At 62.4% G+C, this 57083-nt stretch carries 54 protein-coding genes, 1 tRNA gene and 1 other annotated feature (2 of these 56 cut by a window edge); of the genes, 26 read left to right on the top strand and 29 right to left on the bottom strand.

What is annotated here, in order from left to right:
* Together cysN and cysD are read right to left on the bottom strand one after the other, a co-directional pair.
* A protein-coding gene (cysN, locus tag BUA69_RS03830) for a sulfate adenylyltransferase subunit CysN (protein WP_046136691.1) crosses the window boundary here: on the bottom strand, positions 1 to 1868 show its 5' portion. The gene continues 22 nt to the left of window position 1, outside the view; only the first 1868 of its 1890 coding nucleotides appear in the window; its start codon is at positions 1866 to 1868; its stop codon lies beyond the left edge, outside the window.
* 1 nt (position 1869) lies between these two features.
* Positions 1870 to 2778, bottom strand: a complete 909-nt coding sequence (gene cysD, locus BUA69_RS03825) for a sulfate adenylyltransferase subunit CysD (protein WP_046136690.1) — start codon at positions 2776 to 2778, stop codon at positions 1870 to 1872.
* Between the two features lie 313 nt (positions 2779 to 3091).
* On the opposite strand from cysD, the gene BUA69_RS03820 reads away from it, so the two are divergent.
* The 4 genes from BUA69_RS03820 to BUA69_RS21470 all read left to right on the top strand — a co-directional run bounded on the left by BUA69_RS03820 (position 3092) and on the right by BUA69_RS21470 (position 7591).
* Positions 3092 to 3167, top strand: a tRNA-Thr gene (locus tag BUA69_RS03820).
* Positions 3168 to 3417: 250 nt separating this feature from the next.
* Positions 3418 to 4329 carry a helix-turn-helix transcriptional regulator gene (locus BUA69_RS03815; RefSeq protein ID WP_052950728.1) on the top strand — a complete coding sequence of 304 codons (912 nt, stop codon included), beginning with the start codon at positions 3418 to 3420 and terminating at the stop codon, positions 4327 to 4329.
* Positions 4330 to 4493: 164 nt separating this feature from the next.
* Positions 4494 to 5453, top strand: a complete 960-nt coding sequence (locus BUA69_RS03810; RefSeq protein WP_342079312.1) for a hypothetical protein — start codon at positions 4494 to 4496, stop codon at positions 5451 to 5453.
* Positions 5450 to 7591: a VWA domain-containing protein gene (locus BUA69_RS21470; RefSeq protein ID WP_052950727.1), complete on the top strand. Its 2142-nt coding sequence runs from the start codon at positions 5450 to 5452 to the stop codon at positions 7589 to 7591. Before BUA69_RS03810 ends, BUA69_RS21470 begins: the two co-directional genes overlap by 4 nt.
* A gap of 58 nt (positions 7592 to 7649) precedes the next feature.
* Here the strand turns inward: BUA69_RS21470 and BUA69_RS03800 are convergent, their stop codons facing one another.
* The 3 genes from BUA69_RS03800 to BUA69_RS03790 all read right to left on the bottom strand — a co-directional run bounded on the left by BUA69_RS03800 (position 7650) and on the right by BUA69_RS03790 (position 13724).
* Positions 7650 to 8915, bottom strand: a complete 1266-nt coding sequence (locus BUA69_RS03800; RefSeq protein WP_052950726.1) for an MFS transporter — start codon at positions 8913 to 8915, stop codon at positions 7650 to 7652.
* A gap of 246 nt (positions 8916 to 9161) precedes the next feature.
* Positions 9162 to 10646: a SulP family inorganic anion transporter gene (locus BUA69_RS03795; protein WP_046136688.1), complete on the bottom strand. Its 1485-nt coding sequence runs from the start codon at positions 10644 to 10646 to the stop codon at positions 9162 to 9164.
* A 67-nt stretch (positions 10647 to 10713) separates the two neighbouring features.
* Positions 10714 to 10769, bottom strand: a sequence feature (sul1 is cis-regulatory element that is thought to sense ions involved in sulfur or methionine metabolism; They are found in Alphaproteobacteria).
* A gap of 132 nt (positions 10770 to 10901) precedes the next feature.
* Positions 10902 to 13724 carry a GMC oxidoreductase gene (locus tag BUA69_RS03790; RefSeq protein ID WP_052950725.1) on the bottom strand — a complete coding sequence of 941 codons (2823 nt, stop codon included), beginning with the start codon at positions 13722 to 13724 and terminating at the stop codon, positions 10902 to 10904.
* Here BUA69_RS03790 and BUA69_RS20550 point away from each other — a divergent pair.
* Positions 13717 to 14436, top strand: coding sequence for an SH3 domain-containing protein (locus tag BUA69_RS20550; RefSeq protein WP_082093957.1), 720 nt, complete (start codon positions 13717 to 13719; stop codon positions 14434 to 14436). The two genes, BUA69_RS03790 and BUA69_RS20550, sit on opposite strands and share 8 nt — an antisense overlap.
* Positions 14437 to 14501: 65 nt before the next feature.
* Here the strand turns inward: BUA69_RS20550 and BUA69_RS03780 are convergent, their stop codons facing one another.
* Both BUA69_RS03780 and BUA69_RS03775 read right to left on the bottom strand, forming a co-directional pair.
* Positions 14502 to 15401 carry a hypothetical protein gene (locus tag BUA69_RS03780; protein WP_046136686.1) on the bottom strand — a complete coding sequence of 300 codons (900 nt, stop codon included), beginning with the start codon at positions 15399 to 15401 and terminating at the stop codon, positions 14502 to 14504.
* 67 nt (positions 15402 to 15468) lie between these two features.
* Complete coding sequence (locus tag BUA69_RS03775; RefSeq protein ID WP_046136685.1) at positions 15469 to 16017, bottom strand: M35 family metalloendopeptidase; 549 nt, start codon at positions 16015 to 16017, stop codon at positions 15469 to 15471.
* Between the two features lie 223 nt (positions 16018 to 16240).
* Here BUA69_RS03775 and BUA69_RS03770 point away from each other — a divergent pair, with 223 nt between their 5' ends.
* The 8 genes from BUA69_RS03770 to BUA69_RS03735 all read left to right on the top strand — a co-directional run bounded on the left by BUA69_RS03770 (position 16241) and on the right by BUA69_RS03735 (position 24564).
* The gene (locus BUA69_RS03770) at positions 16241 to 16969 is read left to right on the top strand and encodes a metallophosphoesterase family protein (protein ID WP_143154409.1); all 729 of its coding nucleotides are present in this window, start codon (positions 16241 to 16243) and stop codon (positions 16967 to 16969) included.
* 77 nt (positions 16970 to 17046) lie between these two features.
* Entirely contained in the window at positions 17047 to 18870 is a 1824-nt protein-coding gene (locus BUA69_RS03765; RefSeq protein ID WP_046136683.1) for a Wzz/FepE/Etk N-terminal domain-containing protein, read from the top strand.
* A 68-nt stretch (positions 18871 to 18938) separates the two neighbouring features.
* Positions 18939 to 19202, top strand: a complete 264-nt coding sequence (locus BUA69_RS03760) for a spike base protein, RCAP_Rcc01079 family (protein ID WP_046136682.1) — start codon at positions 18939 to 18941, stop codon at positions 19200 to 19202.
* Positions 19202 to 20173, top strand: a complete 972-nt coding sequence (locus tag BUA69_RS03755; RefSeq protein WP_046136681.1) for a phage head spike fiber domain-containing protein — start codon at positions 19202 to 19204, stop codon at positions 20171 to 20173. Before BUA69_RS03760 ends, BUA69_RS03755 begins: the two co-directional genes overlap by 1 nt.
* Before the next feature lie 132 nt (positions 20174 to 20305).
* Positions 20306 to 21451 carry a DUF1972 domain-containing protein gene (locus tag BUA69_RS03750; RefSeq protein ID WP_046136680.1) on the top strand — a complete coding sequence of 382 codons (1146 nt, stop codon included), beginning with the start codon at positions 20306 to 20308 and terminating at the stop codon, positions 21449 to 21451.
* Between the two features lie 102 nt (positions 21452 to 21553).
* The gene (gene rfbD, locus BUA69_RS03745) at positions 21554 to 22444 is read left to right on the top strand and encodes a dTDP-4-dehydrorhamnose reductase (RefSeq protein WP_072866477.1); all 891 of its coding nucleotides are present in this window, start codon (positions 21554 to 21556) and stop codon (positions 22442 to 22444) included.
* Positions 22445 to 22448: 4 nt separating this feature from the next.
* Positions 22449 to 23684, top strand: coding sequence for a glycosyltransferase (locus tag BUA69_RS03740; RefSeq protein WP_046136332.1), 1236 nt, complete (start codon positions 22449 to 22451; stop codon positions 23682 to 23684).
* Positions 23659 to 24564 (top strand): NAD-dependent epimerase/dehydratase family protein, encoded by a 906-nt coding sequence (locus tag BUA69_RS03735; RefSeq protein ID WP_046136331.1) that lies wholly within the window; start codon positions 23659 to 23661, stop codon positions 24562 to 24564. Before BUA69_RS03740 ends, BUA69_RS03735 begins: the two co-directional genes overlap by 26 nt.
* 66 nt (positions 24565 to 24630) lie before the next feature.
* On the opposite strand, the gene BUA69_RS03730 is transcribed toward BUA69_RS03735, so the two are convergent.
* The 5 genes from BUA69_RS03730 to BUA69_RS03710 form a co-directional block, all read right to left on the bottom strand.
* Positions 24631 to 25587, bottom strand: a complete 957-nt coding sequence (locus tag BUA69_RS03730) for a glycosyltransferase family 2 protein (RefSeq protein WP_082093920.1) — start codon at positions 25585 to 25587, stop codon at positions 24631 to 24633.
* The gene (locus tag BUA69_RS03725) at positions 25584 to 26969 is read right to left on the bottom strand and encodes a glycosyltransferase (RefSeq protein WP_052950689.1); all 1386 of its coding nucleotides are present in this window, start codon (positions 26967 to 26969) and stop codon (positions 25584 to 25586) included. Before BUA69_RS03725 ends, BUA69_RS03730 begins: the two co-directional genes overlap by 4 nt.
* A gap of 421 nt (positions 26970 to 27390) precedes the next feature.
* Entirely contained in the window at positions 27391 to 28173 is a 783-nt protein-coding gene (locus tag BUA69_RS03720; RefSeq protein WP_046136335.1) for a polysaccharide pyruvyl transferase family protein, read from the bottom strand.
* A 151-nt stretch (positions 28174 to 28324) separates the two neighbouring features.
* Complete coding sequence (locus BUA69_RS03715; RefSeq protein WP_046136330.1) at positions 28325 to 29791, bottom strand: oligosaccharide flippase family protein; 1467 nt, start codon at positions 29789 to 29791, stop codon at positions 28325 to 28327.
* Entirely contained in the window at positions 29788 to 31110 is a 1323-nt protein-coding gene (locus BUA69_RS03710; RefSeq protein WP_046136329.1) for a hypothetical protein, read from the bottom strand. The genes BUA69_RS03715 and BUA69_RS03710 overlap by 4 nt, the downstream gene beginning before the upstream one ends.
* A 361-nt stretch (positions 31111 to 31471) precedes the next feature.
* On the opposite strand from BUA69_RS03710, the gene BUA69_RS03705 reads away from it, so the two are divergent.
* A complete protein-coding gene (locus BUA69_RS03705; protein WP_046136328.1) occupies positions 31472 to 32248 on the top strand; it encodes an NAD kinase in 777 nt (258 codons plus the stop codon).
* Here BUA69_RS03705 and BUA69_RS03700 read toward each other — a convergent pair.
* The 4 genes from BUA69_RS03700 to BUA69_RS03685 all read right to left on the bottom strand — a co-directional run bounded on the left by BUA69_RS03700 (position 32245) and on the right by BUA69_RS03685 (position 35894).
* Positions 32245 to 33447, bottom strand: coding sequence for a DUF2336 domain-containing protein (locus BUA69_RS03700; RefSeq protein ID WP_046136327.1), 1203 nt, complete (start codon positions 33445 to 33447; stop codon positions 32245 to 32247). The two genes, BUA69_RS03705 and BUA69_RS03700, sit on opposite strands and share 4 nt — an antisense overlap.
* A 676-nt stretch (positions 33448 to 34123) precedes the next feature.
* Positions 34124 to 34942 carry a transglycosylase SLT domain-containing protein gene (locus BUA69_RS03695; protein WP_052950687.1) on the bottom strand — a complete coding sequence of 273 codons (819 nt, stop codon included), beginning with the start codon at positions 34940 to 34942 and terminating at the stop codon, positions 34124 to 34126.
* Positions 34943 to 35015: 73 nt separating this feature from the next.
* Positions 35016 to 35261 (bottom strand): hypothetical protein, encoded by a 246-nt coding sequence (locus BUA69_RS03690; protein ID WP_046136326.1) that lies wholly within the window; start codon positions 35259 to 35261, stop codon positions 35016 to 35018.
* A 51-nt stretch (positions 35262 to 35312) separates the two neighbouring features.
* On the bottom strand, positions 35313 to 35894 hold the full coding sequence (locus BUA69_RS03685; protein WP_046136333.1) for a nitroreductase family protein: 582 nt from the start codon (positions 35892 to 35894) through the stop codon (positions 35313 to 35315).
* A 210-nt stretch (positions 35895 to 36104) separates the two neighbouring features.
* Between BUA69_RS03685 and BUA69_RS03680 the strand changes: the two genes are divergently transcribed.
* Positions 36105 to 37094, top strand: coding sequence for a hypothetical protein (locus BUA69_RS03680; RefSeq protein ID WP_072866460.1), 990 nt, complete (start codon positions 36105 to 36107; stop codon positions 37092 to 37094).
* A 146-nt stretch (positions 37095 to 37240) separates the two neighbouring features.
* Positions 37241 to 39040, top strand: coding sequence for a hypothetical protein (locus BUA69_RS03675; protein ID WP_046135590.1), 1800 nt, complete (start codon positions 37241 to 37243; stop codon positions 39038 to 39040).
* Between the two features lie 36 nt (positions 39041 to 39076).
* On the opposite strand, the gene BUA69_RS03670 is transcribed toward BUA69_RS03675, so the two are convergent.
* The 8 genes from BUA69_RS03670 to BUA69_RS03635 form a co-directional block, all read right to left on the bottom strand.
* Complete coding sequence (locus BUA69_RS03670) at positions 39077 to 40495, bottom strand: phosphohexomutase domain-containing protein (protein WP_046135589.1); 1419 nt, start codon at positions 40493 to 40495, stop codon at positions 39077 to 39079.
* Positions 40492 to 41499: an NAD-dependent epimerase/dehydratase family protein gene (locus tag BUA69_RS03665; protein ID WP_046135588.1), complete on the bottom strand. Its 1008-nt coding sequence runs from the start codon at positions 41497 to 41499 to the stop codon at positions 40492 to 40494. Before BUA69_RS03665 ends, BUA69_RS03670 begins: the two co-directional genes overlap by 4 nt.
* Positions 41496 to 42821 carry a UDP-glucose dehydrogenase family protein gene (locus BUA69_RS03660; protein WP_046135587.1) on the bottom strand — a complete coding sequence of 442 codons (1326 nt, stop codon included), beginning with the start codon at positions 42819 to 42821 and terminating at the stop codon, positions 41496 to 41498. Before BUA69_RS03660 ends, BUA69_RS03665 begins: the two co-directional genes overlap by 4 nt.
* A gap of 90 nt (positions 42822 to 42911) precedes the next feature.
* Positions 42912 to 43343: an alternative ribosome rescue aminoacyl-tRNA hydrolase ArfB gene (gene arfB, locus BUA69_RS03655; protein ID WP_178371388.1), complete on the bottom strand. Its 432-nt coding sequence runs from the start codon at positions 43341 to 43343 to the stop codon at positions 42912 to 42914.
* Positions 43344 to 43473: 130 nt separating this feature from the next.
* On the bottom strand, positions 43474 to 43704 hold the full coding sequence (locus BUA69_RS03650; protein WP_046135586.1) for a hypothetical protein: 231 nt from the start codon (positions 43702 to 43704) through the stop codon (positions 43474 to 43476).
* A 3-nt stretch (positions 43705 to 43707) separates the two neighbouring features.
* The gene (gene thrS / locus BUA69_RS03645) at positions 43708 to 45687 is read right to left on the bottom strand and encodes a threonine--tRNA ligase (RefSeq protein WP_046135585.1); all 1980 of its coding nucleotides are present in this window, start codon (positions 45685 to 45687) and stop codon (positions 43708 to 43710) included.
* A gap of 261 nt (positions 45688 to 45948) precedes the next feature.
* A complete protein-coding gene (gene yidD, locus BUA69_RS03640; protein WP_046135584.1) occupies positions 45949 to 46260 on the bottom strand; it encodes a membrane protein insertion efficiency factor YidD in 312 nt (103 codons plus the stop codon).
* Positions 46260 to 46712: an iron-sulfur cluster assembly scaffold protein gene (locus BUA69_RS03635; protein WP_046135583.1), complete on the bottom strand. Its 453-nt coding sequence runs from the start codon at positions 46710 to 46712 to the stop codon at positions 46260 to 46262. The genes yidD and BUA69_RS03635 overlap by 1 nt, the downstream gene beginning before the upstream one ends.
* 151 nt (positions 46713 to 46863) lie before the next feature.
* Between BUA69_RS03635 and folE the strand changes: the two genes are divergently transcribed.
* A complete protein-coding gene (gene folE, locus BUA69_RS03630; RefSeq protein WP_046135582.1) occupies positions 46864 to 47487 on the top strand; it encodes a GTP cyclohydrolase I FolE in 624 nt (207 codons plus the stop codon).
* Positions 47488 to 47575: 88 nt separating this feature from the next.
* Entirely contained in the window at positions 47576 to 48025 is a 450-nt protein-coding gene (gene hisI / locus BUA69_RS03625) for a phosphoribosyl-AMP cyclohydrolase (RefSeq protein ID WP_046135581.1), read from the top strand.
* On the opposite strand, the gene BUA69_RS03620 is transcribed toward hisI, so the two are convergent.
* Positions 48022 to 48750 carry a rhomboid family intramembrane serine protease gene (locus tag BUA69_RS03620; RefSeq protein ID WP_082093854.1) on the bottom strand — a complete coding sequence of 243 codons (729 nt, stop codon included), beginning with the start codon at positions 48748 to 48750 and terminating at the stop codon, positions 48022 to 48024. The two genes, hisI and BUA69_RS03620, sit on opposite strands and share 4 nt — an antisense overlap.
* 181 nt (positions 48751 to 48931) lie before the next feature.
* Between BUA69_RS03620 and BUA69_RS03615 the strand changes: the two genes are divergently transcribed.
* The 4 genes from BUA69_RS03615 (at position 48932) to BUA69_RS03600 (ending at position 51686) form a co-directional block, all read left to right on the top strand.
* Positions 48932 to 49588 carry a PAS domain-containing protein gene (locus tag BUA69_RS03615; protein ID WP_052950585.1) on the top strand — a complete coding sequence of 219 codons (657 nt, stop codon included), beginning with the start codon at positions 48932 to 48934 and terminating at the stop codon, positions 49586 to 49588.
* A 126-nt stretch (positions 49589 to 49714) separates the two neighbouring features.
* Positions 49715 to 50347 (top strand): PilZ domain-containing protein, encoded by a 633-nt coding sequence (locus tag BUA69_RS03610; protein ID WP_046135579.1) that lies wholly within the window; start codon positions 49715 to 49717, stop codon positions 50345 to 50347.
* Positions 50348 to 50402: 55 nt separating this feature from the next.
* Positions 50403 to 50921, top strand: coding sequence for a hypothetical protein (locus BUA69_RS03605; protein WP_052950584.1), 519 nt, complete (start codon positions 50403 to 50405; stop codon positions 50919 to 50921).
* A 141-nt stretch (positions 50922 to 51062) separates the two neighbouring features.
* Positions 51063 to 51686: a transglutaminase-like cysteine peptidase gene (locus BUA69_RS03600; RefSeq protein ID WP_046135578.1), complete on the top strand. Its 624-nt coding sequence runs from the start codon at positions 51063 to 51065 to the stop codon at positions 51684 to 51686.
* Between the two features lie 131 nt (positions 51687 to 51817).
* Here BUA69_RS03600 and BUA69_RS03595 read toward each other — a convergent pair whose 3' ends face one another.
* On the bottom strand, positions 51818 to 52135 hold the full coding sequence (locus BUA69_RS03595) for a DUF6949 family protein (RefSeq protein WP_143154407.1): 318 nt from the start codon (positions 52133 to 52135) through the stop codon (positions 51818 to 51820).
* A gap of 117 nt (positions 52136 to 52252) precedes the next feature.
* Here BUA69_RS03595 and BUA69_RS03590 point away from each other — a divergent pair, with 117 nt between their 5' ends.
* Complete coding sequence (locus BUA69_RS03590) at positions 52253 to 52927, top strand: hypothetical protein (protein WP_143154406.1); 675 nt, start codon at positions 52253 to 52255, stop codon at positions 52925 to 52927.
* Between the two features lie 124 nt (positions 52928 to 53051).
* Here the strand turns inward: BUA69_RS03590 and BUA69_RS03585 are convergent, their stop codons facing one another.
* The 3 genes from BUA69_RS03585 to BUA69_RS03575 all read right to left on the bottom strand — a co-directional run bounded on the left by BUA69_RS03585 (position 53052) and on the right by BUA69_RS03575 (position 55087).
* Positions 53052 to 53270 (bottom strand): DUF3126 family protein, encoded by a 219-nt coding sequence (locus tag BUA69_RS03585; RefSeq protein WP_046135575.1) that lies wholly within the window; start codon positions 53268 to 53270, stop codon positions 53052 to 53054.
* Positions 53271 to 53403: 133 nt separating this feature from the next.
* On the bottom strand, positions 53404 to 54237 hold the full coding sequence (gene cysE / locus BUA69_RS03580; RefSeq protein ID WP_046135574.1) for a serine O-acetyltransferase: 834 nt from the start codon (positions 54235 to 54237) through the stop codon (positions 53404 to 53406).
* Between the two features lie 79 nt (positions 54238 to 54316).
* Complete coding sequence (locus tag BUA69_RS03575) at positions 54317 to 55087, bottom strand: alpha/beta fold hydrolase (protein ID WP_244468767.1); 771 nt, start codon at positions 55085 to 55087, stop codon at positions 54317 to 54319.
* 204 nt (positions 55088 to 55291) lie between these two features.
* Here BUA69_RS03575 and BUA69_RS03570 point away from each other — a divergent pair, with 204 nt between their 5' ends.
* The 3 genes from BUA69_RS03570 to BUA69_RS03560 all read left to right on the top strand — a co-directional run.
* The gene (locus BUA69_RS03570; protein ID WP_046135573.1) at positions 55292 to 55537 is read left to right on the top strand and encodes a zinc-finger domain-containing protein; all 246 of its coding nucleotides are present in this window, start codon (positions 55292 to 55294) and stop codon (positions 55535 to 55537) included.
* Between the two features lie 12 nt (positions 55538 to 55549).
* Complete coding sequence (locus BUA69_RS03565; RefSeq protein ID WP_046135572.1) at positions 55550 to 56746, top strand: FAD-dependent monooxygenase; 1197 nt, start codon at positions 55550 to 55552, stop codon at positions 56744 to 56746.
* A gap of 263 nt (positions 56747 to 57009) precedes the next feature.
* Positions 57010 to 57083, top strand: the 5' portion of a protein-coding gene (locus BUA69_RS03560) for a TCR/Tet family MFS transporter (RefSeq protein WP_072866459.1). It continues 1273 nt past the right edge of the window; the window shows 74 of its 1347 coding nt (coding positions 1-74); its start codon is at positions 57010 to 57012; the stop codon falls past the right edge of the window.

The following is a 57083-nucleotide window of genomic DNA, read 5'->3' as shown; positions in this document are numbered from 1 at the left end:
AGTTCATCCGCCAGCACAGCCGGCTCATGTCCCGCCCCATGCAGCACCAGTTCTGGATGCTCCGGCGCCTCGAACGGGCTATCGATCCCGGTAAAATTCTTGATCTCGCCCGCCCGCGCCCGCGCATATAACCCCTTCGGGTCGCGCGCTTCGCAGACTTCGATCGGCGTATCGACATAGACCTCGACAAAACGGATATCGCCGGCGATTTCGCGGGCCAGGCGACGTTCGTTGACGAAGGGCGAGATGAACGAGACGAGGACGATCAGGCCCGCATCGGCCATCAGCTTGGCGACTTCGGCGACGCGGCGGATATTCTCGACGCGGGCCGCTTCGGTGAAGCCAAGATCCTTGTTGAGGCCGTGGCGGACATTGTCGCCATCAAGGATGTAGGCATGCCGCCCCTCGGCGGTCAGGCGCTTCTCCAGGAGATTGGCGACACTCGACTTGCCCGAGCCGGACAACCCGGTGAACCAGATGATCTGCGGCGCCTGCCCCTTCATGGCCGAGCGCACGTCGCGGTTCACGTCGAAGGCCTGATAGGTCAGGTTCTGCGCCCGGCGCAGGCCGAATTCGATGGTGCCGGCGCCCAGCGTCGCATTGGAGATACGGTCGATCAGGATGAACCCGCCGGTCAGCGCATTGCTGGCATAGGGATCAAACGCAATCGGCTTGTCGGTGGCGATGGTGACCGTGGCCACCTCGTTGAGATCGACCTTGGTCGCGGCCGTATGTTCCAGCGTGTTCACATTGGTGCGGAACTTGAGATCGGTAATCGTCGCCGGGACGATCTGCGAGCCCAGCTTGAGCAGATAGGAGCGGCCCGGAAACGCCGATTCCTCACTCATCCAGACGATGCGGGCCTGGAACTGATTGGAAAACTCCGGCGTCTTGCCCGAATGCGCTAGCACATCGCCGCGCGACACATCCACTTCACGATCCAGCACCAGCGTCACCGCTTGCCCGGCAACGGCCCGGTCGAGGTCGCCATCCATGGTAACGATACGGCTGACCACTGCCGGCTTGCGCGAGGCTGAAATCAACACTTCATCGCCCAGGGCGACCTGCCCCGAGGCCACGGTACCCGAAAAGCCGCGGAAATCGAGGTTGGGCCGGTTCACCCATTGCACCGGAAACCGCATCGGCTGGGCCGAACGGTCCTCGGCAGTGTCGATGCCTTCGAGATAAGGCACCAAGGCCGCGCCCTGATACCAGGGTGTATGCGGGCTCTGGGCCAGCATGTTGTCGCCGCGCAACGCCGAAACCGGCACCGTCGCTAGTGTCTTGAACCCCAATGGCTCGGCAAAAGCCCGATAGTCGGCAACGATGCGGTCGTAGACCGCCTGATCGTAATCGACCAGATCGATCTTGTTGATCACCGCCACCACATGCTTCACCCCGATCAGCGACAGGATGAAACTGTGCCGCCGCGTCTGGGTTAGCACGCCCTTGCGGGCATCGATCAGCACCAGCGCCAGATCGGCATTGGAGGCGCCGGTCGCCATGTTGCGGGTATATTGCTCGTGGCCGGGCGTATCGGCGACGATGAACTTGCGCTTGTCGGTGGAGAAAAAGCGATAGGCAACGTCGATGGTAATGCCCTGCTCCCGCTCAGCGGCCAGTCCATCCACCAGCAGCGAGAAATCAATGCCTTCGTCACCCGTGGTGCGGTTGCGGCTTTCCTTCTTGAGGCTGGCCAGCTGGTCATCAAGAATGAGCTGGCTGTCATAGAGCAGCCGGCCGATCAGGGTGGATTTGCCATCATCGACGCTGCCGCAGGTCAGGAAGCGCAGCAGCGACTTATCGGTCTGCTGAGCCAGCCAAAGGTCGAGATCGGTGTCAGCGGTAAGGGCATTGGCCAGGCTCATCTCAGAAATACCCTTCCTGCTTCTTCTTTTCCATCGAGCCGACCTGATCGCTGTCGATCAGCCTGCCCTCGCGCTCCGAGGTGCGGCTTGCCTGCATTTCCATGATGATTTCAGGCAGGCTGGCGGCGCTCGAGCGCATGGCGCCGGTCAGCGGATAGCAGCCCAGGGTGCGGAAGCGGACCAGTTCGTCATGCGGCGTCTCGCCGGTCAGCAGCGGCATCCGGTCATCATCGACCATGATCAGCGTGCCCAGCCGCTCCACCACCGGGCGGCGCGCGGCGAAATAGAGCGGCACGATCGGGATGCCCTCGGAATAGATGTAGGTCCAGATATCCAGCTCCGTCCAATTGGACAGCGGAAACACCCGCATGCTCTCACCCGGATTGAGCCGCGTATTGAACACCCGCCACAGCTCCGGGCGCTGGTTCTTGGGGTCCCAGGCATGCTGGGCATTGCGGTGGGAAAAGATGCGCTCCTTGGCCCGCGACTTTTCCTCATCGCGCCGCGCTCCGCCGATAGCCGCATCATATTGGCCGGCATTGAGTGCCTGCCGCAGCGCGGCGGTTTTCATGATGTCGGTATAGCGCGACGAGCCATGATCGAAGGGATTGATATTGTCGCGGACCCCGTCGGCATTGGTGTGGGTGATCAGGTCAAACCCATATTCCTCCGCCATCCGGTCACGAAAGGCGATCATCTCGCGGAACTTCCAGGTGGTGTTCACATGCAGCAGCGGGAAGGGAATTTTCGACGGATAGAACGCCTTGCGCGCCAGATGCAGCAGCACGCTCGAATCCTTGCCGATCGAATACATCATCACCGGCCGCTCGAAACTTGCGGCAACCTCGCGCAGAATTTCGATGCTCTCGGCTTCCAGCGTACGCAGATGGGTCAGGTGATCTTGGGTCAATAGAGCCAGGCCTCCGTTCTTGCACGGGGTCCGCACAAGTCCATTTTCTACGCTGTTGGATAGGCCTGCTGGCGGCTCTCATCAACCGTGAAAGTGCCAGAAATACTGGGGTTTCAGGGCCTTGGAGCAAAATCGTCTGCGCTCTGGCAAGCCCCCAAAATAGCACTCTGCCAACACCGCTGATCGGCGGCTGAATGTGCGCGACGGAGCAAAGCGGCAGAAAAATAGTTTCCGCGGGAATCTGCTGGGATAATGTCCCTGCGGCCAAACACCCCTTGAATTCACCGCTCCCCAGTGTTAGCCAGCGCATCAGGCCGGTATAGCTCAGTTGGTAGAGCACCTGATTTGTAATCAGGGGGTCGCGGGTTCGACCCCTGCTGCCGGCACCATTTATTCCAAGGGCTTAGCGGATATTCCTGCTTGGCCCTTTCTTTTTTCGGTGCATGTCGCTGCCACATCTGCCCAGGCATCCGGGAGAAAGCGACGCCTTGGCGTCGGCGCGGGTCATCAACACGACGCAACGCTAGACTTGCCAAAACGACAATACCGCGCAACGTTCGCCCCTCAGCGTCTTGCTCATGCGGGGATCGTGTGCCGCTCTTTTCATTGTCAGCGTCAGACTTTGAGCCGGGGCATCGTGTGCCCGCGTTTCAGGATGCGGCAGCGTCCATCTGCCGGCTACAGATCATTCCAAGCGATCCAGACAGCTTCACATCGCGCACCGCGATCGCCGTGCTACCGGATGCCATCATTGCCTCCACGGTTCATGCGCAGTGCACGACTGAACGCACCACGGTTCTGGCCGCCGAGGAGGCCGACAACATTCTGATCCACGCACCGATGTCGGCAGGTTTCGATATCAGCCAGCGCGGTGGCGCCGCCACGGAATGCGGCTTTGGATCCGTCTATATCGACCCCAATGAAGTACCCGGCATCGCCAGTTTCACTGCGCCGAGCACACATGTCTTTTACGTGTCGATACCGCGCCGCGCCTTGACCGGCATTGGCGCCAAGATGGACGGCGCGCTGCGGACCAGCCGGAAAATGTCGCCCTATTGGCAATTGTTCCTGGGCTACGCCAAGACGCTGCATGAATGCCAGGCAGGACTGGGCGCGGAAGCCGCACGCGCCAGCACCAGCCATTTGCATGACCTGGCGCGCATGGCACTCGCGGATGGACAACTCGTCGAGGAAACAGGAGAAGGCCGCGGCGTGCGGGCTGCATGGCTGCATCGGCTAAAAGCCGATATCGAGACGCAAGTGACCTCACCGAACCTGTCGCTGGAATACATCGCGAAACGCCATGGCATCAGCGCCCGCTATGCGAGGGCCCTGTTTGCGAGCGAGCACACGACATTCCGCGACTATGTAAGACAGCGCCGCCTGGACCTCGCGCATCGGATGCTGATCAGTCCGCAGACCAGCCATCGCTCGATCAGTGATCTAGCCATGACATGCGGCTTTGGCGACCTATCCTGGTTCAACGCCTGCTACCGCCACCAGTATGGCGTTACCCCCTCGGCGACGCGGGCCGGCGTCCTTCAACCTTAGGATAGTGTGCCGCACAGCCCTGAAAGCTGTGCCGTCCAGCCCAAGAACTGATCCCCGAACAACAATAGCTTGTTGGCCGCGCGCCGACCTTGGGTACGGCATGCCTAAGCTTTCGGGGGATTGATCGTATGTGGGACTTTAGCGTAGCGCGCGGCTTGGACTTGATGTTCAAGACCGCGCCATTCGTGCTTTTTCGAGCCGCAGTCTATTTCGCCGTCGCTGCGGCCTATGTCATCGTCACCGCTGCGGGGGCTGGAGTTGGCTACGGCATTGGAGCCTTTGGCGACGCCGATTTTCAGGCAAGCTCGGCAATATGGGGCGGCGGCCTCGGCTTTGCGCTGACTGCCGGTGTCCTGTACTTCCTGCGCGAATACATCCTCTACGTCGTCAAGGCCGGGCACATCGCCGTGATGGTCGAACTCCTCGACGGGCGCCCGTTGCCCGAAGGCATGGGGCAGATTGGTTATGCCAAATCCGTTGTTGCCCAGCGCTTTGGCCAAACTTCGGTGCTGTTCGGTATCGACCAATTGGTCAAAGGTGTGGTCAATGCGGTGACCGGACTGCTCCAGGGGCTGGCCACGCTCCTGCCCATTCCCGGCGTCGATCAACTCATGGCCGCCCTGCGCGCTTACCTCAAGCTCGCCGCCGGCCTGATTGACGAGGTCATCCTCGCCCATGCGATCCGCACCCGCTCGGACAATCCCTATGCCAGCGCCCAGGAGGCGCTTGTTCTCTATGGGCAGAATGCCAAGCCCATGCTGATCAATGCAGCCTGGCTCACCCTTTTCGTCTATGGCCTGTCGCTGCTGGTCTTCCTGCTCATGCTCGCCCCGGCTGCCGCCCTGGTTTACCTCCTGCCGGGGGCGTGGTCTGCGGGCGGCCTGGTGTTTGCCCTGTTGTTTGCCTGGGCCATCAAGGCCGCGCTGATCGAACCCTTTGCAATTGCCTGCCTGCTGCAGGCGTTTTTCAAAATCACCGAAGGTCAGCAGCCGGACCCCGAATGGGAGCAACGCATCAGCGGCGCTTCTAACCGGTTCCAGGAACTGGGCCAGCGCGCCGCGAACTGGGCCGGGATCAAGACCCCACCCACTGCAACAACCGGCAAGGTGGGAGCTCAGGCATGAAACGTCTTCTTGGAACTCTTATCTTTGCTGCGTTCACTCTGGCGGGCCTGGCAGGCGGCGCCCTGTCGCAGGAGCGCATGATTATCGTCATGGACGGTTCGGGCTCCATGTGGGGCCAGATCGAGGGGCGCGCCAAGCTTGAGATCGCGCGCGACACGGTGGCCGAGGTGCTGCGGGGACTGCCCGATGAACGTGAACTCGGACTGATCGCCTATGGCCACCGCCAGAAAGGTGATTGCAGCGATATCGAGCTTGTCGTTCCTGCCTCGAGCAATTCGGCCGGGGCCATCCTTGATGCTGTCAACTCGATGCGGTTTCTGGGCAAGACTCCATTGACCCAGGCCGTCCGGGAGGCCGCCGAGGCGCTGCACTATACCGAGGATCAGGCGACCGTGGTGCTGGTCACCGATGGGCTGGAGACCTGCGAAGCCGATCCCTGTGCGCTGGGCAAGGAACTGGCGGAACTTGGCCTGAACTTTACGGCACATGTAGTCGGTTTCGGTCTCAGCAGGGAGGAAGGCACTGCCGTCTCCTGCCTCGCGGAGAATACCGGGGGGCGCTATATCCAGGCATCCAATGCCCGCGATCTCGCCGCCGCTCTCAACGCGACCGTCTATGGCCGAACCCAACCCGTGCCGGAACCCACCAGTGCGCCGATTGCGGGGCTTACCGCACCTGACGAAGCGCCAATCGGCAGCGAAATCGAAGTGCATTGGTCCGTTACCGACATGGTCGCGCTCGACACGATTGAAATCGGAGCCATCGGCGGCGAAGACCACTTCGCCTATGTTTATGCCAGCGTCGGCAATCCAGTCTCCATCCAGGCACCCGGCGAGCCCGGCGCTTATGAGCTTCGCTATGTCAGCGCGGACCAACATGTCGTCGCCCGCCGTCCCATAACGGTGACAGAGGCGCCGGTCTCGCTCAGCGCACCCGATCAGGCCATAGCCGGACAAATCGTGCCAGTGCATTGGGTAGGGCCCGATGCTGCATACGACAATATCCGTGTGCGGCTGCCCGGCGACGACAGCTATCTCGCCTATGCATACGTCTCGGACAACAATCCAGTCATCCTCTCGATGCCCGAAAAACCGGGCACCTACGAACTGACTTACGTCCTCAACGATACTGACACGATAGCGATCAGGCCCATTGTTGTTGTCCCAGCGGGCACCAGCATTCCTGCGCTACCGGCAAGTCTGTCGGCCCCGTTGGAGACCGAGGCCGACAGCGATGTCCAGGTCGGTTGGTCTGGTCCAGGCGCGGCCGACGACTACATCATGCTGCGCCTGCCCGGCTCGGACAGCTACGTCAGCTATGGCTATGTGCGCGGCAACAACCCCGTTACGCTGGCAACGCCGTCCGAACCTGGCGACTATGAACTGGTCTATCGGTTCGCCGACGGACGCGAACTGGCACAGCGCTCGATTGGCATTGTCACCGCGATATCCGCCAGCCAGGCAGATCCTGTCATGGATGTTACGTTCGCCACACCGGCAGCTTACGCCGATCTGCCAGTTCAATGGTCAGCAGTGCCCCTGCCCGGCCAAAGCCTTGCCCCCGAAGCCTGGGCGATGAATGATCATACGATCGGCCCGGTTACGGGTAGCTTCGAGCCCGGCGTCTACGATGTCCGCGGCGAGGGCAGCGGGATGACATTCACCGCTCGGGTGACAGTGCGCTCGGGCGCGGAAAACCACTTTGTCATCGCACCGGCAACGGCTGCCCCGCCATCTGCAGGAAAGCTCAAACTTGAGGTTGCACCTCCTGAAAGGGAGGGGATGGGGGAAGATACGGGCTATGTCTGCGAACTGGCAGTGCCCTGCCCTCAAAACGATCCGCGCAGCGGACTGTCCTTCCTGCTGCCGGCGGGCTGGCGCACCGACATCCCGATTTTCTATGAAACGGCGGCGGGCGTTGGCGCGGATGTACCGTCGATGACGATCTTCGGTCCGCCCCAGGGCGCAGAGATCGCCGAGATCGTACTGAACCCGCGCCAGTGGCTGGCGATGAACGGCCCTTGTGTCGAGGTGGCTATGGGGTTGCTGTGCCGGTTCGATACGGATGAACCGGCTAATCTGGCCGCATTTGAGATCCTCAAGACGTCGTTGCGCTTTTCCCAATCTCGGCGGAGCTGAAGGAATTCCGTTCGCAATCCCGGCATCCGCCGCTGGTATAAGCCCTCATCCGCGCTGCTCAGGTCGGCTCCTGAACGACAAGATCGCTGAGTTGGACCGCGCCCTCGTCGCCAACAACCGAGACGGCGGCACTGGTGCCAAGATCGAAGTTTTGCTTCTCGTCGACAGGCAGGCCTTCGCGCTGGCTCAACCGGAATCCGACGAAGCCGATCAGGGCAATCTGGATGGCGGCATTTGCGACAAAGAAACCCTGCTGCCCCCAGATCTCGATACTGACCGACGACAGCATGGGGCCGATCGTTGATCCCATGCCATTGAGCAGCAACAGGCCCGCCGAAATCTCCACATAGTCCGAGCGATCAGCAAAATCGAAGACGTGGGCGGCAGCGATGGCGTAACTGGGCAAAAGTCCGGCCCCAAAGGCCGCACCGAGACCCAGCCAGTAATAGGGCGTCCCGGACGTAAGCGCGAGCGCAACGCCGACAACGGCGCATCCTGCAGCAAGAGCAATCAACACCTTTCGCCGGTCGACGCGGTCGGAAATCTTGCCCGCCGGCAATTGTGCGAACGCTCCGCCCAGCACTGCGGCGCTCATGAACAAGGCCGCGTCGCCGACGCTGCCACTGACGGTGCTGGCATAGGATGGCGCCAGCGACCAGAACGAGCCAGTCGCCAGTCCGATCAGGAAGATCGAAACCGTTCCAGTTGGGGACAGCCGGAACATGCGCATCGGTCGGAAGCGAACAACGGTGATGGGCGGTGGCTGGCTCGACCGCGTCATCACGATCGGCACGGCAGCCAGCGAAACCAGCACTGACGCGATGGAAAACAACACGAAGGATGTCGGCTGGAACAGCGTGACCATCATCTGACCCAGGGTGATGACAGTGAAGTTCACGGTCACATAGGTCGAAATCAGCAGCCCGCGGGTTTCGTTGGTCGCCTGATCGTTCAACCAGCTTTCGACCACCAGGTAGAGCCCGGCGAGGCAAAAGCCGGTGATCATGCGCAATACGATCCATATGATCGCGTCAAGAGCCATGGGGTATCCCAGGGCCGCCGCCGAGGCGATCGCGACCAGAGCGGCGAAGGTGCGGATGTGCCCCACCCCCATGATCATGCGGGGCGTGAAGGCGCAACCGAGCACAAAACCGAAGAAATAGCCCGACCCCAGCAGGCCGATCTGAAAGGAACTGAATCCTTCGATGCCGCCGCGAATGGGCAGCAGCATGAGCTGCAATCCATTTCCCATGATGAGGAAGGCAACACTCAACAGAATGGAGAGCGCCGCCAGGATTGGCGCTGGCCTGGCAATCGTCTGCACGGCGTCTCTCCCCATTCGCTCGGCTGATGCTCTCGCCAGAGCAACCTATCGAGGCGCGGCTAGAAGTCCCTTAACCAAAGCGACGCACCCGACTGAAGGACGATCACAAATGAGACAACCATTGTCGCCTCCTCGGCGCAATGCTCCGCCGCCCTTCGCCGACGGCATCACCGGCGAACAGCAGCGGAGCGGGGCCTGCCAGCTTGATAGACTGCCCCGCCCCCACACCTTCCAGGGATGGCGCGCTCAGTGTCCAAGCACCTTTTGCATTGCATCGGGTTCATCATGCACCGACAGATCGTCCATAATTGTGACACTGGCGCTATTCATGCCGACGAGTTCAACTGCTGCTCCCTGACGACGGAACTTGAGCACGGCGGTGTCCACCGCGTTCACCCCCGTCAGGTCCCAGATATGAGCCTTGCTTACGTCGATCCGGACACGTTCCAAGCGCTCCTGGAAATCGATGGCTTCGAGAAAGTCGCCCGCCGAGGCGAAAAACAACTGCCCCTCGACCAGGTAATCGCGCTCCCGTCCATCTTCGCTGAGCACCGAGGTAACTCGGAAGATCTGCGACACCTTCCAGGCGAAGAAGATGCCAGACAACAGCACCCCTGCGCCCACGCCGAGTGCCAGGTTATGCGTGCCGACCACGGTGACCACGGTAACCAGCATCACCAGGCTCGACCGGCGCGGGTGCCGGCGCAGGTCCTTGAAGGATGACCAGCTGAAGGTCCCGACCGAAACCATGATCATGATCGCGACCAGCGCGGGCATGGGAATCAGCCCGACAATGTCGCCGAGCATCAGCAGCAGGAACAGCAGGAAGGCCCCGGCAAAGAACGTCGACAGCCTGGTCCGGCCGCCCGATTTCACGTTGATGACGGACTGACCGATCATGGCACATCCAGCCATGCCGCCGAAAAAGCCACTGGCGATATTTGCAATCCCCTGGCCGACGGATTCACGGTTCTTGTCAGACTTCGTATCGGTCATCTGATCAACGATAGACGCCGTCAGCAGGCTCTCCAACAAGCCGACCGCAGCCACGGCAACCGAATAGGGCAGAATGATCCACAGCGTCTCCAGTGTCAGCGGCACATCGGGCAGAAGCAGCGTCGGCAATGTGGACGGCAGTTCACCCAGGTCACTGACAGTTCTCACGTCAACATCGATCAGCAGCGAGATCGTCGTCAGAACCAGGATGCAGACCAGCGGCGATGGAACCAGTTTGGTGATCGTGGGAAAAAGATAGATGATGCCGAGCCCCCCGGCGATCATCAGATAGGTCTGCCAGGAAACCCCCACGAGTTCGGGAAGCTGCGCCAGGAAGATCAGGATGGCCAGCGCGTTGACAAATCCGGTCAGCACCGACCGGGACACGAATTTCATGATGTAGCCGACGCGCGCATAGCCGGCAGCGATCTGGATCACCCCCGCCAGGACTGTCGCGGCCAGCAGATATTGCAGGCCATGGTCGCGCACCAGCGTCCCCATCAGCACGGCCGTGGCGGCGGTCGCCGCCGATATCATTGCCGGTCTGCCGCCAGCCACGGCGATAACCATGGCAATGACAACCGATGCATAGAGCCCCACCTTGGGGTCTACACCCGCGATAATCGAAAACCCGATGGCCTCGGGAATGAGCGCGAGCGCAACGACAATGCCGGCAAGCACGTCACCGCGGATATTGGACAGCCAGTTGCGACGAAAGGTTTCAAAAAAGGTCATAAAGGGTCCAGACGGCAAGACGCGGCAGCTCGCTATGAGACGAACAATTGGCGTTGCAGTTTTGCTGGAGTGTCCGGCGGGTTGGCGGCCGGAAGAGCCACCCGGATTTGCACCGGGTCCGATCGAGTTCCGGCCTTATGCCCGCCCCGCGCCAATAAATCAATTCGCAATATCTGCCCAACGCTCCAGGCTGAACGCGCCAGCCAGTGGCCGCTTCGCCACCCTGGCCGGAAATCGGTCTTGTGAGCGGACGCGTCACCTCGCCAGTCGAGCCCGGAGTCTCTCGATAGCCTCGTAGGTCGCGCTCATCGGAGTGGCTATGGGGGCGCCGTTTCGTCGAGCGGAGGAACGCATCGCCGCGAGCAGTTCCATGTCATCGAAACTGTCCTGGGCGGAGTAACTTGGAGCTCCACCAAAATGCACTGCGACCGCCATCTTCCTGAGGATCGTTGCGACGGCAATCTGTTCGTCGTTCAGATCAAAATCGCAAAACGGATTGCTCCAGACGATTTCGCCAATCGGTGTGTCGATGGTCAATGTCTGCAGACGTCCCGCCGCTTCGTTGCGACGAATGCCGGCCTGGAACACCTGGCCGGACGGGGCTTTGAACAGCATGTCCTCGCCGACAATCGAGCCGCTGGTGCCATAGGTTCTGAAGCATTTTGGGGTCCGGAAGGCGCTATCGTGATAGCTGTCGCTATAGCTATGCATGAGCAGGCCCCCGCTCTTGAACCGGGCGGATCCGACTATCCAGTTTTCGATCTGGCCCTGCGGGTGCGACAGCGCGCCACCAGACTGGGTTATCGCGCTGATCGTTCCGCTTCTCGGCAGGCCCGTGAGCAGTTGTTTGGCGGCCGCGATCCCATGGTAGTCATACGAGGCGAAATCGTTGTGGGAGACAAAGACCCGGCCGATCAGCCCCAAATCGATAACCTGCCGTTTCAGCGCTTCAACGGGAAGTTCAGGAGTTTGCTCGGCCACGCCGACGAGCACCCCATGCTTTCGCATCAGGGAGAGTGCATGCCGGCCTTTTCGCAAGCTCCAGCAAATCGGCGTTTCGATGAGCAGTGGCACGCCAAGGCCGATCAAGCCAGGCAGAGCATCGTCAATCGCTCCAATGGCAACAACCAGCAGATCCGGTTTTGCCTCATGCAACAGCGCCTCCGGCGTCTGAAAGCTTTGGGTCCCGAGCAGGCGGGACACATCGCCGGCACTAGCCGCGGTTCTTGAGGTGACGCCCACCACCTCAAATTCATCCGCAAGCGTCTCAAGGATCGGCAGATAGATTTCCCGCATTCGATTGCCGGCCCCGATCAACCCCACACGCGTGCGCCGAGGTCGCGGGGCCAGCCGATGGGAAGCGACGGCCGCTGGAGCACGATTGTCTATCGCTGTGGATTTTAGATGATCGGCCAGGCGAAGGCTCAATGCGACAATCATCAGGGTAGGATTCATATACCCGGAGGTACTGAAGACCGAGGCGCCTGCAACATACAGGTTGTCCACTTCGTGGACCTTGCAGTTTGCATCGACCACCCCTTTTGCCGGATCGTCCGACATCCGCGTCGTGGACATCGGATGGGCCATGTCGTGGATATGCGCGCGGAAGGCGCCGGAGGGGTCATCCAGCCAGGATGCAAATTCCGGCTGCTGGAAGCCCTGGCGCTCGAATTCCTCGGCCGTCAGTTCAGCGAGACGTTTTGCATTGGCAAATTCACGGTCGGAAACGCGCCAGTCGATGCGCGCCCGTCTCATCCCGAAGGCATCGACTTGGTCTGACAGCGTTACACGGCTCTCGGGATCGGGAACCTGCTCGACAACGGCACCGAATGCGACGCTGGTTGGATTCGACAGCGCCGGTTCTTTCCTGACGTAACGGGAGTAGATCCCCGAGATCAGCTGCATTGGCCGGGTCAGCGCGCTTGCAAGCGCCCGCCATGTGTCCTCGCCGAACTGGCGCCGCTTGAGCAGTCGCAGCGCACTTCCAAGCTGAGATATGGCCGGCGGCTCATGTCCGAACTCGACGATGTGCAGCGCGCTGTTGAGCAGTTCCTCATCTCTTTGACGCTCTGGGCTAACGCGCAAGCCGAGTGTGTATACGTGCTTGTTGCCAGCACGGTTCAGCCAGCGGGCACCCAGCATTCGCCGGACGACATCACTTCCGGCACCATCATATTTCGCAATTGGCCAAAATGGATGGTCGCTCAGGAAGCGCCCGACATTTCCGTGGCTGTTTCCAAGTCCATCTTCACTGGCGGTGCGCGACGAAAGCATCAATCGCGCATTGTCTATGGCCCCGCATGCCAAAACGAACGTCTTGGCGGTAACAGTCCCGGTAATTCCCGAAATTGAGGCTATCTTCACCTGGTTTACGTGCGAGCCGGTGCTGTTTGGCAGCAAATCGACGGCAGTCGCGTTCATGATCACGGTAATATTGCCACTTGCCTCCAGCGCCCCTCTGGCCGCCTCTCCGAGATTGAGCGGTCGCGGTGCCCCGGAATGCTGCAACATGCCCAGGTTCTGCGCCCCTTCCACGCCATCTTTGGCATAGTGATTGAGCACCGCACCCGTGGTCTCGTGCTGGCTGAACTGCCATACAACCGGCCGAAAGTTCAGGCTGTCCCATTGATGCTGCGCGCTGTCCTCCGGAAGCAGGCGCTCCTGTTCCTCCCGATAGAGCGCAGGCCCGAGGCCCAGTATTTGGCCTGCCCGATCAAGATAAGGATCAAGGTCCCTGGCCGCGATGGGCCAGCCGCTATGGGGAACCCAGGGACGATGCTGGAAATCCATGGCATCAAATACGCCGCACCGCCCTGACCACAAGGCTGACGTGCCACCGAGCCCCCGCCAGCGGGTTACGTTCTGAGGGGCACGCGGCATGCCCACGCTCTCGATTTCACTGAGCTTATCGGTTTCGGCATCGCTCGAGTGCCCTCCGCTCTCCAGTACAATAATTCGAAGCGGGGTATCGGCGAACTGAAGAGCAAGTGTCAGTCCGGCTGGGCCCGACCCAATAATGCAGATGTCTGCATCGAATTCAGAGGCCGGCGCGCAGGTCTGAAAATCTATAATGCTCATGACGCGTCCCTCTCGCAGCCAACATGATCATGAAGAATGCGACGCCACCGAGACACTGTCTTTTCGCTCATTTCACCCCAGCCAATCATTGCTGCTGCCAGCATTATCCACGCGCGAACGATACATTTTCTGCAATGTTGACCCTAGTCAATCCGCGTTGCGATCAGATCCCAGCGCGTTGCAGAGCAAAAGAGACCTGCGCGCGCCGACTGCTGCGGGAGCCCCGCTTTTGCATCCATTCAGACAGGCCTTTGAAAATCGTCCAGCCATGCTAAAGCCGAGCAGGTTCAACATTGCCTTGCCTGAGGTCGAAGTGCTTTATTTTTTCCCGCCAGACACCTTTGTATTGGCTGCCTGCGATTATGATCGTCCCTATGACGAACCCATCAGCGTGTCCAAAGGGGCCCTTGTTAGGCCGGTCACCGATGGCTCAATGGACACCGATTTCATGGGATGGACATGGTGTGTCGGCGTCGATGGCCGTGCGGGTTGGACCCCGAACAGCTGGTGCGAGCCGTCCGAGGGCGGCTGGCGATTGCAGCGCGATTTTTCGGCGCTGGAACTGTCGGTGAAAAAGGGGGACCGCCTTCGCGTGATCTACAGTGAAAGCGGGTTCCTCTTCTGTGAAACAGCGTCTGGTGATCGCGCTTGGCTGCCCGACGCCGTTACGGCCCTGGAAGTCCTGGCGGACACCAGGGCGCCGGCAGCTTGAAACCGAGCCGAAAGGCTGAAATTTGAGTCAGATGGCCCGCAGCATATTCCATTCCCCCAGACCTGCTACTGGGGCGCGATGCCCGATCCGGGATAGTTCGTGACGACGCGCCAGACGAGATCCTGCATCCAGGCGGCGGTGGCCGGCTCGGGTGGCGTCTGTTGACCGATAGAAGCGGGCAGACCACGCGGATCCCGGCCATAGATGACGGCATAGTGGGCCAGCGAGATCAGGTAGGCGCCCAGGTCGTTCACATGGATATCGTCGGCGAAGAGCGCGGCCATGTCTGTCAGGCCTGGCGCTTTGCCCGCGGCAATGTCGTCATAGGCAGCAGCCATGATCACTGGTCCAGGGATCATGCGCATTTCCGGAGCATCTTTGCGACGGTTGGCGTTCACCGAGGCGGCGATTTCCTCCCACCGCGCCAGCTCCAGCTCCAGCCTCTGCCTGAAAGGGACATGTCCCTCGGGGTCGTTATAGGGATTGTCGAAATCGGGGCCGCTACGGAGGTCGATCCAGCTGGCATAGAGGATGGTTTCGGCGCCTTTGCCGCCATCACCATTTTCCCAGGCATGATTGAACCAGCGCAGCGCTTCGGCGGAAGAGCCGTGCCAAGGCATCGTGCCGGACAGCGAGACCCGTTCCGTTAGAACCAGGACCTGATAATCGCCGATAACGGCCCTGGCATCGGGGCCGTATTCAGGCGGGTTGTTCCAGCGCCAATCCATCGGGCTGCCTGGCACAGTTGATCTGGCCACGGTGACGGCCGGCCCCCCAGCTGCGCGAACCATGCCTTCCAGCATGGCTGGAATCGGGTCGGTCAGGCTGTGGCCGGACTCGATGACGCGCAAGTCGAACGGCCGGTTGAGTGCAATGGGTTCAACGCGCTCGGCGGCAATGCCGGCTGGCGCCGCCATTGCCAGAAGGCAGGACGCGGCGAACCACTGCTTGCGTATCGATTTCATCCCGCCATCCCTGTTGTTCCGGGCAAGCCTATCGTCAAGATGAGCGCCTTGCCAAGATAATCACCGCTTAGTGCGGCAAGCTGAAAGCCGAGCGGGCACAACGGTTCTTGTCCCAATAGTGCGCAACGGCCTGAAATCTGCCGCTGGCGATGAACTGCACTTGGGCGGTAAAGGCCATCGCCTGGCATTCGTCGGTGCCAGCTACCACATGCACCATTTCATGCAGGATGGTGGTTTCGCGCAGCGCATCGGCGCCGGCCGAGAAAAATTTCGGGCACAACATCACATTGACGGCGCCGCTATCAATCGCGGGCATCACATAGGCTGCAAAGCGTTCACAGCGCTGGTCCTCGGCCGATCTGATGGCGAAATTGACGTCCAGTTCCATATCCCACCTGCTGGAATAGAACCGGTGCCGCTTGAGCGCATCGCTATAGGCGGGGATGTCGACGCCTATTGCCGCCGCTTCGAGCGTGCCCATGGCCTGCTCGAAGGTGTGGACGGCGCCATTCAGGGCCCTGTCCAGCATCCGCTGCTGCTGCGCCTGCGCCTGCGCCGAGGCAGGCCAGAGCGCCCCCAGACCCAGGGCCAAAACAAGTATCAGGCTACGCAGCATCGGCACGGCTCCATCGTCACACACGCATGCGGACCCATAAGTCACCCGGTGAGTGTCAAGCCGCAGAGCCACTCTATCGGATTTCAGGTTATCATTGGGACGGTGCCGACAATTTTATCCCCCGCCCCAGCATGACCATGATGATCTGGGATAGGCTCAACCGATGCTGCCATTGCTACAAAATCTACTGCCGCGCCGAATAAACCAACCGCGGGCGCGCCTCATGCGTGACTGGCCCGCGGTGATCTATGCCATCGGCGACATCCACGGTTGCCTGAGCGAACTGGAGGCGCTGGAGCGCCAGATCGTGGCCGATGCGGCGGGGGTCCAGGGCGGAAAATGGATTGTAACCCTCGGTGATTATGTTGATCGCGGCCCCCGCTCGGACGGCGTTCTCGACCACCTGATCGCCCCGCCCCCGCCGGGCTTCGAGCGCATCTGCCTGGCAGGCAACCATGAGGCCATGCTGCTCGATTACCTGACCAATCCAACCCGCGAGGCGGCCTGGCTGAAATATGGCGGGCTCGAGACGCTGGCATCCTATGGAATCGAGACGGGCCGCTTTGTCGGCCTGCCCAAGGCGCAGATGCGAGCCACCTTGGAGGCCCATATTCCGCAGGCGCACATCGACTTCATGCAGAGCCTGCCGATCCTGCTGACCCTGCCCGACCTGGTCTTCGTCCATGCCGGCCTCAATCCCGCATTGCCATTCACGGCGCAATCGGACGCCGATCTGCTGTGGATGCGCGAGCCTTTCCTCAGTACGCCAGAGACTGGCTTGCCACGGGTCGTCCACGGTCACACGCCCGGACCTGAACCCGTACGACTGCCCCACCGCATTGGTCTGGATACTGGTGCCTTCGCGACCGGGGTGCTCACGGCCGCCCGCCTGCGTCGCGACGCGGCTGTTCGCTTCCTTCAGACAGGGAGTGCCGCTGCTAACCTCCTCTGAGCTCACATTATTCATTGGACCATCCGGGTAGAACGCGACATGGTGGTGTCGCCAGATGTCCGCGGGGGAGGATAGTCATGGACGATACCGACATCGACCTGCGCCGGGTTTTTGCCCTGCTGCAGCGTCAAAGCCGGCTCATTATCACGACGGTCATCGCCGTGGTGACGCTGGCAGGCATAGTCGCCTTTGCCTTGCCCCCTTCTTTTTCGAGTACAGCGCTGGTTCTGGTCGATCCCAGTCGCAAGAACCTGCTCGATCCTGACCAGCACGCGTCGGCCAGCAGCAGCGACAGCGCCCGCATCGACAGCGAGGTGGAAATTCTGCGCTCAAATACTGTGCTGTTGAAAGTCATTGAGGCTGTCGGGCTGACCGGCGAGGGCGGTCCTGCTGCCGCGCCCTCGCTGCGCCAGCAGGTGGCAGCATTTTTCGGCTTAGCCAATACATCTGCACCGGACACCGACCCGGACGCCGCGCTCAATCAGACATTGGAAAGCCTGCGCTCGGCCATATCGATCAAGCGCCGCGGCCTGACCTATGTGATCAGCATTCAGGCGCGTTCCAGCGATCCGGTCCAGTCCGCCGGGCTCGCCAACGCCCTGGCGCAGGCTTATATTGACGACCAGATCGCCGCCAAGATCACCAGAACGCTGGCATCGCGCGACATCCTGCAAGCGCGCGTTGCGCAGGCGCGGCAAGCTGTTGTCAGCGCCGAGGGAGCACTTGCCGCCTTCGTCCGCGCCAATGCGGCGACTGGCACCGCCGACGCCGCTCAGGCCAACTTCACCCTGAACACCCCGCTGGCACAACAGCAATTGCAGCAGACATTCACCAGCAACCTGCCTGCCGATATCCTGACCCAGACCTATGGATTGCAGCAAAGCGCCGAAGTGGCGCGCCAACAATACGAGACCCTGCTGTCACGCGTCCACGATCTGGAAACCCAGGCCGACCTCCAGGTCGCCGATAGCCGCCTGGTTTCGGCGGCGTTGACGCCCCAGTCACCCAGCTTCCCCAACCGGCTGCTGATCGTCGGCATGGCCGCACTTTTGGGGCTGGGGCTGGGCGTGGTCCTGGCAGTTTTGTATGAGAACTACATCGGTGGCTTCACCAGCAAGGCGCAGATGGCTTCGGTATTGCGCGCACGCGTCGCCACCGCCATTCCCCGGCAACGCGAACAGTCCGACAAGCAAAGCCTGGCCAACCTGATGATCGCCGAGCCCCTGTCCGTGTTCGCTGAATCAGTACGACGTCTACGAGCCACACTGGAGCAATCGCTGCGCCGCCAGGCCGATACGGGCACTGGTGGCAAGGTGGTGATGATCAGTTCAGCCGCACCCGACGAAGGCAAGAGCACGCTGGCCCTGGCCCTGGCCCGCTCCTATGCCCTGTCTGGTCGACGCGTGCTGCTGATCGATTGCGACTTGCGCAAGCCCAGCCTGCACCGCCACCTCCATATCGAACCATCGCATGGCCTGATGGACTACCTGGATGGGGACTCCAATGATCTCGCCTCGATTATTTCGCGGGATAGCCTGACCAGCGCGACAATCATAATTGGCGCCCATGTCAGCGACCTGCCGACCGACCAGCTGCTCACCAGTGCCGCCTTTTCCCGGTTGATGGAGGCCGTCAGGGACACCTTCGAGGTGGTCGTCATCGATACGCCACCGGTTGGCCCGGTGGTGGACAGCCTCTATGTCGCGCCCTTTGTCGATGCCATCGTGTTCGTCACGAAATGGGCGAGTACCTCCCAGATCGAAGCCAGGCAGGCACTGACCAGCCTGCTGGACGTCAAACTGCCCCATGCAGAGGTCGTCGCCGTGATCAACCAGCAGGACCAGCCACGCTCCGTCTATCGACGCAAGTACAAGGGTTATTACGCCGAGGAGGCGACTTAGCGAGCGACTTATCCCCGTCCAATGGACCTGTCCTATCCTGAGGGCAGCCTCAATGACGGAGAATGCTCATGCCCGATCGTTTCGCAAATCACGCCGGTGGATTGGAGTCGCCTGCGTCCGGCGGCTTTGCTGTTGTGCCGGCAGATGCCGCCGACCTCAGCGAGGTCACCCGTGCCATCTATGTCGGCGGCGCCGGCAATCTTGCGGTGGTGATGTTGTCCGGCGAAGAAGTCAGCTTTAGCGGCGTTCCCGGCGGCACCGTCCTGCCCGCCCGCGTCCGCCGCGTCAAGGCGACCGGCACGACGGCCACGGCCATTGTCGGGCTGTTCTGATGCTGGCAATTTCCATGCAGCCACTGCAGATCGGCGGACAAAACCTGGCATGGCCGCACAATAACGGCTTCGCCATCGATTTTGAAAACCAGCGCGCCCTGCGCAATAGCCTCAACGTTCCACTGACCGGCAGCTTCGCGTTGACACGCGCATCCGCAAAATACGCGCGCCGCGGAAATGGAACTTTTGAGCAGTTCGGCACCGATATTGCCGCCCTCACCGATCTCGGCCTGTCGCTGGAGCCGGCGGCCACCAATCATTGCACCTGGTCTGCCGATCTCGAGCAGAGCGTCTGGCACAAGACGGCAGTGACCCTGACCACCGGCATTGTCGACCCAGTGGGCGGCGCCTCCGCAATCCGGGTCACGGAAGGGGCTGCCCACGCCTCGCTCTCCCGCATTGCCATTGCCGTCACAGCAGGGTCAACGTATACGCTGACCCGTATCGTCCGTCGGGGCAATTGCGACTGGATCCGGCTGATCGTCGGCGATTCAGCCTTTGCCAATGCCATCCTCGCCTGGTTCAACCTCGTCGATTTCACCACTGGATCGATGATCAATGCCGGGGCTGGTTACGGAGCCATCTCGCGCTCGATCAAGCCCATTGGCCTGGGCTATGCCCTGCTGTCAGTGACCTTTGCAGCGCCTGCAGGGTCTGTGAATGTGGGCATCACCACTGCTTTGGCGGATGGAACCATAACCCGAGCGAGCATCGGCGCTGGTGCGGGCATCGGCACCTGTTACGAGCACTGGAACACGCAGCTCGAAACTGGCGATGCGAGTTCACCGATCATCTCGGCCGCCACCCCCGCCGACCGCGCCGCCGATAGCCTGACCTTGCCCTTGGCGCCGTCCATCGGCACTCTGGCGCTGAGCTTTGATGACGGCACGTCTCAGACAGTATCGCTGGCAACCGCGCTGCCTGCCGCCTTCGATCGAACCCTGATCCGCAATCTGGCGGCGACCGCTTAGCAGAAATATCCCAATTGACACCACTCCGCTCAACTGAAAATCCGCTTCGCTGCCAGCAGTCTACGTAAAGTTCCCAACTCGAATACTTGACTGCCGCGACCCCATCGCGGCAGTTTGCTGTTGAGGAGCGCTATGGGGGCATATCGCGACATCAATATTCTGGGCACGCGCGGCATCCCTGCCGCGCATGGTGGCTTTGAGACCTTCGCCCAGCATCTTGCACTGTACCTGCGGGACCGAGGCTGGAACGTTACTGTCTACTGCCAGGCGGACAACAACGCCGCCCACCGAAGGGAAGACGACTGGAACGGCATCAGGCGCGTTCATTTCGGCACCGCGCATGGCGGACCAATAGGCACGGTCCAGTTCGACCTGCGTTGCGTTCTCGACGTCCTACGCCGCCCCGGCATTGATCTGGTACTGGGCTATAACACCGCCATCCTGAACGTGCTGCAACGCCTTGCCGGAAGGCGGGTATTGATGAACATGGATGGCATCGAGTGGAAACGCGGCAAGTGGCCCCTGCCGGCCAGGGCCTGGTTCTATTGCAATGAGGTCATTGGCTCCAATACGTGCTCCACCGCCATTGCCGACCATCCCGAAATCGCCCGCCATCTGGCGCGCCGCAGCTTCCGCCCGGCCGAGATCATCCCGTATGGCGCCGCCAGCGTTAGCGCCGCACCGGTGGCGCCCCTCGATCCCTTTGGACTGCACCCGTCCCGCTATATGCTGACGGTCGCGCGGATGGAGCCGGAGAACTCGATCCTCGAAATGGTATCGGCCTTTTCCGCCCGGCCGCGTGGCATGAAATATCTGCTGCTGGGAGCACTCGATCCATCTAAACCCTATCACCGGCGCGTGCGAGCCGCCGCCAGCGACGAGGTCGTGTTTGCCGGGGCGATCTATGACCGGCCGATCGTGCAGGCGCTACGCTTTCATGCATACGCCTGCCTGCATGGCCATCAAGTCGGCGGCACCAATCCATCGCTGGTAGAGGCCATGGGCGCCGGCAGCGCCATCATCGCGCATGACAATCGGTTCAATCGATGGACCGCCGGCGAAGGTCAGCTGTTCTTTACCGATATCAACAGCTGCAGTGCTGCCCTCGGCGAGGCGCTGACCAACTCTGCCAGGATCACCGTGGCCCGCCAGATGGCGCGGCAACGCCATCAACAGCACTTCCGATGGGAAGATGTGCTGCACGCCTATGAGCAATTGCTGCTCGCACCGGAGATCCGCACTGCGCCTCAACCGATGGCTGCCGATGACCCGGCTTAGCCCCTTTTTGTCCAGCGAAAGATGGCAACAGCAGCCATCTTGCCGCTATGAAGGCGGAAGGCGGGGCAGTTTGCCCATGCAAGCGATGGAGCAATTATGACCCTGCGTCTGGCAGTTACCGGCACTTCCGGCCAATTGGCCTCGTCTCTGATTGAGGTCGGCGCCAATGCAGGGGTCGAAATCATCCCCATTGGCCGTCCGCAACTGGATCTGGCGGGATCATCCGAGGGCATCGCCGCCGCCCTCGCCGCGGCAGCGCCCGATATCATCGTCTCGGCCGCCGCCTATACGGCAGTCGACCGCGCCGAGACCGAGCGCGACCTTGCTTTTGCCATCAACGCCACCGGCGCTGGTGCCGTCGCTGCTGCTGCCGCCATGCTGGGCGTACCAGTCATCCATATCTCTACCGATTATGTCTTCGATGGCCGCAAGCCGACGCCATATCTGGAAACCGATCCCACTGGCCCACTCGGCGTTTATGGCGCGTCCAAGCTGGCAGGCGAACAGGCCGTCGCCGCAGCCACGCCGAACCATGCCATTCTGCGCACCGCCTGGGTTTATTCCCCATTCGGCAACAACTTCCTGCGCACCATGCTGCGACTGGCGGGGGAACGAGACGAACTGCGCGTCGTCGCCGATCAGTATGGCAACCCAACCAGCGCACTGGATCTGGCAGCAGCGATACTGGTCGTCGCCCGCAATCTGGTGGCCACCCCGGACGATCCCGGCCTGCGCGGCATCTTCCATGCCACCGGGACCGGTGACGCCAGCTGGGCCGAGTTCGCCGCGGCGATCTTCCACGCCTCCGCAGCGCTTGGCGGCCCCACCGCCAAAGTCAAACCCATTCCTGCCACCGCCTACCCGACCCCCGCCGCCCGCCCGGCCAATTCCCGGCTCGACACGACCAGGCTCAACACCGCCCACGGCGCCCGCATGCCCGCGTGGCGGCAATCGAGCGAACAGGTGGTTTCCCGCCTGCTCAAGGCCCGCTGACAGCATGCGCATCCTCCTCGCCCACAAGTTCCATGAGCTGACGGGCGGTGCGGAGGTCTTCTTTCGCGAAACTGAACGCGTGCTGCGCGCGGCGGGCCACGACACGCTGATGGTGGCGACCGGTGCCGACGCGGTGGATCGCCCGCATAATCTGCAGCTCTTGCAGGCGCCGGACTATGAGGGCGGCACTCTGCTCGGCAAGGCCATCAACCTGCCCCGCGCCATCTATGACGGCGGCAAGCGTCGGCAGATGGCCGGCATAATCGCAGAATTCCAGCCGGACCTGCTGCACGCCTTTGCCATCAACGTGCATCTCAGCCCATCCATTCTCGATGCGGCGCACGACGCCGACATCCCGGTGATCGCGACGCTGAACGACTACAAGCACATCTGTCCGAACTACAAATTGTTCCACCACGGCCGCATTTGTTACGACTGCAAGGGCCAGCGCTTCTTCAACGCGGCGCGCAATCGCTGCTGCAAGGACAACGCCGCGCTGTCGCTTGCAAGCACTGCCGAAGCCTACATTCATGACGTGCTGGGCGTTTATCGGCGCATCCACCACTTCACTTTTTCCAGCGATTTTATGGCTGAGGTCACCACGCAGTTCTGGCCAGACCGCCCGTTTTCCTGGTCCAAGCTGCGCAACCCCTTTGCCTCCGCCACGCACCAATCCCGGACGGACGACGAGCCCTATGGCCTCTATTTCGGCAGGCTGGTGGCAGAAAAAGGCGTCGACCGCCTGATCGAGGCGGCGGCTGATATCAACGGCTTTCCCATAAAGATCATCGGGAGCGGCCCTGAACAGCCCAGGCTCGAAGCCCTGGCTGCCCGCCAGGGCCTGAGCAATGTCGAGTTCCTCGGCCCGAAATGGGGGGCTGCGCTCGAGGCCATCCTGTCGCGCGCGCGTTTCGTTGTGGTGCCTTCGCTTTGGCCCGAGAACTTTCCTTACGTGATCAACCAGGCCTTTGCCCTTGCCCGGCCGGTGATCGGTTCGCGCCGGGGCGGCATTCCCGAACTGGTCGCCGATGGCGAGCGTGGTCTGATTTTCGAACCTGATGATCCCGGCGCGCTCGCCGCCCATATCCGCCATCTTGCGACGGATCAGGCTGCAGCGCGCCGCATGGGCATCGCTGCCAAGCTCTATTCAGACGCCCTGTTCAATGACGGAGCCTTTCTCACGGACGTCACCGAAGCCTATCGGCGAGGCATTGATGCACATCGTCATCGTCGGCGGTAACGGCTTCATTGGTCGCAATTTTTCCGCGCGGGCCGAGCGGGCCGGCCACCGCATCACCATTGTCGGGCGCTCTGTCGATTACGCCGGGCACCACGACTACCTGCCGGGTGGGCAGGTCGCGCTGGCCGCCAGCCCCAGCCTGCTTGTTCACGCCGATCTTGTCTGCCACCTCGCCTCATCCACCATCCCGGCCACCGCTGATGCCGATCCGATCGGCGATGTCCAGACCAACCTGGTCGACACCCTGCGGCTGCTCGAAGCCATGCGGCACAGCGGCAACGGCCGCCTGCTCTATCTTTCCTCGGGCGGCGCTATCTATGGTGCCGGCACCAGCGTTCCCATCTGTGAGGACCACCCCACCGATCCGCTCAGCGCCTATGGCATCGCCAAGCTGGCGGTTGAAAAATACCTGGCCATGTACGCCCGAACCGGGGCGTTGCACCCGATGATCATTCGACCATCCAACGCCTATGGCTCCGGGCAAGCGTCCTATGGCCGACTGGGGGCAGTCACCACCTTCTTCAACCTGGCAGTGCGCGGAGAACGCGCGACAATCTGGGGAAACGGCACCGTGGTGCGCGACTATATCCACGTCTCCGATATCTGCGAACTGATGCTGCGCGCCGCCGAAGAGCGCCAGACCGGCATCTACAATTGCGGCTCCGGCCGCGGCACATCGCTGCTCGACTTGCTGGCCTTGATTGAAACCATCACCGGCAAGCCCATTGCCCGCGACATGCGCCCCCCTCGCCCATTCGACCCACCGGCCATCGTACTGGATACGGCCAGGGCCAGGTCGACCTTTGGCTGGGTGCCTAAGGTCAGCCTCGAGAGCGGCGTTCGGATGTTGCTGGAAAACCCATCTCAAACTTCGGTCTGAGACAGGTGCCTTGCACCCCACCACGCCGGGACAACACTGATGCAGGTCCCCAGGATGCGTGCCTGGTTAGCCCCGATTTGCCAGCCCCCCCAGGCTCATGCCAATGCCGATCCGGTCCCACAACCGCTCGCCGCTACGGCGCAGCAACATAGTGTTTCCCGCGCCGCCCACTCGCAGCACATGGTCAATCACCGCCGCCCGATCAGCCGGCAACCGTGTTCCAAAACGCCTCTGCAGCGCCACGAGGTTGGTGCGGATAGCCAGTGCCCGCTGATCCCAGCGCCGCCGGCGCGCGGTGATCAATGCGATGGGCACCCCGAGCGCTCCGCCGTCGCCGCTAACTGCGCCCAGCCCGACAGCATTGCCACCATGCTGGCGATAGTCGATCAGCGCCGCATCGACATAGCCGATCCGCCCGAACAGACTTGCCACCAGCATCAACCACCAGTCATGCACCGGGACATCGGGAAACGGCAGCGCCAGGTCGATCAAAGGGCGGTTTACCAGCAGTGCGCATCCCGGCACATGATTGCCGAGCAGGTAATGCTCGAACCGGCTTGCCGTACTTGTCTTGAGTGTCGAACGGAAGAATGACCGGTCCAGTACCGCAAGCCCGGCATCGACAATGCGCAGGTCGCAGAACACCGCCAACGGTAGTGTCGGGCCGCACTCGGCCTCCAGATCGCGCATTTTTGCCAGCAGCCTGGTGAGCTTATGGGGGTGCCAGACGTCATCCTGGTCACACAGCGCAACATAGCCAGCAGACCCGCCACACATGGCCGTCTCGAAGTTGCTGACCAGGCCATGGTGCTCGGTGTCGCCAACGGATTGAATGTGCAGACTGGCATCGAAGCTGGCGGCAATGGCCAGAGTATTGTCGCTGGAGCCGTCATCTGACAGGATCACCGCCATGTTGCCGTGGCTTTGCCGCTCCAGCGACTGCAGGAGGTCGCCGAGATAGGGCGCGCCGTTATAGGTCGCGAGGGCCACATCGATGCGTGGAACCGGGTGTTGCACCATCATCCGCGCCGGGCCTCTGCAGCCTCGAATGCGGCCTGCAAGGACAGCAGCATCGCGGCACGACCAAACCGCGCCGCAGCGTAGTCGACCTGCCGGTTCGCCCGGGCCAGCCAGTCGGCATCGTTCAGACTCAGCGTGTCGGTAACAGCTGCCGCCAGCTGCGCATGTGTCTCGGCGACGACAGCCACATCGTCCAGATCCGGCAGCCCCTGTGCCCCGACCGGCGATGTCACCAGCGGCACGCCATTGCGCAACGCCTCCACCGCCTTGAGCTTGAGCCCGGCGCCGAAGCGCAGCGGCACGACTGCTACGCGCGCTGCCGCGTAAGCCTCTGTCAGTTCGGCCTCGCTCAGCCAGCTCCGCACCGCAATGGTCGCACTGGCCAATGCCACAACTTCGGGTGGGGGCGCGCTTCCCGCGATGACCAAACGCGCATCCGGGCATTCGGCGACGATCAGCGGGAATACCTCTGCAGCGAACCAGACAGCGGCATCGACATTGGGCGCATGCCCAAACCCGGCAACGAAGAGGACTTCGGTTCCCGCCGGCATTGCCTCGCGAGGCGGAAAATCATCGAAACAGAATATCTGCACCTGCCGGGCCACGGCGTCGGGGCAAAGGCTGTGGACGATTTCAACTTCCTCAGCCGTCGGATAGAGCGCGATATCTGCACGCTGCCAGATTGATCGCTCCAGCCGCTCCATCGCATCGGCAGCGCTGGCCAGGCGCCTGTCTTCCGCAACCCCTGCCTGCATCCGCATCCGCACAAAGTGCAAGTCGTGGCCATAATAGATCAGCGGAGCGTGGCAGGCCGCGCGGATGCGCTCGAGGTAGAAGTCGGCGACATCGGGCCGACAGACCAGCACGCGGCCAATGCTGCCCCGATGCTGCCTGAGCCATTGCGTCAGGTCCGGCCGCAGCGCGCCGCTCAGGACCTCGACGCCCATGCGCTGCAGGGCGCCAGCATATTCGGGCTTGGCCTGGCCATCCATCGCCCAGAACTTGACCGTCTGGCCGTCCCTAACCAGCGTGCGGACGAACTCGAAGATGTTGCGATGGCCGGCACTGTGGTCCGGCTCGGGAATGCTCTGCTCGACAATCACGGTAACATCGCTTTCAGCACCCTGAATTGTCTCACCCCCTTCCCCCAACAGGACGAAGACCGCCGCCGGCTGGCGCAGCCCCCAGTTTGGCGGCACTGCAATCTCGCCCCGCGCTGAACCCTCGCCAGGCCGGTTTCTGCGCATCCAAACCAGTTGCGATGGGTGACTATCGCGGCGGACATAATTGTGCCGGGATCCGCGCCGGTCAGCGCCTCCCATGACTTTGCCATCGGCCGTCACGATCAGCGGCGAGACGAATGCCAGCGCGGGATAGTCGTTCATCGTTCCGACCAAGGCGTCAAAAGCGCCCGGGGTCGCGAGACAGCGCGCGTCCAGATCGAGTTGCAGCGGAGCGTCGGGGAGAGTTTCCGTGCCCACGCTGACGACAAAAGGGACACCGGGTGGATTGGCTGCGATAGCGCACAGGCACACCCGCAGCGCCTCCTCGCCATGCTCCGCAGATACCCTGATGGCAAGAGCGGGCGCGCTGGCGGGAGCAAATGCGGGCACCTCACCCCGCAGATATCGCGCAACATCGTATCCGGGCGGCGTCTTCCGGCGCGCTTGCAGATATCGCAACTGGGCCAACCCACGCTTTACCGCCCCACGCCCGCTCCTGCGCACCATGCGCAATCTGCACCCGATCCAGGCACGCATCGACCGGACTTGTCCTGCGTCTGCCAATGGCCCGGACGTCAGCATGTCACAGGCCCCACAAGTCGTAGGGAAAGGCGTCCATCAACGGCCCGGGATCAAAGCCGTCGAACGGCATGCCGCCATCCTGCAGCGCCGCCTCGATGCTGGTCGAATAGACCAGCGGTCGTCCCGTCCCATTGTAGTAATCGTAATATTTGAGCTTGGCTTCGTGCTCTGTCAGTCGAACATAGCGGGCGGGGATGCCAAGAGCCTCGGCCGTGACCAGGCCGTGCAGCGAGCTGGCAATGATCAGCTGGCACCGGGCAATCTCACTGACGACAGTGTTCCAGCTGCGCAGCGGATCGATCACCACGATGTCCGGATGCCGCTCACGCATCCCGCTGGTGCGCAGGAACTCCATGTCATGGAGGTTGGGCACAAAGCCGACAGCGTGCTCACCGCTGGGCGTAAAGCGCTTCCCCGTCAGCACCGGCAGCAGCAATGCCGGATCGCCGAACACGCTGGGCGCGTCAATGCCCCGCTGGCGCAGAAACCGTTGAGTTACCGGTCCCCGCACGGCGCGGATGTCAAGGCTGCGATAGCGATGCTCACATGCAGACATGGTCCCATGCAGGCCCGTGCCCCAGATCGTGGCGCCCTCGCGCGCCATGTGCAACACCGAGCCAATAGAGAGCAATTGCCGCTGCGCTGGCGCGCTGTCGAGCAGTGTGGCGCCGCGTCGGGCCAGCATCAGTTCAACAATACTGCGGGAGAGTTCATCGCCGAAATTCACCGGCTTTTCCGGTCCGTCCGGCACCCAGTACGACAGCGCGACCGTGGGATAAGGCATATCGGGCCAAACCGAACGCGGCGACGACCGCCAGGCGTTCAAATGCCATTTGGCTCTCTGCACGACGCTCAGCCTCGGCGGATCTGGCAGCACCACGGGAACAGCGCCGGTTTCATCCACGCCCACGCTTGAATTCACCCCAGCGTCCATATCAGGCCCCATCCTGCGCCAGGCCAGCCGGCCACTTCTCGGCTAACCGGCTCCTGAAAAAGTCAGCGATTGCCCTGACCTGACTGCGGCCAAGCGCTGCGATGACCGCCCCGTAGATGGCCGCAAATCCCAGGGCAAGTACGACCACCATGTCCGTCTGCATGCGCAGCAGCGCCACCGCGCCATAGCCTGCCATGCAAGCCAGAACGGACGGTGCCAGCGTACCGGCGATGCGCCGCCACCCCAGCCCCAGCTCATGTCCCACAGCCCAGAAGGACAGCGGCGTCGCCACGAGCTGTAGCACCACGAAAAGCGTCACGAGCTCGACCACGCCCGTTGTCGGTATCGACACAATGCCGACGATCATCCCCGCATATTTCACCAAAGCCACCCGCAACACCACTGACGGACGCCCCCGCGCGCTGAGATAGGCGCCATTGAGATATTGTACCGACTGCACCGCTCCGAGCAGCAGCAGCGGCCGGGCGATGGCATCCACTCCAGCCCAGTCCTGGCCAAACAGCAATCCGCAAATCTCCGGTGCCAGCGCCGCCACCAGCACAAAGACCGGCGCGGCCAGATAGGCGGCGATCATGATGGCGCGGATATAGATGGCGCCCATCCGCTCCCTCTCGCTGGCAATCCGCGACAGGACCGTCAGCGCCACCTCGTTGAGCGCCGACTGCAGCAATTGCATCAATACCTGATACAGCCGCGATCCGACCGCATAGAGTCCAAACACGGCTATGCCGAAGCGGCCAATGATGATGATTTCGACCAGCCGCGTTGCCGCAAAATCGGCCAGGCGCAGGCTGACGACGGCCCCCCCGAACCGGGCCAGTTCGAGGAAACTGACCGGATTCAACCGCAAGCTCGGGCGCCAGCGCGGTCGGGCCCACAGCCAGACAAGGCCGACAAGAGTGCTGAGATAGGTCTGGGCAATCAGGCTCCAGACCCCTGCCCCCCGATAGGCCAGCAGGATGGCCACCGGCCCGGCCACCAGATTGGCGATCAGCACACGATACGCCAGCTGACGAAACGCCAGCTGGCGCCGGTAGTTCATCTCCTGGAAGACAGTCATGGCACTCACCGGCGCCAGCGCACAGGCGACCACAATGACCGGCGACAGCCCCGGCACGCGCAGCCAGGCCTCGATGTGGCCCGCCATCAAGGCGGCGCCAAGGGCCAGCGACGCGGCCACCCCAACCGAGACAATGAACGGCAGATTGACGTCCTCCGGCTGCAAATCACGCCGCTGCACGATGGCATCGCCAAAACCGAACTCGGCCACCAGCCCGATCAGTAGCAGCACCGACGCGGCGGCGGCGGCCAGACCATAGTCGGCCGGCGTCAGGATACGGGCGAGGCTGACGAACAACACGAAGGTGAAGACCTTGGCGCCCCAATTCTGCACCAGCGACCAGAATATGCCGCGCGTGGCGATTGCGCCGATACCCGCTTCACTCATGGGGGCGCCTGCCTCAGGGCGCGCACCTCACGACTGGCGCGCGCCGTCAGAAACCACAGCATGCCCCCGATGGTGACCGTATTCTCGGCGGTGAAGAGGTTCATCGGCAGGGGGCTGAGCATGAAGGCGACAACCGTCGCCGCCACCGCCCCCACATCGTCCCGCCGGGTATAGGCGACCTCTCGTGAGCACCACCAAAGCCGGTATGCCACGATCAGGGTCAACCCCAGCACCAGCACAAATCCGACATAGCCGAACTGATACAGCGCCCCGTATATGCGGATATCGACCAGGCTGAGCCAATAGTCCGGCGCGCCATAGAGCGCCGCATCCCGGAACAGCGCATCGGTCAGGATATTGGGCTTGTTGGGGCTGAGCGACATCAAGCCGAAGCCGAACCCGGCGGTCTGATCGAACAATTGGCCAAAATGCAGGATCTCGATGGCACGAAACCGCACGCTGGGATCATCGCCGAGATCGCCCATCGCCATCGCATAGTCGATATACTTGCCGAAGATCAAAGGAGACAGGCCGGCAGCGATCACAGCCAGTACAGACAGCACCAGCGCCTTGACCGTGCTGCGATAGACCAGCAGTGCATACAGCATGCAGCCAATCACCGCGGCAGCGATAACCAGCCGGGTTTCGGAGACGACAAACAGTGGTCCCGATAGGAGCGCCAGTGCCGCCAGATACAGCAGCGCGCCGCCCAATGTCCGCATGTTAAGCAGCCGCGCGACCAGGATCACAAAGGCGAAGCCCATTTCATTGTGCATCACCACGATCCGGCGCAACGACGGGTCATGGATGGCGGTGTGCAGATAACTGTCCAGGCCGGCAATCGGTGACACGCGGTCCACGTTCACCAGCATCGCCGCAAACAGCGCGGCGATCAGCAGCCCATCGATCACCTCCTTGACCGTGATTTTGAACGCATCGAGTGCAAAGAGCAGCAGCAGCGGCACCAGCAATACCAGCCCCGGCAACCAGCCATCGGGCGGCTGCGGTATGAAGAAGCTATTGGAGATGAACGAAACGAAATAGCAGTAAAGCAGAAAGACCATGATGGTGCTTTCCCAGCGGTCCAGCCACCGTCGCTGCAGCAATTGCAGCGCCCTTACCCCGACCAGCGGGGCAATAATGACAATCTGGATCTGGTCGGACTGGTAAGCCGGCACGCCGAACAGGCTGAGCGGCAAGCCGGACGGCATGACGAACAGCAAGGCGATGAAAAAGCGGCGCGATAGCTGGGCGGCAAGACTGCACTGCGACCGCCTCGCGTGTCCACTCGCCAGCGTTGTCGCATCCATCAGTGCCATTGGCATCCAACCGCAATGATGCGGGCAATACGCATCAGGAATGCTAGACAGCCAATTTGGCATGGTCAAGCAAATGGCAAGATTTTGTTAATCTAGACAGGCCGGGTTGTTGCCACGGCCCCACTGAGTTGTTCGCGGCTCCACCGGATCATTCGCCTGGAGGCGGGAATCTCCTTGATCGCCAACACGAGATTGCCGACTGCGCGTGGATGACCCCAGCGTGGGAGTCCGGGTGATCCGCCTCACCACAGCACAAGAGCGACCAAGTGATTAGCCCACTCCAGGCCGCCGGGGCGCCACGTCGCTGGCACGGCCTTATCGGTCATGCTAGGCAGACCATCAGACTATTGGGGAGACCTGCGTGGCCGACCGACCAGCCGAACGTATCAGTTTCGTCACCAACGGAACGGCCGAAGCCGATGCAGCCGCCGCCCGCCTGCGCATGCGCTATGGCGATGTCGCCTTCGATGATGCCGAAATCATTGTCGCTCTGGGTGGCGATGGCTTGATGCTGCAAACCCTGCACCGCGTCATGAAAACCGGCGTGCCGGTCTACGGCATGAATTTCGGCTCGGTCGGCTTCATGATGAATGCCTTTTCCGAAGACGATCTGTGCGAACGCCTGGCCGTGACCCAGCAGACCCAGATCTACCCGCTGTCCATGGAAGTGCTGAGCACCTCCGGCCGCGCCGAAAAGGCACTGGCGCTCAACGAAGTTTCATTGTTCCGCTCCAGCTATCAGGCAGCCAAGATCCAGATTATTGTCGATGATGAAACCCGGCTTGAAGAACTGGTCTGCGATGGCGTCTTGCTGGCGACGCCGGCCGGCTCCACAGCCTACAATCTGTCGGCCCACGGCCCGATCCTGCCGATCGAGGCGCCGTTGCTGGCGCTGACGCCGATCTCGCCGTTCCGCCCCCGCCGCTGGCGAGGCGCCATTCTCAGCAATCACGCGGTGGTCAAGTTCATCACCCGCGAGGCCGCCAAACGCCCGGTCAGCGCCGTTGCCGATAATGTGGAATTCCAGAACGTGCTCGAAGTCACCGTCCGCGAGGACCGCTCCTACGGCGTGACCCTGCTGTTCGATCCCGGCACCAGCCTTGAGGAACGCGTCCTGAGCGAGCAGTTCCGCTACTAGGCCGCCGACAGCGCCAGTCGCTCCGGCGCGGCAACTGGCAGCGCCATCGGCCTGGCCGCCTCGCTGGCAAAGGCAGCCATCACGCCGCGCGCGGCTTTACGGGCCAGCATGACGTTCTGTTCGCTGAGATAGGCAAAGGCCTCTTCCAGCTCTGGCGGGATGACCCCATCATGATCGGTGATCATTTCCTCGGTCAGCGCCGTCACCACAAAGTGCCGGGCCGCCGCGTCATCGGCTAGATCGGCACTGCGCGCGTGCATGACCAATTGGACAAACAGGCCGCGCGTCGCTTGCTTGAGACCACACCGGCCGAGCAGCGCGCTCAGCGCCGGCCGGCTGCCGCTCTCGAGCAGCATGAACACCTTGTCGCGCGGCGTCTGGCTGAGTTCGGCGAGGCAGTCGGCAAAGAACATGACATGCCCGGTGACCACGGCATGCAGCAGCACGCGGGTATTGATCCGGTCGCTGACAATCAACTCGGCGGCATAGGCACGGTGCGTCTTGCTCGCCTCGCGCTCACCGATGGCCGACAGCGCTGTATCGGTACTGTCACGCAGCAGCCGGGCGAGACGGTCCGGCGCCAGGGCACCCTTGACGATGCGGGCCTGCCTCAGGTCCTCGGTGATCATCTGCACCAGCATCAGGCGCACCTGCGCCGGCAAATCCTTACGGGCCAACAGCGCCCCGCGCATTTCAGGATCGCGACCCTGCTGGCTGGCAATATCGGCCAGCAGCGCCTCGGCGAAACCGATTTCAAGACGACGCATCAGCCGCAGCGTCAATTGCCGCTCGCCGCGCGCCACCAGCGCTGCCGCCAGCCGCGCGCTCAGCTTGCTGCGCTGTGCGATCGACAGCAGCATGGCAAGATCGAGATTGCGCACTAGCCCGATCAGGTCGGCATCGATCAGCACGGGTGAATATTGCAGCACGGCGCGGGAAATGACGGCGCTGTCATGCAGCAGGGACAGGATGATCGGCCGCGGCGCTTCGGCGGAATGCAGCAGGCCATAGGCCAGCGCGGCGCGCACCTTGACGGAAGGATCATCGAGAAAACCGATCAGCGCGGCATAGAGTGCCGCCTGTTCGTCGGCCGGTCCGCTATGGCTGAGATAGGCGACCGCAGCGAAATGCGCGGCCCTGCCCCGCTCCTCGCTATCGCTCGACTGAGACAGCCGGACAAACTCTGTATACGCAACCATTCCGCTCTCCGCAGATCACGCAATGCACACTAGCGGGCAAGGTTTAAGGAACGGTTCACCATAATTGTGAGCAAGGGCGCCGGATTCCGTCGGCCAGCGCCACGGGGTCACCGATCTGGGATTGGGGAAAAGCCACATCGCAATTCAGACGCCGCCCACAGCAGCCTTGCCAGGCCTGCCGCACCCAGATCAGGCATCTGGAAGATCGGCCGACCTATCGGCAGCTCGCGGACCGGCAATAGCCTGCATCTGGAGCAGCGCGACGCCGATGATCGAGGTGTCTCTGAAGATTATGATCCGCGCAATGGCGATAAGTGAGGACGCCCATGCACCCTATTGCCGGTAGAGCGCGACCTGCATGAGGAGCTTTCAGGCTTCCCGACACAGCCGAATTTGTTCGCCCCGGCGCAGCCGGCTAAAGCGCACTGAGGATGGAATTGAAGAAGGTATTGGCGAGCGCCCCTATCGCGATTGCCATCGCCCATGATGCCAGGGCCAAGGCTAGTATCACCCACCCGCGCGGAATCCTGTCGAGGGTTCGAGTGCCGATTTTTGCGACCGGACGGTCCATTGCCAACTCCCACACCATAGGGGTGCCATGCCAGTTAGGCGCTTCTTTCTTAAAGTCCCGTAAACCCAGTTCAGTCAGTTGTTTCCGGTTAGCTGGCATGATTCTCTATTGCCCATAAAGCTGGGTGAAAAACGCACTGCCCTCGCCCGGTGCGACACTGAGCGGCGATTGCGCCGCGCCGGTCTCTGGCTCGGTCTTGAACAGGCCCGTGAACGACATGTTCTCGGTGGAGAAGCGTGACGCCACGACGGGTTCGGGCGGCTTGACTGCTTGCTGGCTGACCATCTGCTGAGCAGCAAAACCCGACGAAACACCCGCCGTCTCATGCTTGGCAACCAGCGAACGATAAACCTCGCGGATAGTGCGCGGGTGACCGTCGGAATAAAAGATGGTCCGGTTCGCCGCAGCCTGCCGCGGAAACAGGTTGGCCGCGACCTGGTCGGGATTTTGCAGGCCGGCATTGAACATTCTTTCGGCGCCCTGCGCGCCGAGGAAATGGGCTATGTAGAGTTCCCCGGCGCTGGGCATGCGCCCGAACCGCGTCTGCAGGTAATCGCCATTGGTCTTGGTGAACGCCGCCGCCAGGTCTGCGGCGATCTGCGGGTCTTCGCGCAACTTGAGAATCTGCGCCTTGAGCGCCGGATCGCGCACCCGGTAGTCGCCCTCGGACGTGACCTCGATGGCATCGGCATATTGCCCATAGCCCAGGCGCGGGCCTTCCTGCTTCATCACCTGCATCCAGGTGCCTTCGAGGAACTGGAACAGCCCCACCGCCGACGAGGTCCGCGCCTTGGCCTGCGGATCGAGGCTGCTCTCTCGCATGGCGGTCTGCAGCAGATAGTCAAAATCCACGCCATTGCGATCGCCTGCTGCGGTCAGCACATAGGCGAGGCTCTGCGGCACGGATATTGGTTGCACGCCCATGCGTTACTCGGTGGCGGGAATCATTGGGTTAATGAAGCACTAATGCGAGTTAACGCGACGTTAACCAGGCAAATTATGCCGAGCTGGCAAGCGGCCCATCAGGCGCGTCACCACCCGATGTCCAGGCCGTGTGGAAATTGGATTCGATATCCTGCACCAGCACAGCCACCATCATGCCCTGCTCCGACGCAGCCGTGGCCGCGCCGATTGCAGCTTCGAGTGCCGCCTCCTTGGTAGAGAACGGTCCCTCCTGGGTGCCGTGAAAACTTACGCTCCAGCGACTTGCGGCGCGGGCAACGATAAAGTGCTGCGTGTCCATCTGAGCTTCCTCCCTGCCCAGCGACAACGTTTGACTAGCGTCGCTGTTGCATCATGCAGGGTGCCAGCGCGAAACCACGTCGTCCAGTGGGGGCCGCGGACGATCTTCAATCGTGACTGTCGGCGTGCCGATCATCACGAACCCAACGAAGCGCTCATCGAGCCCCGCGCCCAGCATGGTGGCGGCATCGCGGTCATAGGCATACCAGCGGGTGATCCATTGCGCGGCAAATCCCAGCGCATAGGCGGCGTGCACCAGGTTGAACGCCACATTTCCAGCCGAGATCAGCTGCTCGAATTCGGGCACCTTGGGGTGGGCCTTGGGCGCGGAAATGACCCCGATGGTGAGCGGTGCCGGCAGGAAACGGTTGCGCTCGACTTCAAGCCCGGCCTCGTCCAATGCCGGATTGTTGATCTTGGCGATTTCGGCCAGCCTGGCGCCGGCCTGGGCCCGCGCATCGCCCTCGATCAGCACCAGCCGCCAGGGTACCACCTTGCCGTGGTCAGGCACGCGGGTGCCAATGGTCAGGATCTGCTCGAGCTCGCTTGCATTGGGACCGGGCTCCTGCAGGAAGGCCTGACCTACAGACCGGCGGCTGAGCAGATAGTCGCGCAAGGGAGCAATGGCGGGCATGGTAATCTCCATAAATCGTCGCCGAGCATTAGCCACAGAGACGCCTCTGGGCCAGCCCCGATCAATCATTCACACAAAATCACCCCTGGGGATCGCAGAGCGGTTCCCATAAGCGGGCGTCTATGACACAGCTTTTCCCCAATCGGCGCCTATCAGGCGCAGCATTCGACGCGGCGCCGGCCCAGGCGCCCGAACGAGCATGGAGACCATATGCGTTCGGGACTGATCTTTGCCCTCTTGCTGCTGGTTCTGGCCCCCTTGGCGCCGGCACTGGTGCTTACCCCTACCATGGTCATGGCGCAGGACGCCGAGGCCGACACGCCCCCGATGCCCCGGCCCCGCCCGGATCGCAATGGCGAGCTGCCGGCCGACCCCACTGCCCCGCCCGCAGCGGCAGCCGAAACCCCGGCAACAGAAGCCATCTCCGCGCTCACCGCCACCCCGCAGCCGGTCTCATTGTCCGCCCGTGTCACCCAGGAGGGCGCGCCGATCCCCGAAGGCCTGGTCTGGCGCATTTTCGACACCAAACCCGATGCCAATGGCGAACTGGCGCTGGTTGCCAAGTCAGACGCCCCCGCCGCCAGCGTTGAGCTACCGCCGGGAGAATATGTGGTGCATGTAGCCTATGGTCGCGCCCAGGTTAGCGATACGCTGACCGTTGTGCCCGGTGACAATGAGAAGAGCTTCGTGCTCGACGCAGGTGCACTTCGGCTCAATTCGGCCATTACTGGCGATATCGCGGTACCCGCGACACTGCTCAAATTTGACATCCTCACCGCCGGTGCCGAAGCCAGCCGCACCATGGTCGCCGAGGGACTGCTGCCCAACGATATCGTCACCCTCAATGCCGGCACCTACCACATCGTCTCCTATTTCGGCGACATCAACGCGGTAGTGCGCGCCGACTTGCGGGTCGAACCGGGCCAATTGACTGACGCCACGCTCTATCATCACGCCAGCCAGGTGTCGTTCAAGCTCGTTTCCGAGGAAGGCGGCGAGGCAATTGCCGACGTCGAGTGGACGGTCAAGGACCCCGATGGTGTCACGATATTCTCAGAACTTGGCGCCTTCCCCGCCACCGTGCTGGCTCAGGGAAAATACCTAGTTCTGGCCAAGCAGGGCGATACGGTGTTCAACCGCGAGTTTGAAGTGCAGCCCGGCCCGCCACGCGAAGTTCAGGTTATGACAACCTCGTTCTGAAGCATTTGAGCGCGGCGCGACTGTTGCGTCGGGGTGAGGGCATTCCCGCGCCTCCACACAATTGTCGTCATCGCACTTACCTATTATTGCTACACATGAGGGGGATGGCACGAATTGCCGCCCCAAGCCCTCGGGAGAACCTGACGATGACGAGCCAAATGCACTCGCGCAAAGCCCTTTCGGCGATTGCTGCCGCCTGCCTGCTGACCGTTGCACTGCCGGCCGGTACCGCCATGGCGCAGAAGGTCAAGACCCCGCGCCCGGCGACCGAGGCGCCCGCCCCAGCTGAATTCAGCATCGACATCCCGACCATCAATGCCGTGGACGCGAATGTGGACGAAGCCACGCTGCGCGACATCTTCAGCGGCAACATTGCCGGCAATGCCGCGGCGCTTGCCGGGCTCGATGCCACCAGCATCACCATCCCGTCCATTACCCTGGACTATACCACTGCCGCGCATGGCGATGGTGAGCCGACCACCGGCACCGTCACCTTCTCCGAAATCGTGCTCGACAATGTGTCCGACGGCATTGCCGCCTCCATCACCCTTTCGGGCATCGCTATGGAGACCGCTGGTGACGGCACCGCCGATATGGGGACGCTGAGCGCCAGCCAGTTCAACATTGGCGGGGTGCTCGGACTTTATGGCCTGGTCGATGCCAGCAGCCAGACTGATCTGCAGACCATCTATACCGACTTTTCCTTCGAGGGCGGTTCGCTCACGGCGCCCGATGTCAGCTGCACCTTTGGCGGCATGAGCGCTGCCGAGTTCAAGGCTCGCCCCCTGCGGTTTTCCTTCGTGGAGATCATGGCGCTTGCCGATGAGATGGAAGCGGCGGGCGATGACATTTCGCCCGAGCTGACCGGCAAGGCCCTGCGCATGTATGCCGACATCCTGACCGCGTTCGAATCGTCTCCAGTCGAGTTCGGCGGCATCGACTGCGAAGGCACCGATGACGATGGCCGCCCGCTGACCATCGCCCTTGCTGGCCTGTCGATGGCTGGCATGTCGCCGGGCATCTACCCCGCGCTGTCCATGGACGGCCTCAACATTTCGGTCGAAGGCGATGGCGAGGTCAGCATCGGCAGTTTCGATTTTAAGCAGATGGACCTGTCCGGCCCGATTGCCGCCATAGAAGCCGCTCCCGAGCTGATCGATGCGGCCTGGCTCGAAGCCAATGCGCGCGCACTGATCCCGGCCATGGCCGGCTTCTCATTCGACGATGTCGTGATCGACGTCCCCGATCCGGAAGTGACAGATGCCCGCATCAAGGCCACCATTGGCGGCTTCGATCTGTCGCTGGAGGAATATCTCAACGGCCTGCCGACTGCCATCTCGATGACGGGCTCCAATATCGTGGTGGATTTGCCCACCGATAGCGAAGACCAGCAGGTTCAGCAGCTGCTCGCCCTGGGCATCACCTCCGTCGATGCCGGGTTTGGCCTCGCTGCGGCCTGGGATGCCGAAGCCAACGCCATCGACATCACCGACTTCTCGTTCAGTGGCGTCGACCTCGCGACCGTCGTGTTGACCGGCACCATCGGCAATGTCACCGAAGCCCTGTTTGGCCTCGATGAGGACGCCGCACTGATGGCGGCGTTGGGAATGGTCGTGCAGAATCTCAATGTCGACGTCACCGATGCCGGGCTTGCCGATATCGTGCTGGCCTCCGTGGCGGCCGAACAGGGTGCCGATCCGGCGACCTTGCGCCCGATCTTCGCCGGTCTTGCAGAAGGCACGGTTATCGGCATGCTCGCCGGTGCCACCGAAGCCAAGAGCGTCGGCGCTGCGATCAACACCTTCATCAGCGGCAACGCCAGGAACCTGAATATCAACCTGGAAGCCAAGGAAAAGCCGGGCATCGGCCTGATGGACTTCATGGCCGCCGAGGAGGATCCCAGCATTCTGATCGGCAAGGTGAAGATCACCGCCACCGCCGAGTAATCGACCAGCGGGCCGCCTTTCGAGGCGGCCCGTTTGCTATCGGCCCAGCGCCGCTGCAGCGGCGCGCATGCCCCAATCCAGCAATTCCCGCGCCACCGCAGGCGTACTGCCCTCGACATAGCAGCGCAGCTCCGGCGCATTGCCCGAGGCACGAAAATGCACCATGTCCCCGGACGTTGTGCGGAACTGCAAGCCATCGATCTCCGACAGCCCGGCAATCCCGTGCGGCGCGAAGAATGCAGCTGCGTAATCGGGATCTTTGGCCAAGCGGGTCAGGAAACCCGCACTCGCCTCGGCGGGCACATCGGTCAGCCGGTCCGCCATGGCATATTGCAATGGCAATCCCGCAACGATTTCCGCCAGCGGCCGCCCCTGCCGCGCCGCCAGGTCCAGCGCACAGAGCATCGGCAACACCGCGTCGCGCGTCGGCAAGGCTTCCAGCGACTGCCCCCGAACCTGCAGCCCATCCCCAACCATGGTGCCACCGCTGGCCTCGAAGCCGACGACGCCGCGACCGGCCCGCTTGGCCATCTCCGCCACCACATAGGGCGAGCCCACCTTGGTGCGGATCACTTCCTTGAAATAGCCGGTGCGCTCGATGGCTGAATTGGAGGTGACCGGGGTCACCACGATCTCGGTGCCGAGCGCCAGCGCCGCCAGCAGCCCCAGCACATCGCCCCGGATCATGCCGCCGCTGCCATCGACCAGCAAGGGTCGGTCGGCATCGCCATCGGCCGAGACCAGCGCATCCAGCCGCTCCGACGTCACCCAGCCCGGCAGCGGCGCAAACACCGCATCGCCAAACGCCTCGGTATCCACCGCCACGAAGTGAACCGTTCGCCCCAGCGGCACAACCTCGGCACCCGCATTGCCGATGATCGTCACCAACAGGTCGCGCGCCACCGACGAGTGCTGAAACACCCCGATCCGCATCCCCCTGAGCGCATCGGCCGGGAATATCCCCGAGAACCGCTCGACATAACGCTGCTCGGCCACCACAGCCTCGTCGGCCATCGGCTTGGTGCTATCGGCGATGAAGGCATCATCGAGATTGCCAAGGATCCCCGCCTCGTCATCCTTGGAAATCTCGCCCTCGGGCGAATAGAACTTGAGCCCGTTGCGGTCCGCCGGGATATGGCTGCCGGTGATCATGATGGCGCAGCATCCCGCCGCCATCGCGTGCAGCGCCAGCGCCGGCGTCGGAATGGTGCCGCAATCCACCGCCTCCAGCCCCAGCAGATCGATGGCCGCAGCGCAGTCGCGCACCACGCCGGCGCTGGACGGCCGGAAATCCCGGCTGAGATACACCCGCCCGCCTCCCAGCTTCCCCTGCTCGCCCATATGGCGCAGAAATGCCGCCACATAGCGCCGGGCCGCCTGCCCCTCGAGTTCGCTGGCCAGCCCCCGCAAGCCGCTGGTACCAAACTTGAGGCTCGGCCATTGGTTCGCCCTCATGCTGCACTCTCCCGGTAATACGCGCGATACCAATCGACAAAATGCCCGACGCCAACCGCCATCGGTGTCTCGGGCAATTGCCCGACCAATTGCAGCAACAGTCCGGTATCGGCAGCGGTCTCCTGCGGATCCCCTGCCTGCATCGGCAGGAAATTGCACAGGGCCTTGCGCCCCAACGCCGCCTCCACTGCCGCAATGAAATCCATCAGGGCCTGTGGCCTGCCCCCGGCAATGTTGACCATCCGGCACGGCGCCACCGGCGACAGCGTATCCCCAGCCAGGACTTCGCCGCGCACCGGCGGCCGATCCATCAGCCGCCGCACCACCGCGACCAGATCGTCGATATAGGTGAAGTCACGACGCATCCGCCCCTCGCCATAGACATCGATGCCCTGCCCCGCCTCGATCGCCCGCACGAACTTGAACAGCGCCATATCGGGCCGCCCCCAGGGGCCATAGACGGTGAAGAAGCGCAGGCTGGTCGCGGGAATGTCCCAGAGATGGGAATAGGAATGCACCATCGCCTCGCCGCCCTTCTTGGTGGCGGCATAGAGCGAGACCGGCTGATCGGCACGATCGACCTCTGCAAACGGCATCTTGTCATTGCCGCCATAGACCGAGCTGGACGAGGCAAACAGCAGGTGCCGCGGCCGATGCGCCCGCACCGCTTCCAGCAGGTTGGCCGTGCCCACGAGATTGGAGCTGATATAGCTTTGCGGACTCTCGATGCTGTAGCGCACCCCAGCCTGCGCCGCCAAATGCACCACGATTTCGGCATGGCTCGCCGCCAGCGCCGCTTTCAGCCCCTCGGCATCTTCCAGCATGGCCTCAACCGCAGTGAAGCCCGGCATGCCAGCCAGTTGCGCCAGCCGGGCGCGCTTGAGGTCGATATCATAGTAATCGGTAACACCATCGTAACCGATTACTATATGCCCCTCGGCGAGCAGCCGCCGCGCCAGATGGAAGCCGATAAACCCGGCCGTGCCGGTTACAAAAACTCTCATTCGGCACCCACCATGCCAGCCACCGGCCGCCCGACGCTGTCATAGCGAAAGCCGTGCCGCTCCATTTCCTCATGCCGATAGATATTGCGCAGATCGACGATCACATCGCCCCGCATGCTTGCCTTGAGTCGCGCCAGGTCGAGCGACCGGAAGGCGTTCCATTCGGTCATCAGCACCAGTGCATCCGCCCCGGCAGCGGCCTCGTAGGGCCCGGCTGCCATCGCCACATCAGGCAACAGGCCCTGCGCCGCCGCCATGCCCTCGGGATCATGCGCCACAATCTCCGCGCCTGCCGCCTGCAACGCGCCTATAATGGCAATCGATGGCGCCTCGCGCATGTCGTCGGTGTTCGGCTTGAAGGTCAGCCCCAGCATCGCAATGGTCTTGCCGGCGACACTGCCATCGCAGGCGGCGATGATCTTGTCGGCCATGGCCCCACGCCGTGCCTCGTTGATCGCAACAGTGGTTTCCACCAGCCGCATCGGCGCGCCGAATTCCTCGCCGATCCGCACCAGAGCCTGGGTATCCTTGGGGAAGCACGAGCCGCCATAACCCGGACCGGCATTGAGGAACTTTGACCCGATGCGCTTGTCCAGCCCCAGCCCGCGCGCCACATCCTGCACATTGCCACCCGCCGCTTCGCAGAGATCGGCCATCTCGTTGATGAAGGTCACCTTCATGGCGAGGAAAGCATTGGATGCATATTTGGTCAGCTCGGCGCTGCGCCGCCCGGTAAACAGGATCGGCGCCTGATTGAGATAGAGCGGCCGGTAAACCTCAGCCATCGGCGCCCGTCCCCGCTCATCCTCCAGCCCGACGACGACACGGTCCGGCCGCTTGAAGTCCTCGATCGCCGCGCCCTCGCGCAGGAATTCCGGATTGGAGACGACCACGAAATCCGCCGCCGGATTAGCCTCGGCAATAATCGCGGCGACTGCATCGCCCGTCCCCACCGGGACCGTCGACTTGATCGCCACCACAGTGAACCCGGACAGATGCTGCGCCAGCGCCCGCGCCGCCGCATGCACATGGGTCAGGTCCGCATGGCCATCGCCGCGCCGCGAAGGCGTTCCCACGGCCAGAAACACCACTTCGGCATCGGCTGCCACAGCCAGGTCGCCGCTGAATACCAGCCGCCCCGCCGCCTCGTTGCTGGCCACCAATTCCTTGAGACCGGGCTCATAGATCGGAATTTCGCCGCGCTGCAGCGCCGCCACCCGGCTCGCATCGCTGTCCACACACGTGATCTCATGGCCGAAATCGGCGAGGCAGGCGCCCGTCACCAGTCCGACATAACCGGCGCCCACAATTGCAATCTTCATTCAGCCGTCCCCTGCTTGCCCGGCGACTCGTTATTCGCCGCGCCGCTCTGCCGGTGGACCATAGCAAGAGCCCGCCGCTGCCGACAAAGCTCAATCGGTGTCGGGCTTAACACTCCGCATCTGCTTGGTGGTCGAGCGGATGGCCTTGCCCTCCAGCCGCCGGCGTTTTGACGCCAGCGTCGGCCGCGTCGCCACGCGGAATTTTGGAGCCACCGCCCCCTCGCGCAACAGCGCCACCAGCCGGGCCAGCGCCTCGGCGCGGTTCATCGGCTGGTCGCGATGGCTATTGGCCACCAGCACCAACACCCCATCCTTGGTCAGCCTGCGCCCGGCCAGCGCCGCGACGCGCCGCTTCATGCCCTCGGGAATATTGGGAGAGTGCATCAGGTCAAAGCGCAGCTGCACCGCACTTGAGACCTTGTTGACGTTCTGCCCACCCGCCCCGGTGCCGCGCACGAAGGTCTCTTCGATCTCGCTGGGATCGATGGCAATGGAATGGGTAATGGGGATCAGGTCTGGCATATCAAAGCTTACCCCCACCTAACCTCCCCCTCAAAAGGGGGAGGAACACACCCAGTTCCGCCCTCGATAGCGCCCACCCACCGGCGCAGTCCCTCCCCCTATCAGGGGGAGGTTAGGTGGGGGTATCCACTTACTTTCTCAACCGACCCGCGAAGATGATCTCACCTTCATGAATCGTCAGCCCCTTGATGGTCGCCCGGTACTTCCCCGGCAGACCCGGAGCCTCGATCACCCAGCCCTTTTTGAGCATGCCGGCGAAAACCTTTTCGCCGATATCCTTGAAGTCACCGGGCCCCAGAGCATTGTCCTCACCCAGATGGGTGAGGGCTTTGATCTCGCGATTGGACGGACGTTGCGGCATGGTTCAGGCAGCCTTGGCCTTGAGATCGGGCGCGGTGGCTTCGGCCATCAATGCGACCAGCGCATCCATGAACGGCTCCACCTTCTGGCCCTCGGTGCCCAGGCGACGCACCGAAACGGTGCCCTCCTCGGCCTCGCGCTTGCCCACCACGAACATCAGCGGCACCTTGCCGACCGAGTGTTCGCGCACCTTGTAGTTGATCTTCTCGTTACGCACATCGAGATCGGCGCGGATGCCAGCGGCCCGGAGCTGGCGCACCAGCTTTTCGGCATAATCATCAGCTTCCGAAACGATGGTCGCGACCACGACCTGGGTCGGGGCCAGCCACATCGGCATCTTGCCGGCATAGCTTTCGATCATCATGCCGATGAAGCGTTCCAGCGAGCCCAGAATGGCGCGATGCAGCATCACCGCGAACTGGCGCGAGCCGTCCTCGGCAATATAGGTCGCATTGAGCCGTTCCGGCAGCACATAGTCCAGCTGCAGCGTACCCACCTGCCAGGAACGGCCGATGGCGTCCTTGAGGTGGAATTCGAGCTTGGGCGCATAGAACGCGCCTTCGCCCTCGGCGATGACGAAATCATAGCCGGTGGCGCGCAGCGCATCGCCCAGAGCCTTCTCGGCCGCATCCCAGCGCTCGATGGTGCCACCGAACTTTTCCGGGCGGGTCGCCAGCTTGATGACCACGTCCTTGAAGCCCATGTGCTCATAGACCGAATAGAGCAGATGCACGAAATGCTCGGTTTCGGACTGGATCTGGTCTTCGCGGCAGAAGATATGCGCGTCGTCCTGGGTCATCTGACGCACGCGCATCAGCCCATGCAACGCGCCATGGGCCTCGTTGCGGTGGCAGCAGCCGAACTCGGCCATGCGCAGCGGCAGGTCGCGATAGGACTTGATGCCCTGGTTGAAGATCTGCACGTGGGCCGGGCAGTTCATCGGCTTGAGCGCCATCAGGTCGCCCTTGCCCGACAGAACCGGACCGGTCTCTTCGGTGCCCGGCACTTCGTCGGGAACCACGAACATGTTCTCGCGATACTTGCCCCAGTGGCCCGACTGTTCCCAGAACTTGGAGCTCATCAGCTGCGGGGTTTTGACTTCCTCATAGCCCGACTGGTTCAACCGGCGACGGATATAGGCTTCCATCTGGTTGTAGATGACAAAGCCCTTGGGATGCCAGAATACCGAACCCTGCGCTTCCGGCTGGAAGTGGTAGAGGTCCATTTCCTGGCCGATCTTGCGGTGATCGCGCTTTTCGGCCTCCTCCATCATGTGGAGATAGGCTTCCAGCTCTTCCTTGGTCGCAAAGGCGGTGCCGTAGATGCGGCTCAGCACCGGATTATTGCTGTCGCCACGCCAATAGGCGCCGGCCACCTTGGTCAGCTTGAAGGCGTTGCCGACATCCTTGACCGTGCGCATATGCGGGCCACGGCACAGGTCCATCCACTGGCCTTGCTTATACATCTTGATCGACTGGTCAGCCGGAATCGCGTCGACCAGCTCGACCTTGAAGGCCTCGCCCTTGGTTTCGAAAAAGGCCTTGGCCTGGTCGCGCGTCCACACTTCCTTGGTGAAGGCAGCGCCGCGCTCGACGATTTCGGCCATCTTCTTTTCGATGGTACGCAGATCGTCCTCCGAGAATGGCTCTTCGCGGAAGAAGTCATAATAGAAGCCGTTCTCGATCACCGGACCGATGGTGACCTGCGTCGTCGGCCACAGCTCCTGCACGGCCTCGGCCAGCACGTGCGCAGTGTCGTGCCGGATGAGCTCGAGCGCATCGGCCGAGCCGCTATCGCGCGTCACGAATTCAATCTTGCCGTCGGCTTCGAGCGCGTCCGAGAGATCGCTCAACACGCCATTCCAGCGCATTGCAATCGTCTTCTTGGCCAAGCTCTTGGAGATGCCTTCGACGATGGTGGTCCCGGTGGTGCCACGCGCATAGTCGCGAGCTGCACCGTCGGGGAACGTCACCTTGATCGTCATTTTTAGATCTCCAGAATTGGGATGATGTAACAGGGTTTGTTACAAGGCGGCCTGTCTAGCACGGTTTCCACGCAATTCCAGCCCGCCCGTCCCAGCAAAACGTCGCCTGGCCTCCGGACCCGGCCCACCTCTCACCACACCATCGTCACCACCGGGCCCGTCCGGGTGCTCCATCCGGACCGTCGGGAGGCCAAAGGAGTATTGCCCGACCGAACCGGGCAGCGACGGCAGCACCGGATTTAAACGCAAACGGGCAGATCTCTACTTCCAGCGCCCATAACCCCACGGCATGTACCAGCGCGCGGTTTCCGGCACCGCCTCGGGCACCGGGTCATAGCCATGGGTCCCGCCCGGGCGGCAGCGCACGAAGCGGGCCAGCCCCATCCAGCCGCCGGGCCAGAAGCCAAACTGCCAGATGGCGTCACGGGTATATTCCGAGCAGCTGGGCAGGTGCCGGCAGGTCCGCCCCATGAAGGCAGAGAGCGTGTAGCGATAAAGCGTGATGAGCAAAATCGCCGCGAATTTGAACGGCAGATCGATCACCCGCCAGAATCCGTCGATGAATCGATCCATCAGCCTGCCGCCGCAACCGATTCAACCGACTCGGCTTTTTCCAACGCCTCAACCACTGCATCAAACACCAGCAGCGTCGACATATGCCGTGGCCGGTACGCCCGCACCGGCTCCAGAAAACGCAGGTCGCCCCATTTACCCTCGGGGGGAGCGCCATCCTCCTTGAGCATGGCATGCATGGCCAGCCGCAGCGCCTTGAACTCCGCGACCGGGGTACCCACGATCTCGCGCGCCACCACCGCAGCCGAGGTCTGTCCCAGTGCACAGGCGGAAATCTCGTGGCCATAGTCCACGATCACACCATCGCGCACCACAACATCGACTTCGATCACCGATCCACACACCCGGCTAACCTTACGTGCCGAAGCGCTCGGCATGGCCAAACGCCCCGGCTGCAAGGCATTTGCCGCCAGATCAAGGATTTTGCCGGAATAGAGATCGCTCAGTTCCATCAATCGTACAATTCTGTTTCTTGTGGGTATCACCCGCCCCCCTTATATAGGGTCTCGCAAGCGGGCTGTCAGGGCAAACATACGGCCGTTGTGAACCATATCCCCCTCGAGCGCGTAATGATGTCGTGGCTCGCAGTGAAAGGAACCGCCCATGGATGCCCGTGTGAAGCCCCTGGAAGTCAACGCAGTCGAGGCTCAGCCGACCACCCGCCCAAGCCGAGCGGAGGCCGAAGCAGCCGTGCGCACGCTGATTGCCTGGACTGGCGACAATCCGGACCGCGAAGGCCTGCTGGAGACCCCGGCACGCGTGGTCAAGGCTTTTGGCGAGCTCTATGCGGGCTATGACCAGCATCCCAAAACGATTCTCGAACGCACGTTCAAGGAAGTCGGCGGCTACGACGACATCGTGCTGGTGCGCGACATTCCGTTCCACTCCCATTGCGAACACCACATGGTGCCCTTCATCGGCAAGGCCCATATCGCCTACCTGCCCCATGACGGCGTGGTTGGCCTGTCCAAGCTCGCGCGCCTCGTCGAAGTCTTCGCGCGTCGCCTGCAGACCCAGGAAAACCTGACGGCGCAGATCATCGACGCCATCAACGAGCATCTCGGGCCGCGCGGGGCCGCCGTGATGCTGGATGCCGAACACATGTGCATGTCGATGCGCGGTGTGCACGCCCATGGCGTTTCCACCGTCACCCACCGCTTTACCGGCGTCTTCGCCGAAGACCGCCAGGAGCAGGATCGCTTCTTCGCCATGGTCGGCAAGCGCTAAGCGCATTCTACCAGCCAGCGCCGATGGCGCTGGCTCAGCCTCTGGCTGGGTCTAGCGCAATGCGCCGCTGCGGGGTAAAACCCGCGCCATGACCCTCACCTTTGCCAATCCCGCCGAAATGTCCCATGCCCAGCTGGAAGAAGGCACCGCCTTTGCCCCGCGCTTCGATGCCAACGGCCTCATCACGGCCGTCACCATCGAGGCTTCAAGCAATGAAGTGCTGATGCTGGCCCATATGAATGCCGAGGCCCTCTCCCTGACGCTGGAGACCGGCTTCGCCCATTACTGGACCCGCTCGCGCGGCAAGATCTGGAAAAAGGGCGAGACTTCGGGCGAGCTGCAAAAGGTCATCGAATTGCGCACCGATTGCGATCAGGACGCCATCGTTCTGGTGGTCGAACAGACCGGCCGCGGCGCCGCCTGCCATACCGGCCGCAAGTCCTGCTTCTATCGCCGCGCCAGCGTGGTCGATGGCGCGGCGATGCTTGAAGATACCGGGATGCCCATTCTATTCGATCCCGCCGAGGTTTACCGCTAGCTGGCGGACCGGCGCTCGAACAGGCCAACCATCAGCAGGCCGGCGAAGAACCCGCCCAGATGCGCCTGCCAGGCCACCTGCACATAGGTGCCGGTAATCAGCGGCAGGAGCGGCACAGCCGCATTGAGGAGCACCCATATCAGGGTAAAGGTGCGCGCCCGCTTGTCGCCCCATAGGCCCGTCAGGCTGACCAGATGCCGCCCGAGCAGCACGCGCTCGCCGGTCTCGGGGTGAGTGGCCACGATCACCGGCTGGAACATGAAGCGCACGGCAGCGCCCGTCAGCCCGGCAATGCCCCCCGACGCACCGACCAGATAGGACCCGGTCCACAGCGTCGTTGCCGCAAAGGCCGCCGCGCCGGCCGCCGACGCCACAAAGAAGATGACCAGCGTTGGCCCTGCCCCATAACGCCGCGCCACCGGCGTCCCGAAGATCGCCAGCCACGCCATGTTGATCAGCAGATGGTCCCAGCCGCCATGCAGCAACGCATGGGTGAACGGCGTCCATAGCAGCGGCACTGCCAGGCTAAGCTCCTGGCCTGCCGCCACGATTCGGAGCGGCAGAAAGGCAAACCAGATGATGAGCTGGGTCTGCCCATCCTGGTTAAGAATAAAGGTTGCTGCGAGGTGAATCGCCACCATCAGCCCTATAAGCGCCGTAATCACTCCTGGGAGCAGAAATACCGGCTCACGCCCGCTTTCACTGGGGTTCGCGTGTTCACTCATCACTTCGCTCCGTGTCGCTGGCGCCCAGCGGTTCTCCGGTTTCTTTTCCACATTGAGACAGCCGCGTTAACCTTAACTAATCTTTAAGGGCGATTTTGCCCCAGCCATTTGCGATTGTCCGACTCGCGGCGAAAGCGGTCCAAGGGAGGATCGCACGCACGCTCTTAGCAGGTTGAGGCGAATGCAAAAAGCGAGCACCAAAACGCTCTACGACTACTGGAACGGCATTCGCGGTTCACGCAGCGCGCCCGATCGCAAGGACATCGATCCGACCCGCATTCGCGACGCCCTCGCCAATACGTTCATTCTTGAACTGGACGAGAGCGAACGCTTCTCCTTCCGTCTGGCCGGCTCGCACCTCTGCACCAGCTACTGCCGCGAACTCAAGGGGCGCTCCTTCTCGACCCTTTGGCACGAGCGCGACCGCGACGCCATGGATACGCTGATCCGCGCCGTCACCGAGGATCATGCAGTGGCTCTGGTGACCTTCCAGGGCACTACGGCCATCCACACCAAGACGACATTCGAAGCCATCCTGATGCCGTTGCGCCATAATGGCTCGACCCATACCCGCCTGCTCGGCGCGATGACCGCGATTGACGAGCCCTACTGGCTCGGCGTGCAACCGATCATGGAGCAGCGCATCACCGGTCTCAGGCTCATCTGGCCCGATGATGTGACGATGGAGGACATGGTGCGCGACGTCGCGGTCAATGTGGGCAGCGACATGGGCTTCGCCGGCGCCTCCCCCACCGCCCATTCGACTCCGGAGACCGTTTATGGCGTCAGTGCCCGACGCTACGCCCATCTTGCCGTGATCGATGGCGGCCGCAGCTAAGGCCTATCCCCGAAAATAGCTGCAAAATGCGGCGATTGTGCTGCGCAGAGTCCCGTACTCTCTCATCTTGCGTTAACCAAAACCGGCTAGCTTGCTGGGGAAAATCACCGCGCTATCGGGTTGGGCATGCTCACCGACGACATTCCATCACCGCAGTTCATTGCCCCGCTGCGCACCCGCGCAGAGGCCGTGAAATTCCAGCGCGTCAAAGTTTCGGTGCTGGGCCGCTACATGCTGGCCGATCGCCGCGAATTCCCTTGCCAGGTTCTGGAAATGTCACCGGGTGATGCTGTCGTCATCGCTCCGGTCGCCGGCATCGTCGGCGAAAAGGTCATCGCCTATATCGATCACATCGGCCGCATCGAAGGCGTCATCATCAAGCAGGTCGATGGCGGCTTCCTGATGGACATCTCCGCGTCCCCGCGCAAGCGCGACAAGATGGCGGCCCAACTGACCTGGCTGGCCAATAAGGACATCCTCAACCTGCCCGAAGACCGCCGCCACGAGCGCGTCGTCCCGGACAATCGCCACTCCACCGTCGTGCTCGACGATGGCCGCCGCTACAATTGCAAGATCATCGATATCTCGCTGTCCGGCGCCGCCATCGAGCTGGACGTGCGCCCCGCCATGGGCACGCCGCTCACGCTTGGCCGCATGCGCGCCCGCGTCATCCGCCATTTCCAGAATGGGGTGGCCGTCGAGTTCGCCTCGGCGCAGGAAATGCTGACCGTCGTGCAACAGAACCTGCGCATCAACTAGCCCCACCCGTCCTGCCTGTCGCCAATTCACCCGGAACTGGCTATGGAGCGCCGCAATGGCATCACTCCTGCACGCATCACCACTGGCAACCCTGGCGGCCATCCTGACCCTTGGCTCCCCAGCCAGCGCTGACGGTCGCGCCGATTGGGACGCCTATGCCTGGCAGGAAATCCGACTGGCCGAATGCACCGCCACCGAGAGCGGCATCCTCGCCTGCCCACCCTTTCGCGAGAAATGGGACTGGAAGCGCAACCAGTGGATCGACATTGCCATCACTCTGGATCCGGCCAGCGGCGCCATCGCCCTGACGCAGCGCCTGACCAATAGCGATCCCCGCGACGACGACCATGTCTGCGTGACGGCACTGGCCCTTAGCGCTGCGGGCAATACGCTCGTCGCCCACCACCAGAACTGGCACGTCGATGCCGGCGAGGTGGTCGAGCGCACCTTTGCCTACACCGCGCCGCATTTGGAGCAGATCGTTTCCATCCAGATCGGCTCCAAGCAGTGCCGCCAGGGCGCCCGCCAGGACGACGCCACCTATGCCGGGGTGCTTGCCGGAATCCAAAGCTAAGCCGCACGGGGCAAGCCCCTGATTTGCATGGTTAATCAGCTACGAATTCAATCGATAAAACTTGCATAAAAACTGCATGGCAGTTTTCGGATCGGTGCAATCGGGCCTCTCTAACGTGGTCTCCATCAGGGAGATCACTCAATGTCCACCACGAAAAAGGCACTGTCCGCAGCACTCGCCGGCGCTCTGTTCGCCCTCGTTGCGACCGTTGCACCGGCCCAGGCCCTCGACATCACCAATATTGCCTTCGTCCAGACTTCGGCCAGCGTGACCTCGATCCCGATCGGTCATGCCGAGTTCTGCGCCAGCCGTCCCGGTGAGTGCCAGCCGCATGCCCAGGTTGTCGCCGCAGTGGAGCTCACCCCGGGCCGCTGGAACGAACTGCTCACCATCAATGCCCATGTCAACGACACGGTCATCGCCGTCAGCGACAACGATCTCTACAACGTCAACGAGTTCTGGACCTACCCGAACGGTTATGGCGATTGCGAAGACTTCGTGCTGGCCAAGCGCCGCGACCTGATCAACGCCGGCTGGCCGGCCAGCGCCCTGCTGATCGCGGTTGTCCGCGAGCGCAATGGCGACGGCCATGCCGTTCTGATGGTCCGCACCGATCGCGGCGACCTGGTGCTCGACAATCAGGAAGGCACGATCAAGCTCTGGAACGAAACCCCCTACCAGTACGTCAAGCGTCAGTCACAGGCCGATGCCGGCAAGTGGGTCGACATGCTTGATGACCGTCAGGTCGTGGCTGCCATCAACTAAGCGGTTTCCAGTCCCCGCCCAAAGCCTATCCCTGATAGGGGTCTGATGAATGAGGCCAGCTTCGGTGACGAAGCTGGCCTCATTGTTTTAGCGCATGGAAGGCTGCCGGGTGACGTCCGGAAGCAGCGCGCCTAAAATCGGAAGGTGACGTAAATGCCCACGAACAGCAGTCCCGTGAGGAAGGCCCAGCCAAAGGCAACCATCGCCGAAAACAGCGCCGGTCCCATTTCCACAGCGTCCTTGTCCTCGCTGCTCCAGCCCATCTGCAGCATGATGTAGGGCCCGCAGACAAAGCTCATGAGCACATTGCCCATCGAGGCAATGTAGGTATCCCCGTCATAGCGCAACATGGCCCGCTGGCGCAGGCGCCATTGGTAGAGGTGGGTTCCAGCGCCAGCTAGGCACAAACCAACACCAATGAGGTATACCGCCAGAAAAAGCTCTCTCATCCGACTATCCCCGCCACACCGGCCACTCAGGAACGCTCAGCTTCTTAACTCTTCATTAATCATATTGACGGCGGTATGAACTGTCACGCATTGGTGGCAAATCTGGTTAATTCGGCCATGGGCACCTCTTCCGCAGCGGCAAACACACCAAAACCGGCCTCGTCGCTGGGGTTTAACCTCGCCGGCATTGCGGTACTGGTATTGCTGCTGGCCGTTGGTGCCGCATATGTGATCGACGATCGCGGCCGCGCTGCCCGTATCGCTCAGCCCGACCCAGCCGATCAGCGCATCGTGATGCTCACCCTGTCCGGAAAGGATCTGAGCATCCCCGCCTCGTGGTTTCGCTATGACGAGCAGATGCGCCCCGGCTTTTCCCGGCAGGTCGACCTGCAGGTCCGACTTGGTCAGGATGGGGGAACTCCCCTGTCCGTTGACGTAACCTTGTTGCCGCGCAGTCGCGCCCGCCCCAGCAGTGCCTTGCTCGACGCGGTCTATCTGCATCAATTCAACGGTGAAACGCTGGCCGGGGTGCCAGGCCTTGTCGGCAAGCCGCTGCAGCAGGCCAATGGCTTTGCGGGCGAAACAGTCTGGTATGACGCCCTCGCCGCCGATCCCTTCGTCGCCAAATGCATGGCCTCCATCCAGGCCGAAGCACCCGCGCGCTGCCTGCGCACCGTCTACCTGTCCAGCGGCATCGCCGCGGTCTACGCCTTTGACGCCACGGCGCTGCCGGGTTGGCGCAGCTTCGATATCGAGATGAAAAACTGGCTGGAGCCTATTGGCGCCTGGTAGGGCGGGTATTGCCTCCACCCCGAAGCCTCCGAACGCGGGTCCGGAGGAATATGCACGTCTTTGCCGGCCGCAATCACGCCAGCGAGCGGCGGAGGGTGCCCCTTCGCACCCTCGGAGCTTGCTCTTAGCTCACTTCGTCCAGGTCGATATCCAGGATCGACATGTTGAAGATGTACGAGCGATCGCCGTCTTCGTCATCGACATGGATGAGACCGATCGATTCATCGCCGATGAACACTTCGACCGAGTCGTTGAGCTTGACGCGCGGGCGCACGTCGATGTTCCGGTTGTTGAACTTGAGTTGCAGGAATTTCTGCAGCTTGATGATCTCGGGATGGTTCACTGTGTTTTGTCCTGCTGATTTGAAGTGCGCGAATGTAGTGCCTCGCGCTTGGGGAGCAACCCCTCGAAGCACCAATTAGTCGGTGATGACCTCGTTTGGAACCTTGCCCAGACGAGTCGGATGGTCCGTCGGATCAGCTTTTGCTATCCCGATCATAGACCAGAACCATCTGATCCATCACCAGCGCCGGCTGCGCGCAGCCGGCTTCGCCGATCACCTTGGCGGGCACCCCGGCCACGGTCACGCGCGGCGGCACTTCCTTGAGCACCACCGAACCGGCACCGATCCGCGAGCAATCGCCGATCTTGATATTGCCGAGCACCTTGGCGCCCGCGCCAATCAGCACGCCATTGCCAATTTTGGGATGGCGATCCTGATCTGACTTGCCGGTGCCGCCCAGCGTCACGTTCTGCAGCATCGAGACATTGTTCCCGACCACCGCGGTTTCCCCGATGACGAGGCCAGTACCATGATCGAGCATGATCCCATGGCCCATCGGCACGGCCGGATTGATATCGACCTGGAACACCTGGCTCGACCGGCTTTGCAGATACAGCGCAAAGTCGCGCCGTCCTGTCAGGAACATGGCATGGGCGAAACGATGGGTCTGGATCGCCTGATAGCCCTTGAAATACAGCAGCGGCTCGATCGCCCGGTGGCAGGCGGGATCGCGCTCCATGGTAGCGGCCAGGTCGACCCGAGCATCAGTGGCAACCTCTGGATTGTCCACCAGCGTTTCGGCAAGCGCCTGCCGGATCAGGTCGGCCGACACATCGTCATGGTCGAGCCGCGACGCCAGGCGATGCGCCAGGGCCTCCTCGAACGTGTCGTGGTTGAGAATCGTGGAAACAACCAGATTGGCCAATGACGGCTCATCGGCCATGATCTGGCGGGCGCCCGCTCGCACGGCGGCCCACACAGGATCAACCGACGTGATGTCGGCTGACTTCTTGGCGTTTGCGCTCATTGCAGGCTCTCCGCGTATAGTTGCTTACCGATATAAGCCATCCCTTGCTCCAAGACAAAGGGGCGGGAGCCGATTTGGTTCACGATTGGCTGAAATTGGGGAATGTCCTGCCCAGGAATTCCAGCGCCGCAGCCTTGAATTTCGGATCCCCGGTGGCGCGCATATGGTCGCGCTTGGGAATGACAAAGGCTTCGCCCCGCGGCAGCAGCGCCGCCAGTTCCTCGGGTGCTCCGGCCATGTCATCCGCCTCCCCCACCGCGACCAGAACCGGCGCCGCGATGCGCCGCACATCGGCCCGGGCCATCGGCTGGCGCGAGGTTTCCATGCAGGCTGCCAGCGCCTGCCGGTCGGCCTTGGTGTGATCGGCAAAGATGCGGAACTGCCGCGCCGTCGGATGCGTCAACTCGGCCAGGGTCGGCGCCGAAAGGCCCTTGATGATGTCATTGCCGTCGCTGAGCCCGTTGATCAGGTTCATGCCCATGCCGCCAAATATCACAGCGGCAACGCGTTCCTCATCCTGAAACGCCATGAACGCCGCGATCCGCGCGCCCATCGAATAGCCCAGCACAGCCGCCTGCTCGATGCCCAGGTGGTCGAGCAGCGCCACAGCGTCACGCGCCATATCCTGCGGATAATAGCGTTCTGGATCATAAGGCTTGTCGGACTGCCCATGCCCGCGATTGTCCAGCGTGATTGCCTGATATCCCGCTCCGGTGAGCGTTTCGACCCAGCCCGTATCGATCCAGTTTACCTTGCCGCTCGAGGCAAAGCCGTGAATGCAGAGCACGGGCCTGCCCTCCCCGAACACCTGATAGGCAAGGGTTAATCCGTCGGACTGGAAACTGGGCAAGGCTGATATTCCTATGCTGGATGCTGGCGCAGGCGAGGCTAAGCGAAATGCAGACATCCATATCCACCGCGCCGCAACTGTTAAAGCCGGAACGCGGTTTTCTTTGCCCCAATCCAGTACCATCAGACCAGCTTCCGGGGCTTTCCTTGTCGCACCCCTTTGGATATGGTCCGCCCAACCAAATCACCTCTGCAGGTCGCGACCATGGCACACGGCTCCACGCCCCATTTCCACAACACCGAGGGCCTGGCCCAGATCGAAGTCGGCGCCAAGGAATTCCAGTGCATCGGCGCGCTGCCACCCTTCGACCACCCACATGTCTATATCGACATGGGCAAGGACAACGACATCGTCTGCCCCTATTGCTCGACCCATTATGTCTACAATGCCAGCCTTGCATTCGGCTCGGCCATCCCCGCTTCCGCCGTTTACCAGGCCGACGCTGCCTGACGGATTGAGACCATGGCCGCCGGCCGTACCTTCTACATTGCCGGCGCCGGCATTACCGGGCTGACCCTCGCTCTGGCGCTGGCCAAGTTCGGCGCCAAGGTTGTGGTGCTTGAACGCAGCCCCGCGATCTCCGAATTCGGAGCCGGGCTGCAGATCAGTCCCAATGCCCGCCGGGTTCTCGACCGCCTCGGCCTGGATGCTGCCCTGACCGCCTGCAGCCTTGAGCCGGCCGGGATCGACATTTACCCCTATCGCCGCCGCAATCCGCTGGTCACCCTGGACCTGGGCGACATCGTCCGCCAGCGCTTTGGCGCCGCCTATGCGGTGACGCACCGGGCCGATCTTGCCGAGGCGCTTTACAAGGCCTGCCGGCGTTTCGCCAATATCGACATTGCCTTCGGCGTGCGCTCCTGGACTGCCGAGAGCCATGCGCGCGGCGTGACCATCACCATCGACGATGCCAATGGCCAGTCCCGCACCGGCCGGGCCGACGCGCTGATCGGCGCAGATGGCGTCCACTCCCAGACCCGCACCACCCTGCTCGAAGGTCCGACCGCCCAATATCGCGGCCGCGCCGCCTGGCGCACCCTGCTGCCCTTCGAGGCGCTGGCCGGCCAGATAGCGCTCGACCGGGTCTCGGTGCTGTTCGGGCCCGATTACCACATGGTCTGCTATCCGCTGCCGCATCGCCGTCAGGTCAATCTGGCGCTGTTTGCCAAGGTCCCCCAGAGCAAGGCCCATCTGACCAGTTCCGGCCGCCCCGGCCTGCCCCATGGCCTCCGCCACAGTCCCCGCATCGACCACATCATGGCAGCCGCCGCCGAGAACTGGGCCATGTGGCCGCTCTATACGGTCGAGACCAGTCAGTGGCATCGCGGCAATATCGGGCTGGTCGGCGACGCTGCCCATGCCATGGTGCCGTTCCAGGCACAGGGCGCTGCCATGGGCATCGAGGATGCCGCAGTGCTGGCGCCCCTGCTGGTCGCCGAGCCGAGCGCCGAAGCCGCCTTCGCGCGCTATGCTGCCATCCGTCAGCCGCGCGTCACCCGCGTCGCCAGGGTTTCGCGCTCAAATGGCACCGCCTTCCACTTGCGCTGGCCGCTCAGCATCGCCCGTAACCTGGTTATCGCCGCACAGGGCAAGCGGGGCCATCTGCGCCGCCTCGACTGGCTTTATGGCCATGACGCCAATCCCGATGCATCGGCCTGATCCGATTCATCGCCTTCACCGCCCGGCCCAACCACCTGTTGTGATTCGACAATTTTCCTGCGGACTGACAAAAACGTCGCGCCCCTCTGGCCCGTTCGGTCTTGCTTTGACCATCGTGGCTGTGTCAACTGCACTGCATAATTGAGCCCGCTCCGTCCTCGGCCTTTCCGCCCTGCGGTTGAAGGGGCCATAAGAAATACTGGATATGACGGTCGCGCCTCCCACGAAGCGATACTGACGTCCAACAAGGTAGCGACCCATACATGCCATCTGCGACCCGCTCCCGCCTGACGCTGATATGTATCCTCGTGACCATTCTGCTCGACATGATCGGCGT

Source organism: Devosia limi DSM 17137 (genome assembly GCF_900128975.1).
In the GTDB taxonomy this organism is placed as follows: Bacteria; Pseudomonadota; Alphaproteobacteria; order Rhizobiales; family Devosiaceae; genus Devosia; species Devosia limi.
Note: the sequence above shows the minus strand (reverse complement) of the source record. Positions and strands in the feature narration are given on the sequence as shown.

Coding starts and splice junctions, on each gene's coding strand:
- BUA69_RS03810 (WP_342079312.1), top strand. CDS start 4,494: ATGTTCAAGACCGCGCCATTCGTGCTTTTTCGAGCCGCAGTCTATTTC.
- BUA69_RS21470 (WP_052950727.1), top strand. CDS start 5,450: ATGAAACGTCTTCTTGGAACTCTTATCTTTGCTGCGTTCACTCTGGCG.
- BUA69_RS03795 (WP_046136688.1), bottom strand. CDS start 10,646: ATGACCTTTTTTGAAACCTTTCGTCGCAACTGGCTGTCCAATATCCGC.
- BUA69_RS20550 (WP_082093957.1), top strand. CDS start 13,717: ATGCTCATGACGCGTCCCTCTCGCAGCCAACATGATCATGAAGAATGC.
- BUA69_RS03790 (WP_052950725.1), bottom strand. CDS start 13,724: ATGAGCATTATAGATTTTCAGACCTGCGCGCCGGCCTCTGAATTCGAT.
- BUA69_RS03780 (WP_046136686.1), bottom strand. CDS start 15,401: ATGAAATCGATACGCAAGCAGTGGTTCGCCGCGTCCTGCCTTCTGGCA.
- BUA69_RS03775 (WP_046136685.1), bottom strand. CDS start 16,017: ATGCTGCGTAGCCTGATACTTGTTTTGGCCCTGGGTCTGGGGGCGCTC.
- BUA69_RS03770 (WP_143154409.1), top strand. CDS start 16,241: ATGCGTGACTGGCCCGCGGTGATCTATGCCATCGGCGACATCCACGGT.
- BUA69_RS03765 (WP_046136683.1), top strand. CDS start 17,047: ATGGACGATACCGACATCGACCTGCGCCGGGTTTTTGCCCTGCTGCAG.
- BUA69_RS03760 (WP_046136682.1), top strand. CDS start 18,939: ATGCCCGATCGTTTCGCAAATCACGCCGGTGGATTGGAGTCGCCTGCG.
- BUA69_RS03755 (WP_046136681.1), top strand. CDS start 19,202: ATGCTGGCAATTTCCATGCAGCCACTGCAGATCGGCGGACAAAACCTG.
- BUA69_RS03750 (WP_046136680.1), top strand. CDS start 20,306: ATGGGGGCATATCGCGACATCAATATTCTGGGCACGCGCGGCATCCCT.
- BUA69_RS03740 (WP_046136332.1), top strand. CDS start 22,449: ATGCGCATCCTCCTCGCCCACAAGTTCCATGAGCTGACGGGCGGTGCG.
- BUA69_RS03735 (WP_046136331.1), top strand. CDS start 23,659: ATGCACATCGTCATCGTCGGCGGTAACGGCTTCATTGGTCGCAATTTT.
- BUA69_RS03730 (WP_082093920.1), bottom strand. CDS start 25,587: ATGATGGTGCAACACCCGGTTCCACGCATCGATGTGGCCCTCGCGACC.
- BUA69_RS03725 (WP_052950689.1), bottom strand. CDS start 26,969: ATGAACGACTATCCCGCGCTGGCATTCGTCTCGCCGCTGATCGTGACG.
- BUA69_RS03720 (WP_046136335.1), bottom strand. CDS start 28,173: ATGCCTTATCCCACGGTCGCGCTGTCGTACTGGGTGCCGGACGGACCG.
- BUA69_RS03715 (WP_046136330.1), bottom strand. CDS start 29,791: ATGAGTGAAGCGGGTATCGGCGCAATCGCCACGCGCGGCATATTCTGG.
- BUA69_RS03710 (WP_046136329.1), bottom strand. CDS start 31,110: ATGGCACTGATGGATGCGACAACGCTGGCGAGTGGACACGCGAGGCGG.
- BUA69_RS03700 (WP_046136327.1), bottom strand. CDS start 33,447: ATGGTTGCGTATACAGAGTTTGTCCGGCTGTCTCAGTCGAGCGATAGC.
- BUA69_RS03695 (WP_052950687.1), bottom strand. CDS start 34,942: ATGGGCGTGCAACCAATATCCGTGCCGCAGAGCCTCGCCTATGTGCTG.
- BUA69_RS03690 (WP_046136326.1), bottom strand. CDS start 35,261: ATGGACACGCAGCACTTTATCGTTGCCCGCGCCGCAAGTCGCTGGAGC.
- BUA69_RS03685 (WP_046136333.1), bottom strand. CDS start 35,894: ATGCCCGCCATTGCTCCCTTGCGCGACTATCTGCTCAGCCGCCGGTCT.
- BUA69_RS03680 (WP_072866460.1), top strand. CDS start 36,105: ATGCGTTCGGGACTGATCTTTGCCCTCTTGCTGCTGGTTCTGGCCCCC.
- BUA69_RS03675 (WP_046135590.1), top strand. CDS start 37,241: ATGACGAGCCAAATGCACTCGCGCAAAGCCCTTTCGGCGATTGCTGCC.
- BUA69_RS03670 (WP_046135589.1), bottom strand. CDS start 40,495: ATGAGGGCGAACCAATGGCCGAGCCTCAAGTTTGGTACCAGCGGCTTG.
- BUA69_RS03665 (WP_046135588.1), bottom strand. CDS start 41,499: ATGAGAGTTTTTGTAACCGGCACGGCCGGGTTTATCGGCTTCCATCTG.
- BUA69_RS03660 (WP_046135587.1), bottom strand. CDS start 42,821: ATGAAGATTGCAATTGTGGGCGCCGGTTATGTCGGACTGGTGACGGGC.
- arfB (WP_178371388.1), bottom strand. CDS start 43,343: ATGCCAGACCTGATCCCCATTACCCATTCCATTGCCATCGATCCCAGC.
- BUA69_RS03650 (WP_046135586.1), bottom strand. CDS start 43,704: ATGCCGCAACGTCCGTCCAATCGCGAGATCAAAGCCCTCACCCATCTG.
- thrS (WP_046135585.1), bottom strand. CDS start 45,687: ATGACGATCAAGGTGACGTTCCCCGACGGTGCAGCTCGCGACTATGCG.
- yidD (WP_046135584.1), bottom strand. CDS start 46,260: ATGGATCGATTCATCGACGGATTCTGGCGGGTGATCGATCTGCCGTTC.
- BUA69_RS03635 (WP_046135583.1), bottom strand. CDS start 46,712: ATGGAACTGAGCGATCTCTATTCCGGCAAAATCCTTGATCTGGCGGCA.
- folE (WP_046135582.1), top strand. CDS start 46,864: ATGGATGCCCGTGTGAAGCCCCTGGAAGTCAACGCAGTCGAGGCTCAG.
- hisI (WP_046135581.1), top strand. CDS start 47,576: ATGACCCTCACCTTTGCCAATCCCGCCGAAATGTCCCATGCCCAGCTG.
- BUA69_RS03620 (WP_082093854.1), bottom strand. CDS start 48,750: ATGAGTGAACACGCGAACCCCAGTGAAAGCGGGCGTGAGCCGGTATTT.
- BUA69_RS03615 (WP_052950585.1), top strand. CDS start 48,932: ATGCAAAAAGCGAGCACCAAAACGCTCTACGACTACTGGAACGGCATT.
- BUA69_RS03610 (WP_046135579.1), top strand. CDS start 49,715: ATGCTCACCGACGACATTCCATCACCGCAGTTCATTGCCCCGCTGCGC.
- BUA69_RS03605 (WP_052950584.1), top strand. CDS start 50,403: ATGGCATCACTCCTGCACGCATCACCACTGGCAACCCTGGCGGCCATC.
- BUA69_RS03600 (WP_046135578.1), top strand. CDS start 51,063: ATGTCCACCACGAAAAAGGCACTGTCCGCAGCACTCGCCGGCGCTCTG.
- BUA69_RS03595 (WP_143154407.1), bottom strand. CDS start 52,135: ATGAGAGAGCTTTTTCTGGCGGTATACCTCATTGGTGTTGGTTTGTGC.
- BUA69_RS03590 (WP_143154406.1), top strand. CDS start 52,253: ATGGGCACCTCTTCCGCAGCGGCAAACACACCAAAACCGGCCTCGTCG.
- cysE (WP_046135574.1), bottom strand. CDS start 54,237: ATGAGCGCAAACGCCAAGAAGTCAGCCGACATCACGTCGGTTGATCCT.
- BUA69_RS03570 (WP_046135573.1), top strand. CDS start 55,292: ATGGCACACGGCTCCACGCCCCATTTCCACAACACCGAGGGCCTGGCC.
- BUA69_RS03565 (WP_046135572.1), top strand. CDS start 55,550: ATGGCCGCCGGCCGTACCTTCTACATTGCCGGCGCCGGCATTACCGGG.